At 73.5% G+C, this 57,671-nt stretch carries 42 protein-coding genes, 1 tRNA gene and 1 pseudogene (2 of these 44 only partly in view); 13 read left to right on the top strand and 31 right to left on the bottom strand.

Annotation, left to right across the window (positions count from 1 at the left end):
• Positions 1 to 345 carry the 5' portion of a DNA polymerase I gene (gene polA, locus OYE22_RS26800; protein WP_277322787.1) on the bottom strand. It extends 2,385 nt beyond the left edge of the window, so the window shows 345 of its 2,730 coding nt (coding positions 1-345); its start codon is at positions 343 to 345; its stop codon lies off the left edge, out of view.
• A gap of 282 nt (positions 346 to 627) precedes the next feature.
• Here polA and OYE22_RS26795 point away from each other — a divergent pair, with 282 nt between their 5' ends.
• Together OYE22_RS26795 and OYE22_RS26790 are read left to right on the top strand one after the other, a co-directional pair.
• Entirely contained in the window at positions 628 to 2,910 is a 2,283-nt protein-coding gene (locus tag OYE22_RS26795) for an FdhF/YdeP family oxidoreductase (RefSeq protein WP_277322786.1), read from the top strand.
• 73 nt (positions 2,911 to 2,983) lie between these two features.
• Positions 2,984 to 3,472: a hotdog fold thioesterase gene (locus OYE22_RS26790; RefSeq protein WP_277322785.1), complete on the top strand. Its 489-nt coding sequence runs from the start codon at positions 2,984 to 2,986 to the stop codon at positions 3,470 to 3,472.
• A 60-nt stretch (positions 3,473 to 3,532) separates the two neighbouring features.
• On the opposite strand, the gene OYE22_RS26785 is transcribed toward OYE22_RS26790, so the two are convergent.
• Complete coding sequence (locus tag OYE22_RS26785) at positions 3,533 to 4,189, bottom strand: response regulator (protein ID WP_176161072.1); 657 nt, start codon at positions 4,187 to 4,189, stop codon at positions 3,533 to 3,535.
• A 99-nt stretch (positions 4,190 to 4,288) separates the two neighbouring features.
• On the opposite strand from OYE22_RS26785, the gene OYE22_RS26780 reads away from it, so the two are divergent.
• Positions 4,289 to 4,361: transfer RNA gene (locus OYE22_RS26780), tRNA-Leu, on the top strand.
• Positions 4,362 to 4,775: 414 nt separating this feature from the next.
• Here the strand turns inward: OYE22_RS26780 and pyk are convergent.
• Together pyk and OYE22_RS26770 are read right to left on the bottom strand one after the other, a co-directional pair.
• Positions 4,776 to 6,206 (bottom strand): pyruvate kinase, encoded by a 1,431-nt coding sequence (gene pyk / locus OYE22_RS26775; protein ID WP_277322784.1) that lies wholly within the window; start codon positions 6,204 to 6,206, stop codon positions 4,776 to 4,778.
• A gap of 145 nt (positions 6,207 to 6,351) precedes the next feature.
• Positions 6,352 to 7,047 (bottom strand): SIMPL domain-containing protein, encoded by a 696-nt coding sequence (locus OYE22_RS26770; protein ID WP_277322783.1) that lies wholly within the window; start codon positions 7,045 to 7,047, stop codon positions 6,352 to 6,354.
• 152 nt (positions 7,048 to 7,199) lie between these two features.
• Here OYE22_RS26770 and OYE22_RS26765 point away from each other — a divergent pair, with 152 nt between their 5' ends.
• Positions 7,200 to 9,041 (top strand): 5'-nucleotidase C-terminal domain-containing protein, encoded by a 1,842-nt coding sequence (locus tag OYE22_RS26765; protein WP_277322782.1) that lies wholly within the window; start codon positions 7,200 to 7,202, stop codon positions 9,039 to 9,041.
• Between the two features lie 553 nt (positions 9,042 to 9,594).
• On the opposite strand, the gene OYE22_RS26760 is transcribed toward OYE22_RS26765, so the two are convergent.
• The 4 genes from OYE22_RS26760 to pepN form a co-directional block, all read right to left on the bottom strand.
• The gene (locus OYE22_RS26760) at positions 9,595 to 11,052 is read right to left on the bottom strand and encodes a SidA/IucD/PvdA family monooxygenase (RefSeq protein ID WP_277322781.1); all 1,458 of its coding nucleotides are present in this window, start codon (positions 11,050 to 11,052) and stop codon (positions 9,595 to 9,597) included.
• Positions 11,049 to 12,707 (bottom strand): pyridoxal-dependent decarboxylase, encoded by a 1,659-nt coding sequence (locus OYE22_RS26755; protein WP_277322780.1) that lies wholly within the window; start codon positions 12,705 to 12,707, stop codon positions 11,049 to 11,051. The genes OYE22_RS26760 and OYE22_RS26755 overlap by 4 nt, the downstream gene beginning before the upstream one ends.
• 353 nt (positions 12,708 to 13,060) lie before the next feature.
• The gene (locus OYE22_RS26750; protein ID WP_277322779.1) at positions 13,061 to 13,912 is read right to left on the bottom strand and encodes an NAD(P)H-binding protein; all 852 of its coding nucleotides are present in this window, start codon (positions 13,910 to 13,912) and stop codon (positions 13,061 to 13,063) included.
• Positions 13,913 to 14,386: 474 nt separating this feature from the next.
• Complete coding sequence (gene pepN / locus OYE22_RS26745; protein WP_277322778.1) at positions 14,387 to 16,915, bottom strand: aminopeptidase N; 2,529 nt, start codon at positions 16,913 to 16,915, stop codon at positions 14,387 to 14,389.
• A gap of 268 nt (positions 16,916 to 17,183) precedes the next feature.
• Here pepN and OYE22_RS26740 point away from each other — a divergent pair, with 268 nt between their 5' ends.
• Positions 17,184 to 18,437 (top strand): amidohydrolase, encoded by a 1,254-nt coding sequence (locus OYE22_RS26740; RefSeq protein ID WP_277322777.1) that lies wholly within the window; start codon positions 17,184 to 17,186, stop codon positions 18,435 to 18,437.
• A 21-nt stretch (positions 18,438 to 18,458) separates the two neighbouring features.
• Here OYE22_RS26740 and OYE22_RS26735 read toward each other — a convergent pair whose 3' ends face one another.
• Entirely contained in the window at positions 18,459 to 18,809 is a 351-nt protein-coding gene (locus tag OYE22_RS26735) for a chorismate mutase (protein ID WP_277324336.1), read from the bottom strand.
• 413 nt (positions 18,810 to 19,222) lie between these two features.
• Positions 19,223 to 20,104 carry an AraC family transcriptional regulator gene (locus OYE22_RS26730; RefSeq protein ID WP_277324335.1) on the bottom strand — a complete coding sequence of 294 codons (882 nt, stop codon included), beginning with the start codon at positions 20,102 to 20,104 and terminating at the stop codon, positions 19,223 to 19,225.
• A 375-nt stretch (positions 20,105 to 20,479) separates the two neighbouring features.
• Here OYE22_RS26730 and OYE22_RS26725 point away from each other — a divergent pair, with 375 nt between their 5' ends.
• Entirely contained in the window at positions 20,480 to 22,246 is a 1,767-nt protein-coding gene (locus OYE22_RS26725) for a beta-galactosidase family protein (RefSeq protein WP_277322776.1), read from the top strand.
• A gap of 66 nt (positions 22,247 to 22,312) precedes the next feature.
• Entirely contained in the window at positions 22,313 to 22,711 is a 399-nt protein-coding gene (locus tag OYE22_RS26720; protein ID WP_277322775.1) for a VOC family protein, read from the top strand.
• A gap of 30 nt (positions 22,712 to 22,741) precedes the next feature.
• Here OYE22_RS26720 and OYE22_RS26715 read toward each other — a convergent pair whose 3' ends face one another.
• A complete protein-coding gene (locus tag OYE22_RS26715; protein WP_277322774.1) occupies positions 22,742 to 23,914 on the bottom strand; it encodes an epoxide hydrolase family protein in 1,173 nt (390 codons plus the stop codon).
• Positions 23,915 to 24,015: 101 nt separating this feature from the next.
• Between OYE22_RS26715 and OYE22_RS26710 the strand changes: the two genes are divergently transcribed.
• Positions 24,016 to 24,591, top strand: coding sequence for a CGNR zinc finger domain-containing protein (locus tag OYE22_RS26710; RefSeq protein ID WP_277322773.1), 576 nt, complete (start codon positions 24,016 to 24,018; stop codon positions 24,589 to 24,591).
• Between the two features lie 163 nt (positions 24,592 to 24,754).
• Here OYE22_RS26710 and OYE22_RS26705 read toward each other — a convergent pair.
• Both OYE22_RS26705 and OYE22_RS26700 read right to left on the bottom strand, forming a co-directional pair.
• Positions 24,755 to 27,807: pseudogene (locus tag OYE22_RS26705) on the bottom strand (endo-alpha-N-acetylgalactosaminidase family protein).
• A 289-nt stretch (positions 27,808 to 28,096) separates the two neighbouring features.
• Positions 28,097 to 28,819 carry an alpha/beta hydrolase gene (locus tag OYE22_RS26700; RefSeq protein WP_277322772.1) on the bottom strand — a complete coding sequence of 241 codons (723 nt, stop codon included), beginning with the start codon at positions 28,817 to 28,819 and terminating at the stop codon, positions 28,097 to 28,099.
• Between the two features lie 386 nt (positions 28,820 to 29,205).
• Here OYE22_RS26700 and OYE22_RS26695 point away from each other — a divergent pair, with 386 nt between their 5' ends.
• Both OYE22_RS26695 and OYE22_RS26690 read left to right on the top strand, forming a co-directional pair.
• A complete protein-coding gene (locus OYE22_RS26695) occupies positions 29,206 to 30,075 on the top strand; it encodes an SDR family oxidoreductase (RefSeq protein WP_277322771.1) in 870 nt (289 codons plus the stop codon).
• 41 nt (positions 30,076 to 30,116) lie between these two features.
• Positions 30,117 to 31,907 (top strand): thiamine pyrophosphate-requiring protein, encoded by a 1,791-nt coding sequence (locus OYE22_RS26690; protein ID WP_277322770.1) that lies wholly within the window; start codon positions 30,117 to 30,119, stop codon positions 31,905 to 31,907.
• Positions 31,908 to 32,027: 120 nt separating this feature from the next.
• Here OYE22_RS26690 and OYE22_RS26685 read toward each other — a convergent pair whose 3' ends face one another.
• The gene (locus OYE22_RS26685) at positions 32,028 to 33,227 is read right to left on the bottom strand and encodes a hypothetical protein (protein WP_277322769.1); all 1,200 of its coding nucleotides are present in this window, start codon (positions 33,225 to 33,227) and stop codon (positions 32,028 to 32,030) included.
• Between the two features lie 244 nt (positions 33,228 to 33,471).
• On the opposite strand from OYE22_RS26685, the gene OYE22_RS26680 reads away from it, so the two are divergent.
• Entirely contained in the window at positions 33,472 to 34,500 is a 1,029-nt protein-coding gene (locus tag OYE22_RS26680; protein ID WP_277322768.1) for an aminoglycoside phosphotransferase family protein, read from the top strand.
• A gap of 255 nt (positions 34,501 to 34,755) precedes the next feature.
• Here OYE22_RS26680 and OYE22_RS26675 read toward each other — a convergent pair whose 3' ends face one another.
• Positions 34,756 to 35,553 carry a serine protease gene (locus OYE22_RS26675; protein WP_254393542.1) on the bottom strand — a complete coding sequence of 266 codons (798 nt, stop codon included), beginning with the start codon at positions 35,551 to 35,553 and terminating at the stop codon, positions 34,756 to 34,758.
• 812 nt (positions 35,554 to 36,365) lie between these two features.
• Positions 36,366 to 37,175, bottom strand: coding sequence for a serine protease (locus OYE22_RS26670; RefSeq protein ID WP_277322767.1), 810 nt, complete (start codon positions 37,173 to 37,175; stop codon positions 36,366 to 36,368).
• Positions 37,176 to 37,487: 312 nt separating this feature from the next.
• Here OYE22_RS26670 and OYE22_RS26665 point away from each other — a divergent pair, with 312 nt between their 5' ends.
• A complete protein-coding gene (locus OYE22_RS26665) occupies positions 37,488 to 38,396 on the top strand; it encodes a hypothetical protein (protein ID WP_277322766.1) in 909 nt (302 codons plus the stop codon).
• Between the two features lie 134 nt (positions 38,397 to 38,530).
• Here the strand turns inward: OYE22_RS26665 and OYE22_RS26660 are convergent, their stop codons facing one another.
• The 6 genes from OYE22_RS26660 to OYE22_RS26635 form a co-directional block, all read right to left on the bottom strand.
• Positions 38,531 to 39,256, bottom strand: coding sequence for an alpha/beta fold hydrolase (locus OYE22_RS26660; RefSeq protein WP_277322765.1), 726 nt, complete (start codon positions 39,254 to 39,256; stop codon positions 38,531 to 38,533).
• Positions 39,257 to 39,522: 266 nt separating this feature from the next.
• A complete protein-coding gene (locus tag OYE22_RS26655) occupies positions 39,523 to 41,097 on the bottom strand; it encodes a glycosyltransferase family 39 protein (protein ID WP_277322764.1) in 1,575 nt (524 codons plus the stop codon).
• 46 nt (positions 41,098 to 41,143) lie between these two features.
• A complete protein-coding gene (locus OYE22_RS26650) occupies positions 41,144 to 42,130 on the bottom strand; it encodes a hypothetical protein (protein ID WP_277322763.1) in 987 nt (328 codons plus the stop codon).
• Positions 42,127 to 43,092 (bottom strand): ABC transporter ATP-binding protein, encoded by a 966-nt coding sequence (locus OYE22_RS26645; protein ID WP_277322762.1) that lies wholly within the window; start codon positions 43,090 to 43,092, stop codon positions 42,127 to 42,129. Before OYE22_RS26645 ends, OYE22_RS26650 begins: the two co-directional genes overlap by 4 nt.
• 34 nt (positions 43,093 to 43,126) lie before the next feature.
• On the bottom strand, positions 43,127 to 43,534 hold the full coding sequence (locus OYE22_RS26640) for a GntR family transcriptional regulator (protein WP_277322761.1): 408 nt from the start codon (positions 43,532 to 43,534) through the stop codon (positions 43,127 to 43,129).
• Between the two features lie 156 nt (positions 43,535 to 43,690).
• Positions 43,691 to 44,431, bottom strand: a complete 741-nt coding sequence (locus OYE22_RS26635) for an SDR family oxidoreductase (protein WP_277322760.1) — start codon at positions 44,429 to 44,431, stop codon at positions 43,691 to 43,693.
• A gap of 82 nt (positions 44,432 to 44,513) precedes the next feature.
• Between OYE22_RS26635 and OYE22_RS26630 the strand changes: the two genes are divergently transcribed.
• Positions 44,514 to 45,107, top strand: coding sequence for a MarR family transcriptional regulator (locus OYE22_RS26630; protein WP_277322759.1), 594 nt, complete (start codon positions 44,514 to 44,516; stop codon positions 45,105 to 45,107).
• A gap of 45 nt (positions 45,108 to 45,152) precedes the next feature.
• On the opposite strand, the gene OYE22_RS26625 is transcribed toward OYE22_RS26630, so the two are convergent.
• The 9 genes from OYE22_RS26625 to trpA all read right to left on the bottom strand — a co-directional run.
• A complete protein-coding gene (locus OYE22_RS26625; protein WP_277324334.1) occupies positions 45,153 to 46,244 on the bottom strand; it encodes a hypothetical protein in 1,092 nt (363 codons plus the stop codon).
• A gap of 301 nt (positions 46,245 to 46,545) precedes the next feature.
• Positions 46,546 to 48,006, bottom strand: a complete 1,461-nt coding sequence (locus OYE22_RS26620) for a glutamate synthase subunit beta (protein WP_277322758.1) — start codon at positions 48,004 to 48,006, stop codon at positions 46,546 to 46,548.
• Positions 47,999 to 52,597 carry a glutamate synthase large subunit gene (gltB, locus tag OYE22_RS26615; protein WP_277322757.1) on the bottom strand — a complete coding sequence of 1,533 codons (4,599 nt, stop codon included), beginning with the start codon at positions 52,595 to 52,597 and terminating at the stop codon, positions 47,999 to 48,001. The genes OYE22_RS26620 and gltB overlap by 8 nt, the downstream gene beginning before the upstream one ends.
• Positions 52,598 to 52,935: 338 nt before the next feature.
• Positions 52,936 to 53,667, bottom strand: a complete 732-nt coding sequence (locus OYE22_RS26610) for a VIT1/CCC1 transporter family protein (protein WP_277322756.1) — start codon at positions 53,665 to 53,667, stop codon at positions 52,936 to 52,938.
• Positions 53,668 to 53,923: 256 nt separating this feature from the next.
• On the bottom strand, positions 53,924 to 54,916 hold the full coding sequence (gene lgt / locus OYE22_RS26605) for a prolipoprotein diacylglyceryl transferase (RefSeq protein ID WP_277322755.1): 993 nt from the start codon (positions 54,914 to 54,916) through the stop codon (positions 53,924 to 53,926).
• Positions 54,917 to 55,014: 98 nt separating this feature from the next.
• A complete protein-coding gene (locus tag OYE22_RS26600; RefSeq protein WP_277322754.1) occupies positions 55,015 to 55,803 on the bottom strand; it encodes a thioredoxin domain-containing protein in 789 nt (262 codons plus the stop codon).
• A gap of 149 nt (positions 55,804 to 55,952) precedes the next feature.
• Positions 55,953 to 56,531, bottom strand: a complete 579-nt coding sequence (locus tag OYE22_RS26595) for a Clp protease N-terminal domain-containing protein (protein WP_277322753.1) — start codon at positions 56,529 to 56,531, stop codon at positions 55,953 to 55,955.
• 2 nt (positions 56,532 to 56,533) lie between these two features.
• A complete protein-coding gene (locus tag OYE22_RS26590) occupies positions 56,534 to 56,743 on the bottom strand; it encodes an HTH domain-containing protein (RefSeq protein WP_277322752.1) in 210 nt (69 codons plus the stop codon).
• Between the two features lie 174 nt (positions 56,744 to 56,917).
• On the bottom strand, positions 56,918 to 57,671 hold the 3' portion of the coding sequence (gene trpA / locus OYE22_RS26585) for a tryptophan synthase subunit alpha (RefSeq protein ID WP_277322751.1). It continues 62 nt past the right edge of the window; 754 of the gene's 816 nt are visible here — the last part of the coding sequence; its start codon lies beyond the right edge, outside the window; the stop codon is at positions 56,918 to 56,920.

Raw genomic sequence — 57,671 nt, 5'->3', positions numbered from 1 at the left:
CAGCATCTCGCCGATCAGCTCCACCTGCCCCTTGAACTCGTCGGGGGTCTTGGAGCGCGTGGCCTTGTACTCCGGGAACTCCTCGGAGCGCCAGGTCTTGCGGGAGACGTCGAAGGCGACCGCCAGGTGCGTGGGCTGCTCGTCACGCAGGGTGTTCGCCAGCATCGAGGCGAAGCCGTAGATGGCGTTGGTCGTCTGGCCCGTGCTCGTACTGAAGTTCTCCGCGGGCAGGGCGAAGAACGCCCGGTAGGCCAGGGAGTGCCCGTCCAGCAGGAGCAGGCGGGGGTGCTCGGCCGGCTCGCCGGAGGACTGTGTCGCTGTCGTCTTCGATGCTTTCTCTGCCACGTCCCCGATCCTGCCACGCCCCACTGACAATCCCGAGCCACCGGGCTGCGGCCGGCCCGTGCCCCGGGCCGCGGGTCAAGGTCACGGGCGGCGCGCGGATCCGCTGTCAGTGCCTCGTGACAGGATTCGTTCCGTACCGGTCCAGCACCGGACGCCCGGCCCCGGCTCGCCGACGGCCGGGTGGCGACCAGCCACCGTACGCGGCGGACCGCGCGCCACGGGTCCGCCCGCGGCGACCGACGGCGCACGTCGGTCGCGACCGACCGCGCAAAGGGGAGCGTCATGGCAGCCAAGCCGCCCGCAGGTGACCCGGTACAGGACGCGCCCGAGGTGAGCCCGCCGCGGCGGTCCGCCGCCGGGCTGCCCGGCGTCGCGCACTCGCTGCTGGCCGCCCAGCGACAGATGGGCGTGCGCCGCACGGCGCTCACCCTCCTCAAGGTCAACCAGAAGGACGGCTTCGACTGCCCCGGCTGCGCCTGGCCCGAGCCGGACAAGCGGCACACGGCGGAGTTCTGCGAGAACGGCGCCAAGGCCGTCGCGGAGGAGGCCACCCTGCGCCGGGTCACGCCCGAGTTCTTCGCCGCCCACCCGGTGGCCGACCTCGCCACGCGCAGTGGGTACTGGCTCGGTCAGCAGGGCCGCCTCACCCGGCCGATGCTGCTGGACGAGGGAGCCGAGCGGTACGAGCCCATCACCTGGGAGCGGGCGTTCTCCCTCGTCGCCGAGGAGTTGCGGGCCCTCGACTCCCCCGACGAGGCGGTCTTCTACACCTCGGGCCGTACCAGCAACGAGGCCGCCTTCCTCTACCAGCTCTTCGCCCGCGAGTTCGGCACCAACAACCTGCCGGACTGCTCCAACATGTGCCACGAGTCGTCCGGTTCCGCGCTGACCGAGACGCTCGGCGTCGGCAAGGGCAGCGTGCTGCTCGACGACCTGTACCAGGCCGACCTGATCATCGTCGCCGGGCAGAACCCCGGCACCAACCACCCGCGGATGCTCAGCGCGCTGGAGAAGGCCAAGGCGGGCGGGGCGCGCGTTATCACCGTCAACCCGCTGCCCGAGGCGGGCCTGGAGCGGTTCAAGAACCCGCAGACCGCGCGCGGCCTGGCGCTCGGCGGCACTCCGCTGACCGACCTGTTCCTCCAGGTCAGGCTGGGCGGCGACCAGGCCCTGTTCCGGGCCCTGAACCGGATGATCCTGGAGGCCGACGGCGCCGTGGACGAGGAGTTCGTCCGCGCGCACACGCACGGCTTCGAGGAGTTCGCCGCCACCGCCCGCGCGGCCGACTGGGACGAGACGCTGCGTGCCACCGGGCTGGCCCGCGCCGACATAGAGCGGGCCTTCGAGATGGTCCTCGCCTCCCGGCGCACCATCGTGTGTTGGGCGATGGGGCTCACCCAGCACAAGCACTCGGTGCCCACCATCAGGGAGGTCGTCAACTTCCTGCTGCTGCGCGGCAACGTGGGCCGGCCGGGCGCCGGGGTGTGCCCGGTGCGCGGCCACAGCAACGTGCAGGGCGACCGGACGATGGGCATCTTCGAACGGCCCGCGCCCGCGTTCCTGGACGCGCTGGAGGCGGAGTTCGACTTCGCGCCGCCGCGCGAGCACGGCCTGGACGTCGTACGGGCCATCAGGGCGCTGCGGGACGGACAGGCCAAGGTCTTCTTCGCGATGGGCGGCAACTTCGTCTCCGCGACGCCGGACACCGAGGTCACCGAGGCCGCGATGCGGCGGGCCCGGCTGACCGTGCACGTCTCCACCAAGCTCAACCGCTCGCACGTGGTGACCGGGGCGCGGGCGCTGATCCTGCCCACCCTCGGGCGCACCGAGCGCGACACCCAGGCCAGCGGCGACCAGTTCGTCACGGTCGAGGACTCGATGGGCATGGTGCACGCCTCCCGGGGCCGCCTTGAGCCCGCGAGCGCGCAGTTGCTCTCCGAGCCGGCCATCGTCTGCCGGCTGGCCCGGCGCGTGTTGGGCGAGCGCAGCCGCACGCCCTGGGAGGAGTTCGAACGGGACTACGGGCTGGTGCGGGACCGCATCGCGCGCGTGATCCCCGGCTTCGAGGACTTCAACGCGCGGGTGAGCGCGCCCGGCGGGTTCGCGTTGCCGCACGGCCCCAGGGACGAGCGCCGCTTCCCCACGGCCACCGGGAAGGCCAACTTCACCGCGGCCCCGGTGGAGTTCCCCGAGGTGCCCGAGGGACGGCTGCTGCTCCAGACGCTGCGCTCGCACGACCAGTACAACACCACCATCTACGGCCTGGACGACCGTTACCGGGGCATCAGGAACGGCCGCCGGGTGGTCCTCGTCCACCCCGAGGACGCGCGCGAGCGGGGGCTGGCCGACGGCGCGTACGCGGACCTGGTCAGCGAGTGGCGGGACGGCAGCGAGCGGCGCGCGCCCGGCTTCCGCGTGGTGCACTACCCGACGGCCCGGGGCTGCGCCGCCGCGTACTACCCGGAGACCAACGTCCTGGTGCCGCTGGACGCGACGGCGGACACCAGCAACACGCCGGCGAGCAAGTCCGTGGTCATCCGCCTGGAACAGACGGCCCCCGTATAAGCGTTCGCTCAGGGAGCTGATAGGTAAGACGGAGCACAGGCCGAACAAGCGCCGCGGATCGGAGCCGGACAGCATGGGTGAGCAGACCACCACCACGTTCCCGCAGGAGATCATCGACCAGTACGAGGGGCTGGGGCTTGATCTGCCCGCCCTCTTCTCGGCCGGCCACCTGGGCGAGCGCATGGGGTTGCGGATTATCGAGGCGGCGCCCGAGCGCGTCGTGGGCACTCTCCCGGTGGAGGGCAACACCCAGCCGTACGGGCTGCTGCACGGCGGCGCGTCCGCGGTGCTCGCCGAGACCCTGGGGTCGGTCGGCTCCATGCTGCACGGCGGCCCGCACAAGATCGCCGTGGGCGTCGACCTCAACTGCACCCACCACCGCGCCGCCCGCTCCGGGCTGGTCACCGGGGTGGCCACGCCGGTGCACCGGGGCCGCTCGACCGCCACGTACGAGATCGTCATCAGCGACGAGGAGGGCCGGCGCGTGTGCACCGCGCGGCTGACCTGTCTGCTGCGCGAGGTCGAGGTGCCCGCCGCCGCGAGCGCGTCCGCGGCGGGCTGAGCGCCGGGGCCGGCGGCGGGCGGGGGTGCCAGAAAGGCGCCGGGCCCGCCGCCGGCCGGCTCAGGGCTCCTTGGAGCTCTTGGCGGCCTTCTTCTCCTCCGCGTCCTCGATAACCGCCTCGGCCACCTGCTGCATGGACATGCGGCGGTCCATCGACGTCTTCTGGATCCAGCGGAACGCGGCGGGCTCGGTCAGCCCGTACTGGGTCTGGAGGACGCTCTTGGCGCGGTCCACCAGCTTGCGCGTCTCCAGGCGCTGCGAGAGGTCGGCGACCTCCTTCTCCAGCGCCTTCAGCTCGGTGAAGCGGGAGACGGCCATCTCGATGGCGGGGACCACGTCGCTCTTGCTGAACGGCTTCACGAGATAGGCCATCGCCCCCGCGTCGCGGGCCCGCTCGACCAACTCGCGCTGGGAGAAGGCCGTCAGCATGAGCACCGGGGCGATGCTGTCCGCGGCGATCTGCTCGGCGGCGGAGATGCCGTCCAGGATCGGCATTTTCACGTCGAGGATGACGAGGTCGGGACGGTGTTCCCGGGCCAGCTCGACGGCGCGCTGGCCGTCTCCGGCCTCGCCGACGACCGAGTACCCCTCTTCTTCGAGCATTTCCTTCAGGTCGAGGCGGATCAGGGCCTCGTCCTCGGCGATGACGACACGTGTGGTCAACGGCGGGACGTGCGACTGCTGCTCATCGACGGGCTCAGGCTCGACGTCGCTCACGGGACTCCTCGAATCAGGCAGGTGGTGCCCCACGAGCCTACCTAGCTCCTGTATGTTTGACGCACAGCGTCTTTCCGCTAACCTCTGTTTCTGAGGCCAGCCCTGGTAGTCCAATGGCAGAGACGATACTCTCAAACAGTATTCAGTGTGGGTTCGAATCCCACCCAGGGCACTTATCTTCGCTTCAAAGGTTCGTTCAGCGCAGGCGCGATTCATTCGCCGTGGTGAACGTCGCGGCCTCTTCCCGGTCGAATGCGAGCACGCCGACCGGCATTCGCCCCTGGTGAACGGCAGAGCGTACGCACGGTAAATGCGAGGATATCCGGCGCTCGCCACCTCGTCTTACCACTTCCCTTTCGCCTCGCCCCTCCCCCGGCGCCCGCGTGACCGGGTCACCCGGTCGCGCCGCGAAGGACACATCTCACACCTGGCGCGTGAATACGGATTCCGCCACGAAAGGGGACGCGGCACGCACGGCCGCGAAATGGCCCACAACGCGCAGGCGCCCAGCGAGCCGAATTCCCCGGCCCGCTGAGCGGATCACTTGCCCCGTTGTCGATGTTTCCGGCGATTACCGCCGAACCGTCTACTGGCCCGGATCGTCGCCGATGCGGTGGACGCGGACCAGGTTGGTGGAGCCGGGGACGCCGGGCGGCGAGCCGGCCGTGATGACGACGACGTCGCCCCGCTGACAGCGGCCGATACGCAGCAGTTCCTCGTCCACCTGGGCCACCATGGCGTCCGTCGACTCGACGTGCGGGCCGAGGAAGGTCTCCACGCCCCAGGTCAGGTTGAGCTGGGCGTAGGTGTCCGGGTCGGGCGTGAAGGCGAGGACCGGGATCGGCGAGCGGTAGCGGGACAGGCGGCGCACCGTGTCGCCGGACTGGGTGAAGGCCACCAGGAACTTCGCGCCGAGGAAGTCGCCCATCTCGGCCGCCGCCCGGGCGACGGCGCCGGCCTGGGTGCGCGGCTTGTTCCGCTCGGTCAGCGGCGGCAGCCCCTTGGCCAGCACGTCCTCCTCGGCCGCGACGACGATGCGGCCCATGGTCTTGACCGTCTCGATCGGGTACTTGCCGACGCTGGTCTCGCCGGAGAGCATCACCGCGTCCGTGCCGTCCATGACGGCGTTGGCCACGTCGGACGCCTCGGCGCGGGTCGGCCGGGAGGCGTCGATCATCGAGTCGAGCATCTGGGTCGCCACGATCACCGGCTTGGCGTTGCGCTTGGCCAGCTTGATGGCGCGCTTCTGCACCATCGGCACGGCCTCCAGCGGCATCTCGACGCCCAGGTCGCCCCGGGCCACCATGATCCCGTCGAAGGCGTCCACGATGGCTTCCAGGTTCTCCACCGCCTGCGGCTTCTCGACCTTGGCGATCAGCGGCAGCCGGCGGCCCTCCTCGGCCATGATCCGGTGGACGTCGCGGGCGTCGTCGGCGTTGCGGACGAAGGACAGCGCGATGACGTCCGCGCCGGTGCGCAGCGCCCAGCGCAGGTCCTCGACGTCCTTACCGGACAGGGCGGGGACCGAGACCGCGACGCCGGGCAGGTTGAGCCCCTTGTGGTCGGAGACCATGCCGCCCTCGATGACCGTGGTGTGCACGCGCGGTCCGTCGACCGAGGTCACCTCCAGGGTGACGCGACCGTCGTCGACGAGGATGCGCTCACCGCGCGTGACGTCGGCGGCCAGGCCCTCGTAGGTCGTCCCGCAGCGGTGGCGGTCGCCCTCGATCTCCTCGACGGTGATGGTGAACTCGTCGCCGCGTTCAAGGAGTACCGGTCCTTCGCGGAATCGACCGAGGCGAATCTTCGGACCTTGAAGGTCGGCGAGGACACCGACGCTGCGGCCGGTCTCCTTGGAGGCTTGGCGCACCCTCTGGTACCGCTCCTCGTGCTCCACGTACGAACCGTGGCTGAGGTTGAAGCGGGCGACGTCCATGCCGGCCTCGACAAGCCTCTTGATCTGCTCATACGAGTCGGTGGCTGGGCCCAGGGTGCAGACGATTTTTGCTCGGCGCATGGGTCGAGCCTATGACCTACCAGCGGGTAGAGAACCGTGAACTCCCTACAGCCCAACGACCTTTGCATGAAAGGCTCTTGACAACTAATGAAACGTGCGCGGGTCCGCTCCTATGAGCGATTTTCGGCGGCCGTCCCCGCCCTTCTCACAGTGCGGGACGCGTCATCGTGAACCGGGCGTTGACGTGCGCGTACACGGTCTGCCGCCGTGGTTCGAGGTCGAGGGCGGGTGGCTGCTCCGCCGCGCCGCCGTAGCCGGGGGCCGCCGCGCGCATGCTGGCGGCGGGCGGGGGCAACGGGGCGTTCTCGGCACCGATGTCGGCGAGTTCGACGATGGCGGCCAGTTCCGCGCCGAGCGCCTGCGCGTACTCGCGGGCCCGCTTGACCGCCTCGCGCACGGCCTCCTGGCGCGCCTCGCGGTGCGCCGGCGAGTCGGGGCGCAGCGCCCACCAGGGGCCGTCGACGCTGGTCAGCTCCAGGTCGGCGAGGCGGGTGCTCAGCTCCCCCAGCGCGCCGAAGTCGGCGAGCGTGGCGGTCAGGTAGACCCGGCCGTGGTAGGCGCGGACCCGTTCGTGGCGGCCCTTGTCGGCCAGTTGCGGGGTGATGCTGAACGCGCCGGTCTCCAGCTTCTCGACGGCGTCGCCGTAGGACCGGACGAGGTCGAGGACCTGGTTGTTGCGGCGGGTGAGGTGGTCGAGCGCGCCGCGCCGGTCGGTGCCGCGGGCGCTGACGGTGATGCCGACGCGGGCGATCTCCGGGTCGACCTCAAGCCTGGCCTCGCCGCGCACCGCGACGCGCGGGGTCTCGGGCGTTCCGTAGGACAGCGGTGTGGTGGTTGTCATGGGGCTCACTCTCGCAGTCGGCCCGCGCATCAGGTAGTCATGTGATCGAAACCCGCCCGGGGCACACCGGCTGGCGCGGGTGGAGAACCCTCGCGCGTGACGCGGTGTGCGGACGCGCCTCGCATCGCTGCCAGAAGACGGAGAACAACGACATGCCGCTGGACCGTAGGAAGTTCCTGGGCCGCTCCGCCGCGACGGGCGCCGCCGTGGCGCTGGCCGGCACGGCGACCGTGGCCGCCTCGCCCGCCGCCGGGCGCCGGCCGGGCAGGCGGTACGAGTTCAGTGTCCTCGGCACCACCGACCTGCACGGCAACGTCTTCAACTGGGACTACTTCACCGACGCGGAGTTCGACGACAAGGACCACAACGACATCGGGCTCGCCAAGATCTCCACGCTGGTGAGACAGGTCCGCGCGGAGCGCGGAGCGCGCGACACGCTGCTGATCGACGCCGGCGACACCATCCAGGGCACCCAGCTGTCGTACTACTACGCCAAGGTCGATCCGATCACCGGCCCCGGCGGCCCGGTGCACCCGATGGCCAAGGCGATGAACGCGATCGGGTACGACGCGGCGGCGCTGGGCAACCACGAGTTCAACTACGGCATACCGGTGCTGCGGAAGTTCGCCGAGCAGTGCGACTTCCCGCTGCTGGGGGCGAACGCGCTGGACGCGCGGACGGCCCGGCCGGCGTTCGCGCCGTACTGGATGACGCGGCTGCGGACGCCGTTCGGGCCTCCGGTGCGGGTGGCGGTCCTGGGGCTGACCAACCCCGGCATCGCGCTGTGGGACAAGGCACACGTCCAGGGCAAGCTGACCTTCCCGGGGCTGGTCGAGCAGGCGGCGAAGTACGTGCCACGGCTGCGGTCGATGGGCGCTGACGTGGTGGTCGTCTCGGCGCACTCGGGCACCAGCGGCACCTCCTCCTACGGTGACCTGCTGCCGCACGTGGAGAACGCGGCGGCGCAGGTGGCGCAGCGGGTACCGGGCATCGACGCGATCCTGGTGGGACACGCGCACGCCGAGATCCCGGAGTACCGGGTGGTGAACGAGGAGACGGGCCGCGAGGTGGTCCTCTCGGAGCCGCTGAAGTGGGGGCAGCGGCTGACGGTGTTCGACTTCGGGCTGGTCTGGGAGCGCGGCCGGTGGCACGTGGAGTCGGTGACCTCGAAGGTGCTGAACTCCAACACCGTCGCCGAGGACCCGGAGATCGTGCGGTTGCTCACCGGGGAGCACGAGAAGGTCGTGTCGTACGTCAACCAGGTGATCGGCACCTCGGCGCGGCGGATGGCGGCCGACGAGGCGCCGTACAAGGACACGCCGATCATCGACCTCATCAACCACGTGCAGGCGCAGACGGTGCGGGCGGCGCTCGCGGGCACCGAGCACGCGAAGGTGCCGGTGCTCTCGCAGGCCTCGTGCTTCTCGCGCACGGCCGTGGTGCCGGTCGGCGAGGTCACCATCCGCGAGGTGGCCGGCCTGTACCCGTTCGAGAACACCCTGGAGGCGCGGCTGCTGACCGGCGCGCAACTGCGCGAGTACCTGGAGCACTCGGCGCGGTACTACGTGCGGACCCCGGCCGGTGGCGGCGTCGACCCGGCGAAGCTGACCAACGCGAACGGCACGCCGGACTACAACTACGACGCGGTCAGCGGTGTGACGTACGAGATCGACATCGCCAGGGAGCCGGGGCAGCGGATCGCGAAGCTGTGCTTCGAGGGGCGGCCGGTGGCCGACGACGCGCGGTTCGTGTTGGCCGTGAACAACTACCGGGCCAGCGGCGGCGGTAACTTCCCGCACGTCGCGACGGCGAAGCAGGTGTGGTCGACGTCCGAGGAGATCCGGAACACGATCATCGCCTGGGTGCGGGCGAAGGGGACGATCGATCCCGAGGAGTTCGCGACCCAGGACTGGAAGCTGACCCGCGACGGGGCGCCCGTCTTCTACTCGCCGCTGGAGCACCGGCCGTACGCGCAGTGCCCCTGCTGCGGCTGAGTCGCCCGTCGGGCGCTCGGCCGGGCTTGGCCTGACGCCTTAGCGCCGTGGCGTCGGGCCGGGCCGGCGGGGTGGCCGGCGGCCGGGCCGGGTGGGGCACATGCCGGGGTGACGTGCCGTCAGTCAGGAAGTGTTAAAGGGCGTCAACAACCGTTAAAGGGTGTCAATAAACGTGCCGCCCTCCGGCCCGGGTCAGCACAATGAAAGGATGAATGAGGAGTTTGCTGCCGCGTTCGAAGCCGTTCGCCGAGATCTAGCTGCCTCATGTGCCGTGCGACCTCGTTTCGCCGAGGATGCGTGGGCTCAGGAGCTCGCGGGCGTGGGCGGGGTCGCGGGGGTCATGCTGTACGAGCCGGACGGCACCGGGATGGGCATCTCCACGATGCTCGGCCAGCCACGGGCGCAGCAGGTCGCGGAGCTGGCCGACCAGGTGCAGGAGTGGGCGGTGGAGGCGCTGTGCGCGGCGACGATGCCCGCGGTGTGGCCCGAGTGTCCCGCGCACCCCAACGCGCACCCGCTGGCGCCGGTCGTCCTGCACGGTCAGGCGGTGTGGTCATGTCCGCGCGACGGTGTGACGGTCGCGCTGATCGGGGAGCTTGCCGCCACGCTGGCCGCCGCCGCAGACCGCCGGGTCGAGGCCGAAGGTGGTGAACGCCGTCCGGCGCGGAAGCGCGAACGCCAGCCGACCCGTGACTGAGTTGAGGATGACGGCACCGCGCCAGGCGGCGAGCCCGAGGTCCGGCGCGCCGACGCCGTGGGTGTGCCGCTCGGCGTTCTGCACGTAGATCGAGCCCTTGATGGCGGGGTCGAGGACCAGCCGCTGCTGCTCGTCCACCAGTGGCCGGCCGGCGGTGTCCCGGCACAGTTGGGGTTGCAGGTCGGCGAGGAGCGTGTCGATCGAGCGCTCGCGGTAGCCGGTGGCCAGCACGACCGCGTTGGTCGTGAGCCTGCTGCGGGTGTGCTGGTGCTCGTGTTCGACGTGCAGCTCGATGGTGGAGGTGCCGACGCGGCCAGCGGTGCGTACCCGCACGCCGGGGGTCAGGACGGCGTCGGGCCAACCGCCGTCGAGCGTGCGGTCGTACAGCTCGTCGTGGATGGCGGAGATGGTGGCCTGGTCGATGCCCTTGTAGAGCTGCCACTGGCCGGGCAGCAGCGCGTCGCGGGTGGACTCGCTGAGCGCGTGGAAGTAGCGCGTGTAGTCGGGCGTGAACTGCTCCAGGCCGAGCTTGCTGTACTCCATGGGCGCGAACGCCGGCGTACGGGTGAGCCAGTGCAGGCCCTCGCGCCCGGGCGGGCGGCGGCGCAGCAGGTCGAGGAAGACCTCGGCGCCCGACTGGCCGGAGCCGACGACCGTGACGTGGTCGGCGGCCAGCAACTCGGCCCGGTGGTCGAGGTAGTGCGCCGCGTGCAGCACGGGCACGCCGTGCGCGTCGGCGAGCGGGCGCAACGGCTCGGGCACGTGCGGCGCGGTGCCGACGCCGAGCGCCAGGTGGCGCGCGTAGGCGCGGCCGAGCGCGACCACCTCGTCGTCGGCGTCCAACTGGGCGTAGTCCACCTCGAACAGCTCGCGGTCCGGGTTCCAGCGCACCGTGTCGATGTGGTGGCGGAAGTACAGGCCGGGCAGGTGCTCGCTGACCCAGCGGCAGTAGGCGTCGTACTCGGCGCGTCTGATGTGGAAGCGTTCGGCGAAGTAGAAGGGGAAGAGCCGGTCCTGGTCGTGCAGGTAGTTCAGGAAGGTCCAGGGGCTGGCGGGGTCGGCGAGGGTGACGAGGTCGGCGAGGAAGGGCACCTGGAGCGTGGTGCCCTCGATGAGCAGGCCCGGGTGCCAGCGGAAGGCGGGCCGCTCCTCGTAGAAGGCGGTGCGCAGACCGGGGACGCCGTAGGCCAGGGCGGCCAGGGAGAGGTTGAACGGGCCGATGCCGACGCCGGCGAGGTCGTAGGGCTGTTCCGGGGTGGTGGCGGGCGCCTGCGGCTGGGCTTCGTGTCGCGGCGTCGGGGCGGTGGTGCTCATCCGGTGCGGTGGCCTTCCACGAGTTTCACCAGCGCTTCGAGGTCGCTGGGCTGGATGTGCGGGTTCAGGAGGGTGGCCTTGAGCCACAGGCCGTCGGGGCGGGCCGCGCGGCCCAGTACGGCCCGGCCCTCGGCGAGGAGCCGGCGGCGCGCCCGGGCCACGGCGGGCGGGTCCGCGCCGGTGGGGCGGAAGAGGACGGTGCTGATGGTGGGCCGGGCGTGCAGTTCGAGGCCGGGGGTGGCCTCGATCAGGTCGGCCAGGTGCTGGGCCGCGGCGCAGGTGCGGTCGATCAGCTCGGCCAGTCCCCTGCGCCCCAGGGCCCGCAGCGTGACGGCGACCTTGAGGATGTCGGGGCGGCGGGTGGTGCGCGTGGAGCGGCCGAGCAGGTCGGGGAGGCCGGCGGCGGTGTCGTCGGCGGCGCTCAGGTAGTCGGCGCGGTGGCCGAGCGGCGCGAGGTCGGCGGCGTCGGGCACGGCCAGCAGCCCCGCCGCGACCGGCTGCCAGCCCAGCTTGTGCAGGTCCAGGGTGACGGTGTGGGCACGCTCGATGCCGCGCACCCTGGCCGCGTGGACGTCGCTGAACAGCAGCGGGCCGCCGTACGCGGCGTCGACGTGCAGCCGGGCGCCGTACGCGGCGGCCACGTCGGCCAGCTCGGGCAGCGGGTCGATGGCGCCGCTGTCGGTGGTGCCCGCGGTGGCCACGATCAACTGCGGCGCTCCGTCCGGCAGTTGGCCGAGCGCGGCGGCCACGGCGGCCGGATCGAGCACGCCGCGCGGGGTGGCGACCACGACCGGGTCCGGCAGCCCGAGCAGCCAGGCCGCGCGCACCACGCTGTGGTGCGCGTTCTCGCCGCAGACCACGCGCAGCGCCGGCGGCCCGTGCGCCGGCCGGTGCGGGTGCGGCGGGGTGGGGTGTGGCGCGTCCGGGTGGCGGCGGGGGTGTGGCAGGGCGTACGGACCCGGCCACGGGCCGGCCGGTGGACGCTCCGGGGCGGGCCCGGCCGGCGCGCGGTTGGCGTGCGCGTGGTCGCCGGGCGCCCCGGGGGCGTACGCCGGGGCGTGGGCCGTCGAGCGGTCGGCCGGCCTGGTGGTGGGGGGCGCCGGGGTGCGGGCGGGGCGGCCGGCCACCGCCTCACGGGCCAGCAGGAGGGCGAGTTGGTTGGCCTCGGTGCCGCCCGTGGTGACCAGGGCGTCGGCGGCCGGGGCGGCCGGGTAGACCAGGGCGGCGAGGGACCGGCTGGTGCGGGCTTCGAGCTCGGAGGCGGCCGGGGCTTGGTCCCAGGAGTCGAGCGAGGGGTTAAGTGCGCTCGCGGCGAGGTCTGCGGCGACGGCGACGGCCAGCGGCGGGCAGTGCAGATGGGCGACGCAGTGCGGGTCGGCGGGGTCCGCGGCGCCGACGGTGACGGCGTGCACCAGGGTGCGCAGGGCCTCGTCCGCGCCGGTGCCCTCGGTGGGGATGGCGCACCCCACGGCGTCGCGCACGGCCCGCGCCACGGCCTCGGGCCCGCCCCCGGGCAGCGGTCCGGCGCGGTCGCGGGCGCCGGTGGCGAGCGTGTCCAGGACGGCGTCGAGCAGCGGGCGCAGCGCGCGCGGACCCGCGGCGCCGCCCGCGAGGGGCGGCAGGGGCGGTTCGGCGTCGGCAACGGGCACAGGCACGGATGTGCCCTCCAATAGGCAGTCGCAGGTTTGGGGTTGGCCTAAGTTACTGGCGCCGCCATCGGCCGCGACGGCCCTTGCCCGGACACCACTCGTTAGGGGTAGCCACGTGCTCGTACGAGGGATGCGCGGGCCGCGGGTCACGGGCGGTTCCGACGAAGATCACGCCCCCTCGGGCGGCCACACGGCGTACGGCCTCGCGGAGCGGGTGGCTGGCCGAGGGGCGGGCCCAGCGTGGTCGGCCCGGTGTGCGGCGGCTCCGCGTCCCCGGCCCGGGGTCGGGCGGGGGACGCGGGGCCGGGGTGAGAGGGCCGGGGCGCGGTCGGCGGGGGTGGGCCCGGGACGGGGCCGGGTCAGGCCGCCGGGCGGGTGAAGGCCGCCGCGTGGTCGGCCGCCCACCGGGCGAAGGTCAGCGCCGGGCGGCCGGTGACCTCGGCGACGGCCGTGGACACCTCGGGCTCCTCGGCCGCCGCGGCGGCCAGCGCGTCCAGGACCGTGTCGAGCAGCCCCGGCGGCACGTGCGGGAACAGCTCCGGCCTGACCTGCTCGCGCGGGATCTCCTCGTAGCGCAGGTCGCGGCCGAGCGCCGCGCCGATGATGCCGACCTGCTCCGCGTTGCTGAACGCCTCGGGTCCGGTGAGCCGGTAGATGGCCGTGTGGTGCCCGTCGTCCACGAGGGCGCGGACGGCGACCGCGGCGATGTCCGCCTCGTGGATCGGCGCGCTGCGCGCCCCGGCGAACGGGGCGCGCACGACGTCGCCGGCGCGGATCTGGGGAGCCCACTGGAAGGAGTTGACGGCGAATCCGTTGGGCCGCAGCAGCGTCCACTGGGCGCCGCTGGCCATGACCGCGCGCTCCGGCACGACGTGGTGCGCGACGAGCGGGTTGGTCTCGTCCGGGTCGTCGTCGACGGCGCCGCTGGAGAGCATCACCACCCGTCGGACGCCGGCCGGGATCGCGGCGGCGAGCACGGCCGGGGTGTGCTCGCCGACCGCGCTGAGATTGATGAAGAGGCCGGTGGCGCCGGCGAAGAGCGCGGCCAGGGCGGCGGGGTCGGCGAAGTCGGCCCGTACCGCCTCGGCGCCCGCGGGCAGCGCGGCGCGGTCGGGGTCACGGGTCAGGCCGCGTACGGGCTGGCCCTCGGCGACGAGTTGGGAGACGAGCGAGCGCCCCACGTTGCCGGTGGCTCCGGTCACGACGATCACGGCTGTGCCGCCTTTCTGTCGCCCCACACCCCGCCCGACCCGCGCGGGCGCCCGGGTCACGGCCCGGCGGAGCGGGCCGACCGGCGCCGCGCCGCCCGACGGCGTGTCGGCCGGTGGTGAACCGGCCGCTCGGAGCGGGGCGTTGGGGGCCCGGCGGGGAGCGCCGGGGTCTGGTCTGCTGGTTGGCACGCGCCACGCTAGTTAACCGGATGCCCCCTCCGGATCGTCAACCAGGCGGAGTCCGGCTGCGACCAGAGACCTAGGACCGGGCCGACGACGGGCCCCGGGCAGCGCGCCCGTCCGCTGTCCGCACGCCCGGCGTGCGCCACGGCGCGACCTGGCGGACGGCCCCGCTGTACGGCCCCCGCCCGGCACCCGCTTCCCGACTCCGCCCGGCGCCCCGACGCCCCGGCGCCCCGGCGCGCTCGCGCGCGTGTCCCGGGCGCCGGGCGCGGGCGGGTGGCTCGCCCCGGCTCAGCCCGTGGTCGCCGGGGTGGCCGTGGCCTGCGCGGCGCGGACCCGCAGGGCCCGTCGCAGGTCGTCGAGTTCGTCGGCGAAGCGACGGCGCAGCGCGGGGATCGGGTTGGCCTCGCGCAGGCAGTCCTCGCCGAGCCGCAGCGTCTGTTCGTCCACCGCGTGGAACGGGAAGCCGAAGCGGCCGACGGCCTGGGCGATGGCGGGGCCGCGCCGGGCGGCGAGGTCGGCGACCGCGGGGAAGTAGCGCGCCAGGTAGGCGCGGAGCAACTCGTGCTGCTCGGGCTGCCAGAAGCCCTCGGCGGTCGCGGTGGCCAGGTACGTCGACAGGTCGTCCTTCTCGAAGAGTTCGGCCCAGGCCGCGTCCTTGGCCGCCACGTCGGGCAGCGCGGCGCGGCAACGGGCCGCGCCCTCCTGGCCGGTGGCGCTGGAGTCGCGGGCGAGTTCCTCCTCGATGTCGGCGAGCGTGACGGCGCCGAGCACGGAGCGCCGCAGCAGCAGCCGCCAGCGCAGCTCCGGGTCGAGTTCGGGGCCGCCGGGCACGGCGCCCGCCGCGAGCCAGTCGCCGAGTTCGGCCGAGTCTGCCGTGCTGTCGGCGAGGGTCTGCACGGCCGCCAGGCGCAGCCCGGGCGCCGAGCCGTCAGCGGTGCGGGCGAGCAGCTCGCGGCAGGTGTCCACCAGGGTGGCCAGGGCCGCTGGGCGTTGCTCGGCGGGCAGGTAGCGGTCGGCGATCTGACCGCGGGCGAAGGCCAGGACGCCCTGGACGATGACGACGTCGCTCTCCCTGGGGAGGTGGGCGCGCAGCACGTCGAGGTAGTCGGTGGGCGCCAGCTTCCCGTCGCGCACCAGGTCGCGGGCGGCGTTCCAGACCACGGCGCGGGAAAGCGCGTCGGGCAGCCCGGACAGGGCGGCGGCGATCGTCTGCCAGGACCGCTCGTCGAAGCCGATCTTGACGTAGCCGTAGTCGCCGTCGTTGACCAGGACGAGGTCGGGGCGGCGGCCGTCGGCCGTGTGCGTCTCGTCCTCCGGGACGTTCCAGCGCAGCGGCGTACGGGGGACGAGGCGGCCGGTGTCGGCGTCGAGGTCGTAGCAGCCGATGGTGAGCTGGTGCGGGCGGCTGCCCTCGTGCAGCAGGCGCAGTTCCCAGCCGTCGGGGCCCTCGCTGACCTGGGGCGTGAGGGTGTCCACGCCGGTGGTGCGCAGCCAGGCGTCGGCCCACTCGGGCACCGGGCGGCCGGAGGCGCGGGCGAGGGCGTCGATGAAGTCGGCGAGGGTCGCGTTGCCGAACCGGTGCAGCGTGAAGTGGTCGTTGATGCCCGCGAAGAAGTCCTGCTCGCCGAGCCAGGCGACGAGCTGGCGCAGGGCCGAGGCGCCCTTGGCGTACGAGATGCCGTCGAAGTTCAGCCGGGCGGCGGCCGTGTCGGGCACACCGTCGGGCTCGGGGGCCACGGGGTGCGTCGAGGGGCGCTGGTCGGCGTCGTAGCCCCAGCTCTTGCGGCGGACGCCGAAGTCGGCCCAGGTGTCGGTGTAACCGGTGGCCTCGGTGAGGATCTGGAAGCCCATGTACTCCGCGAACGACTCGTTCAGCCAGATGTCGTCCCACCAGCGCATGGTGACCAGGTCGCCGAACCACATGTGGGCCATCTCGTGCGCGATGACCATGGCGCGGCTCTGCCGCTCGCCCTCGGTGACGGCCGAGCGGAAGACGAACTGGTCGCGGAAGGTGACCAGGCCCGGGTTCTCCATGGCGCCGGAGTTGAACTCGGGCACGAACGCCTGGTCGTAGGAGTCGAACGGGTACGGCTCGTCGAAGATCTCGTGATAGCGGTCGAAGCAGCGCCGGGTGATGTCGAAGAGCTCGTCGGCGTCGGCGTCGAGATAGGCGCCGAGCGAGCGGCGTACGTGCAGTCCGAACGGCAGCCCCGCGTGCCGGGTGCGCACCGAGTGCCAGGGGCCGGCGGCGACGGCCATCAGGTAGGTGCTGATGGGCTGGGTGGGGGCGATCTGCCAGCGGCCGTCCGCGGTGTCGCCGACGCGGGTGGCGACACCGTTGCCGAGCACGGTCCACTCGGGCGGCGCGGTGACCGTGACCTCGAAGACCGCCTTCAGGTCGGGCTGGTCGAAGCAGGCGAACACCTTGGGCGCGTCGGACATGCAGCACATGGTGTAGAGGTACGTTTCGCCATCGGCCGGGTCGGTGAAGCGGTGCATGCCCTCACCGGTGCGCGAGTAGTGCATGTCGGCCTCGACCAGCACCTCGTGCTCGCCCTCGCCGAGCCCGGTCAGCGGGTAGCGGCCGTCGGCGTACAGCGTGGGGTCGAGGTCGTTGCCGTCGAGCGCGATCCGGTGCAGCGCCGCGGCCTCCAGTTCGATGAAGGTGTCGGTCCCCGCCTCCAGCACGCACAGGCGTACGGAGGTGGTCGAGCCGAACACCTCGGCGCCTCGGGTCAGGTCGAGGTCGATGGTGTAGCGGCGGAGGCCGATGTGGGCGGCACGGTTCTGCGCTTCGTCGCGCGTGAGTACGGACATGGGGACATGCTGCCGTACGGTTCGCGTTCCGTGCAGGTTGCGGTGGGTGCCGGGCAGGCGCCGGGCCCGACGGGGGCCCCGGCTGGGGCCCCGGGTCGCGTACGGCCCGGGCGGGGCCGGGGCGCCTCGGGGCGCGATGGCAGGCTGGGGGCATGACGATCGCCGTACGCACCCAGCGCTCCCCGCTCCCGGCGCGGCCCGGTGCCGCTCCCCGCCCCGCGCCGCCGGCCGCCCCGGCCGTGACCCGCCGCCCCGTCGGGGGCGCGCGATGACGGGGGTGGCGGGCGCCGGGGCCGGCGGGGAGCGGCCGGTGGAGGTCGCCGCGCGGCGGCGCGCGCTGGAGCGGATCGAGGCGTACGCCGGCCGGCTCACGGAGCTGAGCCGGAGCCTGCACGCCGACCCGGAGTTGGCCTTCGCCGAGCACCGGGCGGCGGGGCGGCTGGCGGCGCTGCTCGAGGAGGCGGGGTTCGCCGTCCGCCGTGGCCCGTACGAGCTGCCGACCGCGCTGACCGCCTCGTACGGTACGGGGCCGCTGACGATCGGGGTGTGCGCCGAGTACGACGCGCTGCCGGAGCTGGGGCACGCCTGCGGGCACAACGTGATCTGCGCGGCGAGCGCGGGGGCCGCCATCGGCCTGGCGGCGGTCGCCGACGAACTCGGCTTCGCGGTGAAGCTGCTCGGCACCCCGGCCGAGGAGACGGGCGGCGGCAAGGTGCTGATGCTCGACCGCGGCGCCTTCGACGATGTGACGGTGGCGATGATGGCGCACCCGGGGCCGGTGGACGACATCGATCCGCGCTCGTCCACCACGTCGGTCGCGCGCTTCGACGTGACGTTCACCGGACGCGCCTCGCACGCGGCGCTCGCGCCCCAGGCGGGGATCAACGCGGGAGACGCCGCCGTGGTGGCGCAGGTGGCGGTGGGGCAGTTGCGGCAGCAACTGCCGGACGGCTACCGGGTTGCGGGCATCGTCCGCGAGGGCGGCGCGCAGTCGAACATCATCCCGGAGCGGACCGTGCTCTCCTTCGAGGTGCGCACGCCCACGGCGGAGGAGCTGGCCGCGCTGCGCGAGCGGGTCGCGGACTGCTTCCGCGGCGCCGCGCTCGCCACGGGGTGCTCCGTGGCGATCACGCCGACCCAGCCGGACTACCTCGACCTGCGCAACGACGCCTGGCTGATGGCGCGGTACGCGGACGGGCTGCGCGCGGCGGCCGGCCGCTCCCCCGCCGAGCCGGCCGGCCCGCCCCGGCGCATCGGCGCGTCGACGGACATGGGGAACGTGACCCGGGCGCTGCCCGCGATCCACCCGCACCTCGGGCTCGTCGGCTCCAGCGGCACGCCGCACACCAGGGAGTTCGCCGAGTGGACGGGCGGCGCCGCGGCCGACGACGCGGTGCTCGCGGCGGCCCGCGCCATGGCCTGGGCGGGCGTCGCGCTCGCCGCCGACGAGGAGCGCCGCGCGCACTACCTGGACCTGCGCGCCGCCGGCATGGGCGGCGTGGCCCCCGGCGCGGACGGCTGACCCGCCGCCCCGGGCCCACTCCTACGGGGTGCCGCCGCCGTTGGCCACGACGTCGTCGGCGATCTGCTCGTGGTGCCGGATCACCTCGGCGATGATGAAGTTCAGCAGCTTCTCGGCGAACCCGGGGTCGAGCTTGGCGCTCTCGGCGAGTTCGCGCAGCCGGGCGATCTGCCGGGCCTCGCGCGCCGGGTCGGCCGGCGGCAGCTTGTGGTCGGCCTTCAGGCGGCCGACCCGCTGGGTGCACTTGAAGCGCTCGGCGAGCATGTGGACGACGGCCGCGTCGATGTTGTCGATGCTGTCCCGCAGCCGCGACAATTCGGCGCGTACGGCCGCGTCGCCCGGGGCCGCGGTGTCCGGTACCGCGGTGTCCAGGTCTGCGGTGTCCGGTACTGCGGTGTCTGGCTTTCCGGTCGGCGACGCGGAGGTGGCCCGCTCGGTGGAGCGTGCGGGCAGGTCGGGCTGGTCGTTCATCGCGTGGGTCTCCCGATGCGGTCACGGGCGGCAAACGGCGCCACGCTAACAGGGCGCGCCCGGCGCCGGGCGGCCGGCCGCGACCACGCCCGCGCACCGGCCGCACCGCCCGGCGGCGCGCCGGGGTGCGAACGAGGGCGCGTACGCAGCACGGACGGGGCACGAACGGGGGTACGCGGCGCGTACGGGCAGAGCGCGGCCGGCGTACGGGCTCTGCGCCGGCGGGGGCCGGGCGGGGGCCGGGACCGGACGCCTGACCGGGGGCCGAGCGCGGCCCGGGCGTACGGCGCGCGGGCCACGGGTCCCGTCGTGGGTCAGGGGGCGAGGGACGGTGTGGAGCGGATGGTCGGCGGGTGGCGCGGGTGGGGGACCGCGTCGCTCCAGCCGCCGGGGGCGGCGCGGCCCTGCTGTTCGCGGAAGCGGCCGGGCGCGATGCCGACCCGGCGGGTGAACAGCCGGTTGAAGTAGGCGGGGTCGTCGTAGCCGACCCCGCGGGCCACGGCGGCCACCGGGAGTTCGGTGCCGACCAGCAGTTCCTTGGCCCGGCCGAGCCGGATGCCGAGCAGGTAGTCCTTGGGGCTCGCGCCGGCCGCGCGGCGTACCACCGCGCGTAGTTCGGCCGCGGTCATGCCGTGCCGGGCGGCGTGTTCGGCGACCGACAGCGGGAGGAACGCGTCGCGCGCCAGCGCGCGCAGCACCGGGTCGGTGTCCCCCGCGGTGTCCGCGCGCGCCCGGCGCAGCGCGACCAGCAACTCGTGCACGGCGGCGGAGGTCTCGACTTCGAGCAGCGGATTGCCCGGCTGGGCGGCGCGGGTGATGCGGCCGATGGCGGCTCGGGCGGTGGTGGTGTCGGTGAGCGGGACCAGGGGCCGGTCGGGGTCGATGTAGCCGAGTTCGGTGTACGCGGCGACGGCCGTCCCCGTGAAGTCGACGAAGCTCTCGTCCCAGCCGGTGTCCCGGCTCGCCCCGTAGTGGTGCGGCACGCCCGGGGTGAGCCAGAGCAACGCGGGCGCGATGACCGGGCGGCGGACCCCGTCGGCGCCCTCGAACCAGCCGCTGCCCGCGCTGACCACCACCGCCACGTGGTGGTCGAGGACGCGCGGTCCGACCGTGGGCAGCGCGCCGTGCTGGAGGCCGACGCCGAGGCAGACCAGGCCGAGCTGGTGGTGGACCGGGGTGGGCATGAAGTACCGCATCCAGGTCCGGTAGGCGCGCTCCTCCACCGCCTGCCTCTCGTTCTGTCGCTGGATGACCGGTGCTCGGGGTGCCAAGATCTTCTGCGCCACGTGGTCGACGATATCCGGCCAGGCTGGCCGATGCCCCCGTCGCCCGGCCGGGCCAGGCTCCGAGGCGGGCCCCGAACGGACCGCACGCTCGAAGATCACCCAACCATCGCCTCATCGCCAACTCCCGTTCACCCAGCGGCCGGACACCGCCCTCGATGGCCACCGCCGCCCGCGCGCCGCCCCACTCCGTCCACCCGGCGGCGACCTTTGTCCATGGACCGGCCGCCGGTCGGCGGGTGAGGGTGTGGGCGTCGGCGGGCCGGGGAGCGAGAGGCGGTGCGGGGCGTGGCGGAGTTCGCGGTCACGGACGAGGGGTTCACCTGGGACGGGCGGCCGGTGCGGCTGCTTTCGGGGGCCGTGCACTACTTCCGGGTCCCCGAGGAACACTGGGCGCACCGGCTGGCGATGGCCCGCGCGATGGGCCTGAACTGCGTGGAGACGTACGTGCCGTGGAATCTGCACGAGCCGCGGCCCGGGGAGTTCCGCGACGTGGCGGCGCTGGGCCGGTTCCTGGACGCGGCGCACGCGGCCGGCCTGTGGGCGATCGTGCGCCCGGGCCCCTACATCTGCGCCGAGTGGGAGAACGGCGGGCTGCCGCACTGGTTGACCGGGCCGCTGGGCTCCCGGGTGCGCACCCGCGATCCGCGGTTCCTGGCCGCGGTGGACGCGTGGTGCGAGCGGGTGCTCGCGCAGGTGGTGCCCCGACAGGCGGACCGCGGCGGCCCGGTGGTCATGGTGCAGGTGGAGAACGAGTACGGCTCGTACGGCAGCGACCGGCGCTATCTGCGACACCTGGCCGGCGTGCTGCGGCGGTGCGGGGTGAGCGTGCCGCTGTTCACCTCGGACGGCCCGGAGGACCACATGCTCACCGGCGGCTCGCTGCCCGGGGTGCTGGCGACGGTCAACTTCGACTCGGGCGCGCGCGAGGCGTTCGCCGCGCTGCGCCGGCACCGGCCGCGCTCCCCGCTGATGTGCATGGAGTTCTGGTGCGGCTGGTTCACGCACTGGGGTGCCGAGCCGGCGACCCGGGACGCGGCGGAGGCGGCCGGGGCGCTGCGGGAGATCCTGGAGTGCGGCGCGTCGGTCAACCTGTACATGGCGCACGGCGGCACCAACTTCGGCGGCTGGGCCGGCGCCAACCGCTCCGGCGACCTGCACGACGGGGCGCTGCGGCCCACCACCACCTCGTACGACTACGACGCGCCGATCGACGAGCGCGGCGCGCCGACGGAGAAGTTCTGGCGCTTCCGCGAGGTGCTCGCCGACCACGCGTCGGGCCCGCTGCCCGCGCCGCCGCCGGTCCCCCCGTCGCTGGGCCGTCCGGTCGCCGTGCGGCTCGACCGGTGGGCGCCGCTGGAGGGCGTGCTCGACGCGCTGGGCGGGCCGGAGACGCACACCGCGACGCCGCCCACCTTCGAGGAGTTGGACGTGGACCGTGGCCTCGTCCGCTACCGGTTCGAGGTGCCGGGTCCACGCGCGCCCTACCCGCTGCGCGTGCTCGGGCTGCGGGACCGCGCGCTGGTCACCGTGGACGGGGCGCGGGTCGCCGTCCTCGACGAGCGGGACGCGCTGCTCGGCGAGGTGGCCGGGCCCGCGACGGTGGACCTGTGGGTGGAGTCGCTGGGCCGGGTCAACTACGGCCCACGGCTGGCCGAGCCGAAGGGCATCACCGGCGGCGTGCTGCACGAGCGGCAGTACCTGCACGGCGTACGGGCCAGGCCGCTGCGGCTCGACGCGGTCGAGCGGCCCGGGGCGCTGGCCCGGATCGCGTACGGGCCGGCGCCGAGGGGCGCGGAGCCCGGCCTGTTCGCCGGCTCCTTCGAGGTGGCCGCGCCGGGCGACGCGAGGCTCGAACTGCCGGGCCTGGTACGCGGCTTCGCCTGGGTCAACGGCCGCTGCCTGGGCCGCTACTGGTCGCGCGGCCCGCAGCGCGGCCTGTACGTGCCGGGCCCCTGGCTGCGGGCGGGCCACAACGAGTTGCTGCTCCTCGAACTGGAGGGGACGCCCGCCGACGCCGACGCCCAGCCCGTCGGGCCCGCCCTGCTGAGCTGAGCGGCGCGGGGGCCGGACCGGGCGCGGGAGGTGGACGCCAAGGCCCCGCTTCGGCACCCTGCCTCCATGATCGCGAAACTCCAGTGCACCGTCATCGACTGCCCCGACCCCACGGCCATGGCGGGGTTCTACGGCGCCATCCTCGGCTGGCAGCGCAACACCGACGACCCCGACTGGGTCACCCTCACCTCCCCCAACGGCCAGCAGTTCGCCTTCCAACGCGTCGCGGACTACCACCCACCGCGCTGGCCCGACCCGGCCCACCCGCCGCGCTTCCACCTGGACCTGGAGGTGGAGACCCGGGAGGACGTGGAGCGGGCCCAGCGCGAGGTGGAGGCGCTGGGCGCCACCCTCGTCCACGACACGGGCGGCGCCCGCGCCGGCTTCCGCGTCTTCACCGACCCGGTGGGCCACCCCTTCTGCCTGTGCTACGGGCAGGGCCTGGGCCCCGAAGCGGCGTCCTGAGCGGGGCGGGGCCCCAACGTTCGGCCGCGTTCACCGACGGGCGGACAGCACCGCCGCGAGGCCCTCTCGCAGGTCCTGGACGAAGTACTCGGGGACCTCAAGGGACGGGAAGTGCCCCCCGCTTTCGGGTGTCCGCCAGCGGACGAGGTGCCGGTAGCGCTCCTGGGCCCAGGGGCGCGGGCACTTCTCCACGTCGCGCGGGTACATGGTGATCGCCGACGGGACGTCGACCCGGAGTTCGGGGTCCAGCGAGGCGTGGCTCTCGTAGTAGATGCGGGCCGCCGACGCGCCGGTCCGCGTCAGCCAGTACAGGGTGACGTCGTCGAGGACGCGGTCCCGGGAGATCGTCTCGAAGGGGCTGTCCCCGGTGTCCGACCACTCGGCGAACTTGTCGAGAATCCAGGCGAGCAGCCCGACCGGCGAGTCGACGAGCGAGTAGCCGATGGTCTGCGGTCGGGTCGCCTGCTGCTTCGCGTACGCCGCGCGGTGGCGCCAGAACTGGCGAGTCTCCTCGGCCCACGCGCGCTCGACCGGCGTCAGCCCGTCCGTCGTCACCCCGGGCGGGGCCTGCGCGAAAGTGGAATGGATGCCGAGGACGTGCGCCGGGAACCTGCCGCCGAGGACCGTGGTGACGTTGCCGCCCCAGTCGCCGCCGTGGGCCAGGAACGTCCGGTAGCCGAGCCTGCCCATCAGCTCCACCCAGGCGGCGGCGATCTTCTCGGTCCCCCATCCGGTGGTGGTCGGCTTGTCGCTGTATCCGAAGCCCGGCAGCGACGGGGCCACCACGTGGAACGCCGGCGCGTCCGCACCGGCCGGCTCCGCCAACTCGTCCACGACGTGGGCGAACTCGGCCACGCTGCCCGGCCAGCCGTGCGTCAGGATCAGCGGGGTGGAGTCCGCGCGCGGGGAGCGGCGGTGCAGGAAGTGGATCCCCAGGCCGTCGATGACCGTGCGGAACTGGCCGATCCGGTTCAGGCGCTCCTCGAACGACCGCCAGTCGTACCCGGTGCGCCAGTAGTTCACGACGTCGACGAGGTCGGCGAGCGGTACGCCCTGTCCCCATCGGCCGGGGCCGGGCGCGGCGCCGTGGACCGTCTCGGCCTCCGGCAGCCGCGCAGCGGCGAGCCGTGCGCGCAGCTCTTCGAGGTCGGCGTCGGTCGCGTGGGCCGTGAAGGCCCGTACGTCGCTGGTGGGCGGGGGCATGGGACCTCCTGGCCGTCGAGGAGCCGGCCACGACGCCGTGAATCGGCTTAGACGGTTCTAGCAGCTCGTCGAGCCAAGCCGCAACCGGCTAAGGTGGTTCCATGTGTGCCGCGTTCCCTGACTTCCGCCTCGGCAGCGTGCTCGCCACCAGCTTCACGGGGACCCTGTCGGAGCGTCACGGCGACGCCGTGGAGCGCATCCCCACGCCGCACCGGTTGGTCGACTGGCTGGCGGTGTACGGACTCGCGGTGGACTCCTGCACCCCCGCCCAGCTCGACCTCGCCCGGGAGCTGCGGGAGTCGATCCACGCCGCCGCGACGGCGGTCGCGACCGACGGCGCCCTCCCCCCGTCCGCCGTCCAGGTCATCAACGACCGCAGCGCGCAGGGCCGGGCCACGGCGGTCCTGACGCCCGATGGTCAACGCCGATGGCGGCTCGGCTCGGCGTCCGGCGTGGAGGACGCCCTCGGCGTGATCGCCGCCGACGCGATCAGCGTCACCGCGGGCGAACGCGACGGAAGGCTGGCCCTGTGCGCCTCGCCCACCTGCCGGGCCGCCTTCTTCGACACCAGCCGAAGCCGCACCCGCAGGTGGTGCGACATGAACACGTGCGGGAACCGCCAGAAGAAGGCGCGCTTCCAGGCCAACCGGCGCAAGGACGCCGACTCGGCGAGGTGAGCAGCGGCTCGGCGTGGGCACGGCAGGCCCGCCGTGCCCACGCCGCGTCCGGCGCGTCGAACGCGCCCACCCGGCCGACCGGGGCCGGTTTACGCGCCCCGGCCGGCCAGGGCCGAAGCGAGCCCCGGCCGGCCGAAGGCGCCAAGCCGCTCCCGGCCCAGCCTCAGTCCAGCTCGCGCACCGTGAACGCGTCCAGGACGAACTCCGCCTTGCCGTCGTCCCCCACCTTCCGCAGCCCGACCCAGGCGTCTCCGTCGGAGGGTGCCGTGAAGGTGTGGCGCCAGCGCGTCGGCGCCGTCGCCACCGGCAGCGGCGCGCGGCTCAGCTCGCGTGGCGCCGGTTCGTCCACGCCGGTGACCCACGCGTACTGGCCGGCCCGCTCGTTCGCGTAGCGGAAGGAGACCTCGTAGCGGCGCCCGGGGCGGAAGCGCACGGTGTGCGGGACGGTGCGGTAGACCAGTCCGCCGTTCTCGCCACGTGACTTGAGGGACTGGCCGCCGTCGAGAACGTCGTCGATAACCTTCCCGTTCCAGCCGCGCTGGGTGTACGGGGCGTGCCGCTGCGCGATGTGCGTGCGCGGGTCGTTGGCGCCGCCCGCGTCGCCCTTGACGAACGGGCCCCAGCCGTGCGGAACGTGCTCGAAGTCCTCGTGGACGAGGACGTCACGGTCGTGACCGCGCGGGTGGCGGGTGGGCACGACGCGCACGTTGTCGAAGCGGACCCGGGCCGCGCCCGCCGCCGCGCGGAGCGTCAGCTCCACCGGTCCGCCGCCCTCGGGCACGGTGAAACGGGTGAGCAGGCGTTGGAAGCGGGTGTCCTTCTTGCGGTCGGCGGCCACGTGGTTGACGGCGGTCGAGCGGTCGGCCCAGTTGCTGGCGGTGATCCCGTCGGCGGTCCGTATCTCCAGGGTGGCCCGGCGTCGCTCGCCGGCCCGCGCGCCGACCTCGACCTGCACCGACGCGGCGTACTCGCCGGGGGCGAGGCGGCCGAGCCGCTGCCCGACGGCGGCCGGCCCGCTCGCGCCGATGACCAGTTCGTAGTCACCGCGCTCGCTGCGGACCACCCGCGCCGGGCCGCTGACCCGCCAACCGGCCAGCGTGCCGGCGTGGAAGCCGGGGTCGTACACGGGCGTGTGCGCTCCCCAGTTCGGTGCGCTCTGGCGCGGGGCGGTGTCGCGGTAGACGACGTAGGGCGTCGCGGCCTCGGCGACCACGGTGACCTCACCGCCGCGCACGGGCAACCGGCCCACGCGCACGCGGCCCTGGTCGGTGAGCCGGTAGAGGGTGACCCGTCGGGCGTTGGACCAGCCGCGCGGCAGGTGCCAGGTGGTGCTGCCACCCCGCGGGTTGTAGTGGTAGAGCTTGGCCGGGTCGGCGGCGTCGCGCGGCTCCCAGGGCAGCAGGTAGGCGCCGCCCGCGTAGACCACGCGGCCCGCGGTGGTGATGGTCCGCTGGCCGTCGGCGTCGGAGACGGTGGTCGCGCCGGGGCCGAAGAAGGTGATCTCGTGCGCGTGCCAGGACCTGATCGGGTACGCCTGGAGGTACTTGGCGGGCAGGCTGTCGGTCCAGATCTGCTGGTAGAAGGCGTTCCAGTCGACCTTGCCGACCCAGCCCTCGAAGTTGCCGGTGCGCGGATGCCCAGCAGGGGTTCCCTGTCGGCGAAGACGTCCTTCTGGTGGTTGCGCAGGAAGCGGATCAGCCGGGAGTTGATACCGCGCGAGGTGTCGGGGCCGTAGTCGGTCTCGGTGGCCCAGTGCGACCACAGGGACGAGCGCTCAAGGCCGTGGCCCCATTCGGTGGTCACGTGCCAGCCCTGCGCGCGTAGTTCGCGCTGGAGCCGGTCGGAGTTCCAGCCGGACTCCCGGAAGACGTCGATGTAGAGGGTGTTCAGGCCCGCGTCGGTCTCCTCGCGCAACTGCCGGAAGCGGCGCGCGATGTCGCCGGAGACCAGGTCGCGGCGGGCGTCGATGCGGTACGACTGGTCGAGCCAGTCCCACTGCTCGTCGTCCTTGTTCACCAGCGTCTCGGAGACCGCGTTGGCCACCGGGTAGGACTCGGTGGCGTTCACGTGCACGGCGAAGTCGCTGTTCCACCGCTTGCCCTCACGCAGCAGCGCGTTCAGGTCCCGCAGGCCGCCGGCGCGCTCGTTGTAGTTGCCGCCGTAGTCGGGGTGCGCCGAGTCGTGGCCCTCGGACGCGTACCCCTTGAGCAGCGTGTACTGCCGCAGCCCGTCCGTGGCCAGCGCGATCCGCTTGACGTTGTCGAGGGTCGCCAGGAACGGGTTGGTGGCCTGGCTGGCGAAGTTGAACGGGATGTGCGGCACCACCCGCAGGTGCTGTTCGTCGGCGCCCAGCGGGTTGACCATGATCTCGCGCATGGCGATCGCCGCGTCCTGCCAGTCGACCCGCCCGTCACCGCCCCGGTCGCGGGTGACGATGACGGTGGCGTACGGCAGCGGCTCGGTCATGTCCGCCGGCGCGCCCGCCGCCCGGTAGGTCCACTGGCCGCAGGCGAGTTGGGCCTTGGTGTAGCCGTCCCGGCGTACCGTCTGCCGCCACAGCCGGCCGTTGTCCCAGGTGGCGCCGGGTGTCTTGGCCGGCAGGTCGAAGACGGTGTTGGTCTCGATGGCCGCGCCGATGCGGTCGGTGGCCACGACGGCGTACGCGCAGCCGACCGGCTCGGGGTCGGCCGGGGTCGCGTCGCTCACCTCGACCAGGGTGTCGCCGCTCTTCGCCCGGTCCAGCTCGATCCGGGCGGCGAGCAGCGTCGCCCCCGGCTGGTCGCTGCGCACGCTGAGCAGCGCGAGGTCGGGGACGCGCAGCGTGCCCACGGGCAGCGCCGGCGCCTCGGTGATGCGGGTGACCCGCCAGTCCACGCGCCAGTCGGTGACCCGGATCTCCACGGTGATCTCGGTGCCGGCCGCGAAGGCCAGCGTGTAGACAGCGCGGTCCGCCCCCGCCGCGCAGGTCACCGTGGGGGTGTGCGCGACCCCGTCGATGAGGACGGAGGCGACCGCGTCCTCCTGGCCGTGCAGGACGGCCCCGCTGACGCGGTCCACGTACGCCACGACGCGCGGGAACCCGGCGTCCACCCGCACCTCCAGGGCCGCGGAGCGCAGCCGCAGCGGGCCACGCGGCCGGCGCCGTGGCGCGGCGTGCGCTGCGGCGCCCAGCGGCCCGAGCGCGGTGCCCACGCCGACCAGTGCCGTCCCGGCCACCAGCGTTCTCCTGGCCGGCCGCCCCGTCCCCTGCTCTCGTGCGCTCTCCGATGCCACGGTGTGCTCCTCACGTCGCCGGTTCCTGGTGTGGGGACACTGTGGGCCGCGCCCGTGGGGGTCGCCGATGGACAAAGCCGGGGCGGGTGTTGGACTAAGGCGGTGGGGCGTACGGGGGGCACGCCCGGGCGCTGGTGGGGGACGCCGTCGTCGGGGAGGCCGGGGCCCGCCCCGACGACGGCTTCGTGGCCGACGCCGGCTACCGCGCGTCACCGGGCCGCCGGCCCCGCCCTCACCTCAGATGCCGGTCCAGGAACCGGCACGCGTCCTCCAGCTCGAAGGGCGGGGTGCCGGTGTGGCCGCCAACGTTCGCGTGCAGCGTCTTCTCTGTGCTGCCGAAGGCGTCGAAGAGGTCCAGGGCCCGCTGCCGGGGGTTGCCCTCGTCGTCCCACTGGAGCAGGAGGAGCAGGGGGATGGTGACCCTGCGGGCCTCCTCGCGCTGGGCCCGGGGCACGTATCCGCCGGCGAAGAGGCCGGCGGCCGCGATGCGTGGCTCGGTCGCGGCGAGGTGGATGCCGAGGGCGGCCCAGCCGCCGGAGTATCCGACCGGGCCCCTGGTCTCGGGCAGTTCCAGCAGGGCGTCCAGGGTGTACCGCCACTCCGGGACGGCGTTCGCGACCAGCGGGCCGATGAGGGATTCGAGGAGTTCGTCGGCCGGCTCGCCGGCGCGCAGCGCCCGCCGCAGGTCGGCGCGGGCCCGCTCGTCGGCGGTGGACCGGGGGCGGTCGCCGCACCCGGCGGCGTCGATGGTGGCCACGGCGTACCCGTGCGCCGCGGTGTAGCGGGCCCGGGCCACCAGGCGGGGGTCCGCCTTGGGCAGGCCGTTGTTGTGGGACATCAGGACCAGGGGGGCCGGTGTGGTGTCCGGGGTCCACAGGGTGCCGGGGATCTCGCCAAGGGTGAACTCGCGCTCGCGGACGCCGTCGGCGAGACGCTGTTCGGAAGTGACGTGCATGGTCGTGTCCTTCGGGAGTGCGCGTGGGCGGCGCTCCCGGACGACCTATCGCCCGACCGTGACCCCGGAGGGGAGCACCCATGTCGATACTGCGTTCACGGGTACCACCTCCTCGATCCATCGCACGGCCGCCAGGAGGCTAGCAACGGCCGCCGTGGCCGGCCAACGGGTTTTCGACGGCGACCGCGAGCCCGGGCCCCGGGCCCGTGCCCCGGGATCGGGCCCCGTGATCGCCCCCCGTGGCCGGGGCTTTCGAAGGAGTTGCTTGGGCCAACCAGGGGGAGCGGCGAGGTAGCGGGTGTTCCGGGGCCTTCGGTGGGAACCCGTGGGCTGTTGTTGCCCGTACCCGGGGCGCCGCGAGGCGGCCCCGGCGGTCAGGAGGACCCGTGAGCGATCCCGTCCAGAAGCACCCCCGCCCCGAATTCCCCGAGCAGGACCAGGCCCACCCGGGCTGGACCGGTCCGATGGACCCACCCCCCGACCACGGCGAGGACTCGTACCAGGGCAGTGGCCTGCTGACGGACCGCGCGACGGTGATCACCGGGGGCGACTCGGGGATCGGCCGCGCGGTGGCCCTCGCCTTCGCCCGCGAGGGCGCCGACGTGCTCTTCACCCACCTGCCGGAGGAACGGTCGGAGGCCGAGCGGACGGTCGAACTGGTGACGGAGGCCGGCCGGCGGGCCGTCCCCGTGGAGTGCGACCTGCGCTACGAGGAGCAGTGCCAGGCGGTGGTCGACCGCGCGCTGTCGGAGTTCGGCCGGATCGACGTCCTGGTGAACAACGCCGCCTACCAGATGAGCCAACCGGACGGCATCGAGGCGATCACCACCGAGCAGTTCGACCGGGTGCTGCGCACCAACCTGTACGCGCTGTTCTGGCTGTCGAAGATGGCGCTCCCGCACGTGCCCGCGGGCGGTTCCATCATCAACACCACCTCCGTACAGGCGTACAAGCCCAGTCCGCACCTGCTCGACTACGCCACCACCAAGGGCGCCATCGTCACCTTCACGCAGGGGCTCGCGCAGATGGTCGCCGAGCGCGGCGTACGGGTCAACGCGGTGGCGCCGGGGCCGGTGTGGACGCCGCTGATTCCGGCGACGCTGCCGGAGACGGCCGAGTTCGGCAAGCAGTCGCCCCTCGGGCGGCCGGCCCAGCCCGCCGAGATGGCGCCCGCCTACGTCTTCCTCGCCTCCGAACGGGCCAGCTACATCACCGCGGAGATCGTGAACGCCACCGGCGGCACTCCCCTGCCGTAACCGCCACCGCCCTCAGTACGCACCACCCGGAGAGGAGTTCCGTGTCCATCAAGGTGTCCGACTACGTCCTGCGACGGCTGCGCGCGTGGGAGGTGGAGCACGTCTTCGCGTACGCCGGCGACGGCATCAACGGCCTGCTGGCCGCCTGGGAGCGGGCCGACAACCAGCCCCGGTTCGTCCAGGCCAGGCACGAGGAGATGGCCGCCTTCCAGGCCGTGGGGTACGCCAAGTTCTCCGGCAAGGTCGGGGTGTGCGCCGCGACCTCGGGGCCCGGGGCGATCCACCTGCTCAACGGGCTCTACGACGCCAAGCTGGACCACGTGCCGGTGGTGGCGATCGTCGGGCAGACCAACCGCAGCGCGATGGGCGGCTCGTACCAGCAGGAGGTCGACCTGCTGAGCCTGTATAAGGACGTGGCCGCCGAGTTCTGCGAGATGGTGACCGTTCCCGAACAGTTGCCGAACGTACTCGACCGGGCGATGCGCACGGCCTACGCCAAGCGCACCGTGACCGCCGTGATCATCCCCGCCGACGTGCAGGAGCTGGACTACACGCCGCCGCAGCACGCCTTCAAGATGGTCCCCTCCAGCCTCGGCCTCAGCTCGTACGCGCCCGTCCCGGGCGACGCCGAGCTGGACCGGGCGGCCGAGGTGCTCAACGCCGGCGAGAAGGTCGCCATCCTCGTTGGGCAGGGCGCCCGGGGCGCGCGGGCCGAGGTGGAGCAGGTCACGGAGGCGCTCGGCGCGGGCGTGGCCAAGGCGCTGCTCGGCAAGGACGCGCTGCCCGACGACCTGCCGTACGTGACCGGCGCGATCGGCCTGCTGGGCACCCGCCCGAGCTACGAGCTGATGCAGGGGTGCGACACGCTCCTGGTGATCGGTTCGAGCTTCCCGTATAGCCAGTTCCTGCCCGAGTACGACCAGGCCCGGGCGGTACAGATCGACATCGACCCGTTCATGGTCGGGCTGCGGTACCCGTTCGAGGTCAACCTGGTCGGCGACGCGCGGGAGACGCTCGCCCGGCTGCTGCCGCGCCTGACGCCGAAGAAGCACGGGTCGTGGCGGAAGAAGATCGAGAAGAACACCGCCCGCTGGTGGGAGGTGATGGAGCGGCGGGCGGCCGTGGAGGCCGACCCCGTCAATCCGGAGTACGTCGTGCACGCCCTGGACGCGGTGCTGCCGGACGACGTGATCCTGACCGCCGACTCGGGCTCGGCCGCCAACTGGTACGCGCGCCACCTGCGGCTGCGCGGGGCCATGCGCGGCTCGCTCTCCGGCACGCTGGCGACCATGGGGCCCGGGGTGCCGTACGCGATCGGCGCGAAGTTCGCCCACCCGGACCGCCCCGCGCTGGCCCTGGTCGGCGACGGGGCGATGCAGATGAACGGCATGGCCGAGCTGATCACCGCCGCCAAGTACTGGCAGGACTGGTCCGACCCGCGGCTGATCGTCGCCGTCCTCAACAACCAGGACCTCAACCAGGTCACCTGGGAGATGCGCGCCCTGTCGGGCGCCCCGCAGTTCCTGCCGTCCCAGGCCATCCCCGACGTGCCGTACGCCGACTTCGCCCGCTCCATCGGCCTGGGCGGGGCGCGGGTGGAGAAGCCGGCCGAGGTGGCCACGGCCTGGCAGCGGGCGCTCGCCGCGGACCGGCCGTTCGTCCTTGACTTCCGGGTGGACCCGGCCGTACCGCCGATCCCGCCGCACGCGACGCTCGACCAGATCGAGGCCGCCGCGGCCTCCCTGGTCAAGGGCGACAGCGACCGTGGCGCGGTGCTGCGGCAGGGGCTGAAGGCCAAGGTGCAGGAGATGCTGCCGGGCGGTCACGACTGACGCCGGCCCACGCGGCCCGGTCCCGCGGGCGTCTCCGGGCGCCCGCGGGAGCGGGGCCAGCGGGACCAACAGCCAGCGAAGTCAACGGCCAGCGGAGTGAAGGGCCAGCGGGACCGGTGATCACGGGCGGCCGGGCTGGTCGCCGCGGGCGTCGGTGTCCCGCGCGGCCTCGTCCCGGTCGGTGTCGGGAGCCAGCTCGTACAGCAGTTGTTTGCTCTCCACCAGCAGGGCGCCGCTGACCGTGGTCGCCCCGAAGCGGTGGTGCCGGAAGTCGTCCGCGAACTGGTCGTACAGGGCCCAGGCCCGGTCGCGGCTTCGCCGCGCCTCCGCCTGATCTGGCCGCTGCCCGCGCAGCGAGCGCTCGGCGGTGGCGCACAGGTTCGCCACCTCCTCGACCAGATCGGCGTACCGGTTCAGGAACGCGCTCTCCGGCACCACGAGGCGGGCCTCCTCGCCCGCCGTACCCTCCAGGGAGCGCGCGATGGCGATCAGGTGGCCGGCGACGCGCGTCCAGCGGGCGTCCTCCTCCGCCGGCGGCGGGGCGGGGCCGACGCGCCGCAGCCGCCAGCCGGGGTTGGCCCGCGCGCTCTCGGCGGTCCACTGGCGGGCCTCCGCGAGTTCCCGGGAGAGCTGTTCGAGCCGCCGGGCGCGGTCGTGCCACTGCGCGGCGTCCGCGGCGGACCACTCCTCGCGCAGCGCGCCGGCCATGGTGCCCAGGAGTTCGGCGCTCTCGCGCATCAGGCGCAGCAGCCGCTCGTGCACGCTGCGCAGGTGCACCGGCGGCAGCACCAGGGCGTTGACGCCGATGCCGATGACGGCGCCGATCAGGCACTCCAGCAGGCGGTGGCCCACCGCGTCCAGCGAGTAGGCGCCGTAGGTGATCACGAACAGGGCGGTGGTGGCGCCGTAGAGCCCCTGCGCCCCCAGCCGGCGGTAGGTGCCGAACAGCACCAGCACGGGCAGCGCGATCAGCATGGAGCCCAGCGTGTTGCCGCCGGTCATGGCCATCGCCGCCGACGCCCACAGCGTCCCCGCCATGATCACGCCGAGCTGTTGGACGCCCGACCGCAGGGAGCGGTAGACGGTGGCCTCGACGAGGGCCAACGCCGTCCACGGGGCCAGCAGCGCGAGCGGGGCCTTCAGCCACCAGCCCGTCAGCGCCCAGGCCGCGATGGCCGCGCCCGCCGCCTTGAGCGCCTGGGTCATGGTGTCCCGCTCGGGCCCCGACTGGCGCACGGCCCGGCGCGCGCTGCGCCAAGCCGCCTCCGCCTCCGTCCGCAGCCGGTCGCCCACGGTCATCAGCCTGTCGCCGGTCGACAACGGCACCTCCTCCGCGTAGTCACCGCACCCGAGTGTCCACGACCGCGCGCTCCCGTCCGCCGGGCCACGCCCGGCCGCGCTGGTCCGAGATCGTGGGTACCCCGAGCGCCCCGTTCCAGCCCTCCTCCTCGCGGCTCGCGCCCTCGCGGCCCTCCTCCTCGCGGCCCGGGCCCGGGGCCCGGCGCGTCGGGGCCGCTCCCGTAACCCCAGGGCGGGGCGCGCGCCGGCGTGGGACGATGCGCCGATGGAGTCGGCACTGTCGTTCGGAGACGGTTTACGGGCAACGCTGGGCCAGCCCCGTGACCCCCGCCTGCTGGACAGCAGCCCGCGGTCGCGGGTGTGGCGCGTGGAGCTGGCCGCCGGGCCCGCGGTGGTCAAGCAGGTTGTCGGCGGGGCGGACGCCGACGAGCGGTACGCGCGCGAGGTGGCCGCGCTGGAGTTGGCCGCCACGGCCGACGCACCCGTGGTGCCCGCGGTGTGGGGCACCGATCCCGGCGAGCGGGTGCTGGTCATGGCGTACGTCCCGCACCGGCGGCCGACCGCCGGCTGGATCGTCGCCTACGCCAGGGCGTTGGCCGCGCTGCACGCCAGCGGCGGGCCCGAGGTCGTCGACGCGCTGCCGCGCTGGCGCGGCCCGGACGACGCCGACGTCGACTCCTTCCTCGCGCTGGCCGACACGCTCGGGGCCCGCGCCGCCCCCGGCGTGGCCGCCGAGTTGCGCGCGCTGACCCGCCGGCTGGCCACGGCCCCCGGGCGGGCGCTGCTGCACGGCGACCCGTGCCCCGGCAACGACCTGCACACGGCGGACGGGGTCACCTTCATCGACCTCGAAGGGGCGTCCTGGGGCAGCGGCCTGGTGGAGCTGGCGTACCTGCGCGTCGGCTTCCCCACCTGTTGGTGCGTCACGTCCGCCTCCCCCGCCCTGCTGGAGCGCGCGGAGCGGGCCTACGCGGCGACCTGGCGCGCCCGTACCGGCACCGACCTGCGCCTCGACCTCGCCGACGCCTGCGCCGGCTGGCTCATCAGGGGCGACGCGCTGGTCGAGCGGGCCCACCGGGGCACCGTCGACCAGTTGGCCAGGCTCCCGCACGAGGACTGGACGTGGGGCACCGTCTCGGCCCGGGAGCGGCTGGCGCACCGGTTGGCGGTGGTGGCCGAACTGACGCGCGGGCGCGCGGAGTCGAGCGGGTTGGCCGCGCTCTGCGTCGAGCTGCGCGACCGGATGCTCGCACACTGGCCCACGCTGCGCCCGGCCCCGACCCACCGCCCGTAACGCGGCCGACGGCGCGCGCACCGCGTGAGGCCCTGCCGGCCCCGGCACGCGCGCCGGATCGCCACGCGCGGCGGCCGACACGCGCGCACGGGCCGCGCCCGTCGGCGCGGCCCGTGCGGTGGTGCGGGTTACTCGTTCAACTGGCCTGACGCGGCGGCCGGTTCGTGCGGGGCCGCGTCGCGCGCCCTTGGGTGTTGCCCGTCGCGCGGGCCGGTGGGCGCTGTGGGCGCGGCGCCGCTCGGCGCCGGGAGGGCGCTAGCCGAGCTGGCTGGCGGCGCTCTTGATGGCCGTGGCGAAGTGGCTCACCTGCGTGTAGACACCGGGCTTGCCGGCGCGCGCGCAGCCCTCGCCCCAGCTCACGATGCCGACCTGGACCCAGGCGCCGGCGCTGTCCTTGCGGAACATCGGGCCACCGGAGTCACCCTGGCAGGTGTCCACGCCGCCCTGCTGGAGGCCGGCGCAGATCTCCTCGGCGGCGATCAGGCCGCTGTACGAGCCACCGGCGGCCTTGCAGGTGGCGTCGCTGATGAAGGGCACCTTGGCCTTGAGCAGGTAGCGCTGCTGCGCGCCGCCCTCGCGGTTGGCGCCCCAACCCGCGATGTCGAAGGTGCCGTTGTCGTACGCCGTGGTGGTGGCGATGTTCAGCGTCGGCAGGTTGATGGGCTTGGCCAGCTTGATGAGGGCCCAGTCCTTGCCGTTGCCGTTGTAGCCGGGGGCCTGCAGCACGTGGGTGGACCTGACCTTGATGGCGCTGGTGCTCTGCAGGTCGACGGAGCCCGCGGTGGCGGTGATGCTGGTGTTGGGGCCGCTGCCGTCCACACAGTGCGCGGCGGTCAGGACGATGTCCTTGGCGTACAGGGAGCCGCCACAGCCCATCGACAGCCGGACCATGAACGGGAACTCGCCCTGGGCCGCGCGGGTGCCGCCCACGACCCGGGTGCTCGGGCCGCTCGGGTCGCTCTGGGCTATCGCGGTGCTGGGGCTCATGCTGATGGCGGCGAGGGCGACGGCGCCCGCGGCGATGCATCTCTTGACGTGCTTGAAGATCTTCAACGGATGTCCTCTCGTGGGTGGTTAGCGCACAATTGGCAGAATCATGACAACCAGAATCCGGACACCGCTGCCATAGAACATCCGTTGAGGCAGAGCAGCGGACCGCACAACATCCAGACTCAATGGAGCGAGACCGTGAAAGTGCCGCTCGAATTATGTGGAGCTTTGAGACACGGTGGCAAGGGCTGTGTTCCGGACATCGCAGACGATCTTCCGGACAGTTCCGAGAAGCCGTGCGTGATTCCCGTGGATTGCGGGGCATGCCCATCGATCGAAGCCCGCCGGGAATTCCGATAAACGGACGCGCTCGCGCACCGCACGCGATTCACCGCGACAGCGCGGGGTCCACCCAGCCGACGGAAAGCGGCGTTCCGCGCGAACGGCGCAGCTCAGGGCCTTGATGACAGAGAACAGAAGCGACCGCGCCGCAGCCCTCGCGCCCCATTCAGGTCAGAGCACACATCCCCCACGGGCGCGACAACGCGACGCGTAAAGGCGCTTTCCCGCAATGTCGCGGCGCACCGCGACAGGGTCGCGACGGAAATGCGGCGCGCCGAAACTCGGCCTCGGACGGGGCGCCCGGAAAACGCCGCTCAACCCGTTTCCGGGCATGCGGAATTCCGCGTCCGCTCGGTGCGCGTACGCGGAATGAAACGGGCAACGGTCGGGCACTTCGCACCGCACGGCGGGCACCCGACAGTGCCGGGGCGGGCACGCCGTACGGGGCGACACCGACGCCGCCCCGTACGAGCGCTCACACCCGCGACGCCGCCACCGGGCCCGCGCGTCGGCGGGTCCGGTGGCGGCCGGGATCAGCTACCGAGCTGGTCGGCAGCGCTCTTGATGTCCTGGGCGAAGTGGCTCACCTGCGTGTAGACGCCGGGCTTGCCGGCGCGCGCGCAGCCCTCGCCCCAGCTCACGATGCCGACCTGGACGAACTCGCCCGCGTCGTCCTTGCGGAACATCGGGCCACCGGAGTCGCCCTGGCAACTGTCGACGCCGCCCGCCTCGATGCCGGCGCAGATCTCCTCGGCGTCGACCAGGCCGCTGTACGAGCCGCCCGCGGCCTTGCAGGTGGCGTCGTCGATGAAGGGCACCTTGGCCTTGAGCAGCTTCTGCTGCTGGCTGCCGCCCTCGCGGTCGGCACCCCAACCGGCTATGTCGAACTCGCCGTTGTCGTACGCGTCCGTGTCGGCGATCTTCAGCGTCGGCTGGTCGATCGGCTTGTCCAGCTTGATCAGGGCCCAGTCCTTGCCCGTGCCGTCGTACCCGGGGGCCTGCAGGACCTCGGTGGACGTGGCCTTCTGCGCGGCCGGGTCGTCCAGGTCCACGACGCCACCGGTGACACCGATGTCGGTGTTCGGGCCGCTGCCGTCCACGCAGTGGGCGGCGGTCAGCACGATGTCCTGGGCGTACAGCGCGCCGCCACAACCCATCGACAGCCGGACCATGAAGGGGAATTCACCCTGCTCGGCCGGGGTGCCGCCGACGATCCGGGTGCGCGGGCCCTCGGAGGCGTCCGAGGTGGCCTGCGCGAAGGCGGTGCCGGGGGTGAGGCTGAAGGCGGCGAGGGCGACGGCGCCGAACGCGGCGCCTCTCTTCACGTTCTTGAGGAGGGACAACGGAGTTCCTTTCGTGGGGGGTTGACCGCGTTTGGCGGACCCGTCCACACAGGAAATCCGGCGCCCCTCGCCCGTGTTCCACCAAAGAAACTTGGTGCAGACCAGGCGGTGAGCCGTAAAGCGTCCGGACCCCGTGGGGTGAGCCCGCAAAGCGCCCTGTGATTATGTGTAGAGAGTGATCCGCGTGACAAGGGCTTCCTACCGGCCAGTTGAGGGCGCGATCCGCGCGGCCCGGCCCGATGCGCTGACGCCACCGGCCGTCATCCGTAAGGTTGAGCCAGGTCAGCGGGGTTGACGGCGCGGGGGTGGGGCGTGGCGACGACGGGCAGCGAGATCCAGCACGGATATCCGCACCTGGAGACGGTGCGCGCGGCCATCACCGCGCTCTACCGGCGGCTGTCCCACGACACCGTGCGCGGCTTCGCGCTGAGCGTGCCACCCGACGACGTGGCCTTCCCGGACGACGACGACCTCTACCTCGGCGTGCAGCGCATCGCCCGCGTGATGGTGCGCCACCTGCGCCTGCCCGACGCGCGCATGATCATCAGCTTCCGGGAGATGGAGCACGCGGGGAACGTCGAACTGACCGCTGGGCCCGAGTACTTCATCGAGCTGAACGCGCGGTTCAAGACCCACCGGCGCGACATCGGGGCCGCCCTCGCGCACGAGGTGATGCACGTCTACCTACACCGGCTCGACCTCTCGTTCCCCGGCACCCGGGACAACGAGATCCTCACCGACACCGCCGCCGCCTACCTCGGCGCCGGCTGGCTGCTGCTCGACGCCTACCGGGAGAGTTCGGTCTCCCGGCAGAAGCTCGGCTACCTCACGCCGGAGGAGTTCGGCTACGTGCTCGCCAAGCGGGGGCAGGCGTTCGGCGAGGACATCGCCCCGTGGTTCACCAGCCCGCAGGGGTACGACGCGTACGCCGACGGCCTGGCGCGGGCGCGCCGCGACGAGCGGCAACCCCCCTTGGTCGGCAGCGGTTGGGCGAGCCGGCGCCGGTACGCCAAGGACCGGCGGCACGCGCGGGAGGGCTTGCTGGCGCGGGGCGCGCGCCCGAGCGTCGAGCCGGACGCCGGCTACGCCTTCGAGGGACAGGCCCCGCTCCAGGTGCGCTTCCCCTGCCCGGTGTGCAACCAGCGCATCCGGGTGCCGGTCCGGGGCAGGTTGCGGGCCCGGTGCGGGCTGTGCGGGACGGTCCTGGAGTGCGACACGTAGCGCCCGGCGCCGCCCGCGCGGCTGGGGCTCGCATTCGGGCCCGCACCACCGGGGGCGACCCGCCCGGGCCCGCACCGCCGGGGACGGCCCGCCCGGGGCGCTGCCCGCGACCGGCCGCCCGCGGCGGGGCCGGCTCACACGAGCCCGACCGGCTCCTCCCCGCGCACCCAGCCGAGGACGGAGCGCATGAAGCCGTCCAGGTCGTCGCGGTGGATCGAGTGGCCCGTGTTCTTGACGGTGTGCACGGTGAATCCGGCCGCGCGGAGCTGCTCCTTGTGCGCCTCGGAGACGACGTAGCTCGGGTCGGCGGCCTGCACCAGGGAGGGCACGACGGGCCGCTCGGGTATGTAGTCGATGGCGTACTCGCCGCCCACCGCGTCCGCCGTCGCCGGGTCCCAGGCCGCGATGCCGGCGAGTTCGGCGTCCACGTCGCCCTCGTCCCAGTGCGGGTTGAAGTTGGCGATCATGCTGCGGGTGGCCTTGCGCAGGGCCCGTAGCGTGTCCGGGTCGGTGGGGCGCTCACCGGTCTCAAGGGCCCAGGCCGGGTCGCTGTAGACGGCCCGCTTGGGGCGCAGGTGCTCCACCGCGAAGGAGAGCGAGAGGCCGCCGAGCGAGTGCCCGATGGCCAGGTCGGCGCCGACCGGCAGGTTCTCCTCCAGGTCGGCGGCGAACAGCGGAATGCTGTACTCGGCGGCGCGCTCGCTCGCCCCGTGCCCGCGCAGGTCGACCGCGACGACCCGGTACCCGTTCTCGGCCAGCGCCGGGCCGACCCGCCGCCAGGTGCGGTGGTCCGACATGATCCCGTGGATGAGCAGCGCGATCCGATCCCCCGCGCCCCACTCCCGCGTGTGCAGCCGCATGATGGTGCCTCTCCCGTCCGTACGCACGGTGATGTCGCATCCCACACCCCCGTCGGTCTCGTCCGCTCCGGATGCGTCGACCCCCGGGCCGCGCCGCCCCTCCGCTCGGCCGATGGCCTGGCGCGACGGGGACCGGCACGGCCGGCGGTCGTCCGCGGAACCGTAGCCGCTTCAACCTACCGTCACGCGACAGGCCCCCCGCCTCGACTGTCTACGATCCGGGACGCGGTGCGGCCCGCGCCGTCGCCGCGTTGGTCGATGGGGTTTCAGCAGGTGCCCGGCCGGGCGTAGCGCACCACGCGCATGCCCCGCACCGGGCGCCGCTCGCAGACCGTGAAGTGGTCCCGCAGCACCGCGCGTTCGACCGCCTCCTGCGGGCTGGGGCGGGCGGAGGGGCGCGGGTCGGTGATGACGGTGACGCGGTGCGCGCGCAGCATGCGCGCCCGGATGGTCGCCGGCGGCAACTCCGTGCCCCACAGCGTGCCCGAGGAGAACGCGTCCTGGGCCTGTGCCAGGTCACGCAACCCGTGGAACTCGTCCGGGGCGGACATCAACGGCTCGCGGCGGTGGAACGGCAGGAAGAGCAGCCCGTCCCCTGGTTCGGACAGTTCACCGACGGCGCGGGCGGCGGCCACCGTGTCGTCGAGCCGACTGTCCGGCGTACGCAGCGTCAGCGCGTACGGCACCTGCGCGACGAGCAGCGCCGCGACCACGCCGCACAGCAGGCCGACGGTGGCCGGGCCACGGGCTCGGGCGGCGCGGAGCGCCCGGTCGAGCGCGGCGCCGAGCAGCAGGGCGAACCCGAGCCAGCCGTAGAGCACGTACCGGTCGACGTAGATCGGGTGCAGGGCCGAGGCGGCCATCAGCAGCGCCGTAGGCACGAGGAACAGCGGCAGCGCCAGCGCCGGCAGCCCGATCCGCCCGCGCCGTTCCCCGGCCGTCCGGACCACCCGGGCCAGCGCGACGGCGGTGAACGCGAGCCCGAGGAAGGTGGCGACCTGCCCGACGCCCGGCGCGGAGATCCACGCGACCTGCTGCGCCTGCTGCTGGCTGACCACGACCAGCGGCGCGAGCGGCACGGCGGCGCTCGCGGCGGCCCGCGCCCAGGACCAGAACGCGTCGCCGCGCACCCGCGCGCAGCGGAGCGTGAGGCCGTGCGCGAGGAGCGCGAGCACCGCGAACTCGTGCAGCAGACAGGCCAGCGCCATCGACGCCGCGTACCCCCACCACGCCCGCCGGGTGCGCCCGGCGACGGCCCGCAACAGCAGGTACGTGCCCCACACCACGCAGGCGCAGACCAGCGCGTAGGAGCGGCCCTCCTGCGCGTACCGCTGCACCGGCGGCAGCAGCGCGAAGACCAGCCCGGCCGCCAACCCGGCGCGGGGGCCGGCCAGTCGGCGGCCGATGAGGGCCACACCGGCGGCGGCGCCGGCCATCGCGAGGACCGACGGCAGCCGCAGCGCCCACAGGCCGCCGTCCCAGCAGTCGAACACGGCGTACATGAGCAGGTAGTAGAGGCCGTGCACGACGTCGACGGTGCCGAGCATCCGCACGATCTCGCCGAGGTCGCGGTGCGCCACCTGGTACGTGGTGGACTCGTCGCGCCACATGCTGTGCTCGCGTTCGAGGCCCCATAACCCGGTGGCGAGCGTGAGCACGGCCGGCAGGAGGACGAGCGCGTACGGGCGCGCCCGGCGCGGTAGTCGTACCCGCGCCCGCCAGGCGAAGGGGCGGGCGGTGCGGGTGGTGCGGGTGGTGGTGCGCGGCTTGGCGGGCTCGGCCGCTGGGTTCGTCGAAGTGGTGGCGTCAGCGGCGCGGGCGCGCGGCGGGGGCAGGGCCATGGGTCGGCGGAACTCCGTTGTCGAAGGGGCCACGGGACGTCGACGGTCAGGCCGTCCGGCGACCGACCCACCACAGGCAGCCGGCGACGAGGGCGGCGGCGACGGTCAGGCAGATGCCGGCCACGATCCACTGGATGGACCAGTAGGCGCTCGGGGGGTGGTATTCCGTGAGCACGGCGACCACGTCATGCCGGTTCAGGCAGCGCGTGAACTCCGAGTCCACGCCCACGCAGGTGCTGAGGTCCAACTTCTCGCCCGAGGACGTCTCATACCACCAGTTGTCGGCACGCGAGTAGCGGGACACGTCGGAGTCAGAGCCAAGGGCCGCCCGGTTCGAGCTGAGGGGCAGCAGGCGGTGAAGGAAGTCCAGCTCCCGCGCGCGGTACATCAGTCCGCCACACACGGCGAGGGAGATGGCCATGGCGGGCACCGTCCGACGCACGAGCAGTCCGATGGTCGCGCCGAGCACGGCGGCCAGGACCGCGACCGCCACCGCGGCCGGCCCCGCGGTCAGCATGGGGACGGGCGTGTCCCACACCAGGGTGCCGAAGTCGCGCCAGGTCGAGTGCCACCACCAGCCGTAGAGCGCGGTCAGGACGGTGGTGGCGAGCAGCGTGAGCGTAACGGCGTGGGCGAGCTTCGCGGCGAGCCAGCGGCGCGGGCTGATCGACTGGGTGATGGCCACCCGGTACGCCCCGTTCTCGAAGTCCCGTGCGAACAGCGGGGCACCGATGAACGCGGCGACCAGCAGCGGGAGGCAACGGAGCGCCTGGCCCGCGTTGACCAACGTCTCGCGGTAGGCGTTCTCGAACTTGACGGTGACGTGGTGCGGCACGGCCTCCCACTCGGACGTCGGCACGCCCTGGCAGGTGGGCAGCATGACGTCACAACCCGCGATGCCGTGGTCGTGCTGGAAGGCCCACTGGTCGTGGAACCAGTAGCCGAAGCAGGCGGCGGCCGCCGCGGTCAGTGCCAGCACCGTCCAGACCATGGCCCGGTGCTGCCGCCAGACCACCCAGGTCAGGCCCTTCACGCGGCGACCTCCGGGGCATCGGCGGGGCCGCCGTCGAGCAGCAGCGGCGCGGCGGTGGGGTTACGGAGGTAGCCGAGCAGGATCTCCTCGACGGAGGGCTCACGAGTGATCCACTCGCCCTCCAGTTCGGTGCCGCCGGGCCGTACCAGCGCGGTGAGTTGCCGGCCCGTGGCGCGGGCCTCGACCACGGTGTGGGCGGCGAGTTCGGGCGGCAGCCCGGGACCGCTCGCCCGGTCTCCGGCCCGTTCGCCGTCCCGGCGGGCCCCGGTGACCAGGGCGTGCGCGGACTGGACGGCCTCCGTGTCGCCCGCGAGCCGGAGCCGGCCCGCGCCGAACAACCAGAGGTGGTCGCTGACGCCGTCCAACTCGGCGAGTACGTGCGTGGCGATCACCACGGTGGTGCCGTGTTCGGCGGCCTCGGCCATCAGGGCTCCCATCATGCGGGTGCGCCGCAGCGGGTCCTGGTCGGCCATCGGCTCGTCCAGCAGCAACAGGTCGGCGCGCTTGCCGAGCGCCAGCGCCAGCGCGACACAGGTGCGTTGGCCACCGGAGAGGGTCGAGACCCGCGCCGTCAGGGGTATGTCGACGTCCCGTAAGGTCCGCTCCGCCACGGCCTGGTCCCAGCCGGGGTTCAGCTCGCGGCCCAGCCGCAGCGTCTCCGCGACGGTCAGCCGTGGAAACAGCGGCTTGTCCTGTGCCACATAGGCCATCCGGCGCCGGGTGGCGGGCGCCGATGGCGCCTCGCCGAACAGCCGCAGACTGCCCGTCGTCGGCGTCAGCAGCCCGGCGGCCAGGGCCAGCAGCGTGCTCTTGCCCGAGCCGTTCGGGCCGATCACGGCGCAGACCCGTCCGGCGGGGAGCCGCAGCGTGACCTCGCGCAACGCCCAGTTCTGCCGGTACCTCTTGCCCAGTCCGCGCGCCACGACGGCCGCCCCCGGGTCCCCCGCGTACTCGCTGGTCACCCGTTTCCCCCACTTGTCATCTCGGTTCCCCTGGTCAGTTCGGCGTCGGCGGTGCGTCGCCGAGGCACTCGTCGAGGACCGAGGCGAACAGCGCCGCCACGTCCTCCCGGTCGAGCCCGGCCTCGCGCGCCCGGTCCATCCACGCCACCAACTCCGCGCGCAACGGCGACCCGGCGGCGGCCTCCGGCCGCGCGAGGGAGCGCCGTACGAAGGTGCCGAGGCCCGGCCGGGGTTCGACCAGGCCCTCGCGCTCCAGCTCGCGGTACGCCTTGAGGACGGTGTTCGGATTGATCGCGGTGGCCGCGACGACCTCCTTGGCCGTGGGCAGCCGGTCCCCCGGCTGCAACAGACCAAGGCGCAGCGCCTGCTTCGTCTGCTGGACGATCTGCAGATACGTGGCGACGCCGGCGCGCCGGTCGATGCGGTACTCGATCACCCGCATCACCCTTTCACTAATGAGTTAGTGGAATGATGGTGGAGTGCGAACGGCACCCTGTCAAGAAACGCCGACGGCGCGCGACGCCGGCCCCGGGTGGGGCGAGCGTCGCGCGCCGTCGACGGCCGGCGTCCTACCGGCCGGGCGACCCCGCGCGGGGCCTCAACGCGTCATCCGCGCCCCGCCGTTGACGTTCAGGACCTGGCCCGTGACGTGCCGCGCGGCCGGCGAGCACAGATAGGCCACCGCGCCCGCCACGTCGTCCGGCACCCCGGCGCGCCCCACGGCGGTGGCGGCCACGAGCTGGGCCCGACGCTCGGCGGTCAGCACGTCGCCGAAGAACTCGGTCTCGGCGACATAGCCGGGCGAGACGACGTTGGCCGTGATGTCCCGGGCGCCCAGCTCCGCCGCGAGGTCGAGGTTCCAGGCGGCCAGGCCGGCCTTGGCCGCGCCGTACGAGCCGGCGCCCTGGTCGGCCGCGATGGACCCGATGTGCACCACGGCCCCGCCGCCGGCCAGCCGGTCGGAGACGGCGTGGGTGGTCAGCGCGGCGCTGACCAGGTTGGCGTCGAGGTTGGCCCGGAAGCGGGTGGCGAAGGCGTGCAGCGATGCGGCCGGGTCGGCGCCGTCGGACTCCCCACCGGCGCCGAAGTCGGTGTTCCCGCCCGCGTTGTTGACCAACACGTCGAGGCGGTCCGGCAACGCGTCGAGCAGCGCCGCCACCCGCGTCGGGTCGGTGTGGTCGCACACCAGCGGGGTGCCACCGACCTCGTCGGCGGTGGCGGCCAGCGGGTCGCGCCGACGGCCGGTGAGGAAGACGGCGTCGCCCGCGGCGGCGAAGTGCCGGGCGACGGCCCGGCCGATGCCCGTGCCGGCGCCGGTGACCAGGATGGTGCGGGGCATAGAGTGACCTCCACAAGCTTTCGTTAAGCTCTAAACGCAGACTACGTTTAGATCTAAACGCAATCGGAGCCGGAGGACAACCATGACCGCGGCCGACCAGCCACCGGACCGTTCCGCCCGCCCCGCGGAACCTGCGCCGGAGGCGGCCCCCGCCGACCCGGTCGCCGCCATCGCCGCCGCCTGGGAGCGCGAGCGGCCCGGCACACCCGTCTCCTCGATCGGGATCGTCACTCCGATCTGGCGGCTGGCGAAGCTGCTCGGCGACGACCGCCGACGGGTCCTGGCCCGGGCCGGGATCGACGCCGCGACGCTGGACCTGCTGAGCGTGCTGCGCCGCCAGGGCCCGCCGTACACCCTGAGCACCCGCGAACTCGGCGAACGCTCCCTGGTCACCGCCGGCGCCGTCTCCCAGCGGGTGGCCCGGGCCGAACGCGACGGCCTGGTCACCCGCGCCCCCGGCACCGGCCGCCCCCGCACGGTCCAGGTCACCCTGACGGAGGCCGGCCACGCGCTGGTCGAGTCCACGGTGAACCAGGCCCTGACCCGGGAGGCCGACCTGCTGACGGGCCTGACGGCCGAGCAGCAACGGGAGTTGACGGAGCTGCTTCGCCTGCTGCTCAGCGACGTGCAGCGGCGGCTCGGGGACGACCGGATCACGCACGTGGGGCAGGAGTGACGCGGACGCTGCGCCCGCGGCGTACGGCTGGGGCTGGGGGCCGGGTCAGCGCACCGTCGGCCCCTTGAGCGCCGCGACCTCACGGGCCCGGCCCGCCAACTGGCGCACCGCGCGCACCCGGGAGTGGGCGCGCAGTTGGCCGCGCAGGGTGGCGAAGTGCTCGTCACCGCGCGCCGTGGACAGCGTCAGGTAGTCGTCGAGGAACGCCGACCAGGTGGCACAGCCCGCGTCGAGGTGCCCCAGCGCGAACTGCCGCTTGGCGAGCACGGCATTCGCGTGCAGCCTGCCCTGCCGCTGCCGCTCCGGCTGGGCGCGCAGGGAAGCCTGGAGCGCGGCGACGGAACCCGGCAGGTCGCCGCCCTCGGCGAGGACGTGGGCGACGTGGAACTCGTACGCCGCCCGGTCGTAGCCGCCCACCGCGTCGCGCCGCGAGCCCGCCCGCGACAGCGCCGACTCCGCCTCCCGCAGCCGGGCCCGCGCCCGCCGGCGGTCGCCGACCATGGCGGCGGCGTGTGCCTGCTGGCCGCGCAGGAACGCGACAAGGCGCGGCCCGGCCTGTGGCGCGGCCTCGGCCGCCGCGTCTGCCAGGTCCCGGGCCCGCCGCCCGTGGCCGAGGTGGGACGCCTGGAGGCTCATACCGCGCAGCGTGCGGCAGTAGGTGAGGTGGTCGCCGGCCTCCCGGGCCAGGTCCAGAGCCGTGACGTAGTACCGCTGGCCGAGGCCCTGCCGGCGTTCGTACATCGCCATCCAGCCGGTCAGGTAGGTCAGGTCGGAGGCGGCGGAGAGCATGCCCGCGCGGACCGGTTCGCTGGCCTGGGCCCGCAGGTACGGCGCCACCGTGTTGACCAGGAAGGCCGCCGCCATCGGGCGGGCGTGGCCGCCGCCCAGCTCGTCCAGGATGTCCGCGATCCGGTCCGTCATCGTGCGCACCGTGGCCACCTCGCCCGGCCCGATCCGCCCGGCGGAGCGGGCCCCTCCCCCGCTCCCCTCGGCTCGGGCGGGACCGGCGAACGCCGGTACGGCGAGCGTCGCGGAGTACAGGCTGGCGGCGAGGAGGCGGCGCCGGGCGGGGTTCGTGTCTTCGGCGCGGAGGTCGGTGGGTGGGGCCGGCACGTCTCGACCGACCTGGGGGTCCACCCCGTGGAACCGGGGAGGGCGCGTGTGCGGAACCCGTTCGGTCACTCGTCCTCAACTCCTCGCTCCGGCAAGCGATGTGCGGCCACAGCGGAATGACGCGACCACCGTACCGCCACCCGTAGCCGCCCGGTCACCCCGCGCGAGGGCGCTGCGGAGCCGGGGCGTAGGCGCGGCGCTGGGGAGACGAAAAAGCGGCGCCTGCCATCCGGTCGGGGACGGGCAGGCGCCGCGTGTTCCGCACGGCGCTGTACGGGACACCTCCGGCACAGGCCGGTAGTGCGGGGGCCGGGCGGGCCGTGGGTCAGACGGTCAGGGCCCGGTCCGTGGGGCGGATCGGTGCGGGCAGGGCGCTGGCGCCGGTCAGGTAGGCGTCCACCGCGCGGGCCGCCGAGCGGCCCTCGGCGATGGCCCAGACGATGAGCGACTGGCCTCGGCCCGCGTCACCGGCGACGTAGACCCCGTCCACGTTGGTGGCGAAGTTCGCGTCCCGGGCGACGTTACCCCGTCCGTCCAGGTCCAGGCCAAACTGCTCGACCAGACCGTTGCTCTGGTCGATGCCGGTGAAGCCCATCGCGAGGGTGACCAGCTCGGCCGGGATCCTGCGCTCGGTGCCCGGCTTCTGCTCGAACTTGCCGTCCTTGAACTCGACCTCGACCAGGTGCAGGAACTTCACGTTCCCGTCCGCGTCGCCCTCGAAGTGGGTGGTGGAGACGGAGTAGACCCGCTCGCCGCCCTCCTCGTGGGCCGAGGTGACCTTGTAGAGCATCGGGAAGGTGGGCCAGGGCTGGTGGCCCGGGCGCTCCTCGCTCGGCCGGGGCATGATCTCGAGCTGGGTGACGGAGGCCGCGCCCTGGCGGTGGGCGGTGCCCACGCAGTCGGCGCCGGTGTCGCCGCCGCCGATGACCACCACGTGCTTGCCCTCGGCGGTGATGGGCGGCGCGACGAAGTCGCCCTCCTGCACCTTGTTGGCCAGCGGCAGGTACTCCATCGCGGCGTGGATGCCGTTCAGCTCGCGTCCTGGCACCGGCAGGTCGCGGGAGACGGTGGCGCCCGCCGCGATGACCACCGCGTCGTAACGCCGGCGCAGGTCGGCGGCGTCGATGTCGCGGCCGATCTCCACCTCGGTGCGGAACTTGGTGCCCTCCGCGCGCATCTGCTCGATGCGGCGGTTGATGTGCCGCTTCTCCATCTTGAACTCGGGGATGCCGTAGCGCAGCAGCCCGCCGATGCGGTCGGCCCGCTCGAAGACGGCGACGGTGTGGCCGGCGCGGGTGAGCTGCTGGGCGGCGGCCAGGCCGGCCGGGCCCGAGCCGATGACGGCGACGGTCTTGCCGGACAGCCGCTCGGGCGGCTGCGGGGTCACGTCGCCGGACTCCCACGCCTTGTCGATGATGGTGACCTCGACGTTCTTGATGGTCACGGGCGCCTGGTTGATGCCGAGCACACACGCGGCCTCGCACGGCGCCGGGCACAGCCGCCCGGTGAATTCCGGGAAGTTGTTCGTCGCGTGCAGCCGCTCGCTGGCCTCGCTCCAGTCCTCGCGGTAGGCGTAGTCGTTCCACTCGGGGATGAGGTTCCCGAGCGGGCAGCCGTTGTGGCAGAACGGGATGCCGCAGTCCATGCAGCGGCCCGCCTGCTTGCTGATGATCGGCAGCAGCGAGCCGGGGACGTAGACCTCGTTCCAGTCCCTGACGCGCTCGCCGACGGGGCGGGTCGCGGCGACCTCGCGGTCCGTGGTCAGAAAGCCCTTGGGGTCAGCCATGCGTCGCCGCCTCCATCATCTTCTCGGTGGTCTCGGACTCGGAGAGTCCGGCTCGCTCGGCGGCGTCCTTGGCGGCGAGCACGGCCTTGTAGGTGGGCGGGAAGACCTTGCTGAAGCGGCGTGCCGCGGCTTCCCAGTCGGCGAGGAGGGCCGCGGCCACGGTGGAGCCGGTCTCCTCCTGGTGGCGGCGCACCACGTCGTGCAGCCACCGCGTGTCGGCCTCGTCCAACGGCTCGACGGCCGCGGCCAGTTCGCGGTTGACCTGGGCCGGGTCGAGGTCGATGACGTACGCGACGCCACCGGACATGCCGGCGGCGAAGTTGCGCCCGGTCTCGCCGAGCACCACGGCCCGGCCGCCGGTCATGTACTCGCAGCCGTGGTCGCCCACGCCCTCGGAGACGACGGTCGCGCCCGAGTTGCGCACGCAGAACCGCTCGCCGACCCGGCCGCGCAGGAACATCTCGCCGCCGGTGGCCCCGTAGGCGAGGGTGTTGCCCGCGATGGTGGAGTACTCGGCCAGGTGGTCGGCCCCGCGGTCGGGGCGGACGACGATCCGGCCGCCGGACAGGCCCTTGCCGACGTAGTCGTTGGCGTCGCCCTCCAGGCGCAGCGTGATGCCGTGCGGTACGAAGGCGCCGAAGGACTGGCCGGCCGAGCCGGTGAAGGTGATGTCGATGGTGTCGTCGGGCAGGCCGGCGCCGCCGAACTTCTTCGTCACCTCGTGGCCGAGCATGGTGCCCACGGTCCGGTTGATGTTGCGGATGGCGACCTGGGCGCGCACCGGCTGCGCGGCGGCGGCGTCCGGCGCGGCCAGCGCGTCGGCCGCCAGCTTGATCAGCTCGTTGTCCAGCGCCTTCTCCAGGCCGTGGTCCTGCTCGGCGATCTGGTGCCGGACGGCGCCGGCCGGCAGGTCCGGTACGTGCAGCAGCGGCGCCAGGTCCAGGCCGCTGGCCTTCCAGTGCTCCACGGCCCGCGAGGTGTCCAGGAGTTCGGCGTGCCCGACGGCCTCCTCCAGGGTGCGGAAGCCCAGTTCGGCCAGGAGCTCGCGGACCTCTTCGGCGATGAACCGGAAGAAGTTGACGATGTACTCGGCCTTGCCGGTGAACCGCTCGCGCAGCACCGGGTTCTGGGTGGCGATGCCCACCGGGCAGGTGTCCAGGTGGCACACGCGCATCATCACGCAGCCCGAGACCACCAGCGGCGCGGTCGCGAACCCGAACTCCTCGGCGCCCAGCAGCGCCGCGACGACCACGTCGCGGCCGGTCTTGAGCTGGCCGTCGGTCTGCACGACGATGCGGTCGCGCAACCCGTTGAGCAGCAGCGTCTGCTGCGTCTCGGCCAGGCCCAGCTCCCAGGGGCCGCCCGCGTGCTTGAGCGAGGTGAGCGGGGAGGCGCCGGTGCCGCCGTCGTGGCCGGAGATCAGCACGACGTCCGCGTGCGCCTTGGAGACGCCCGCCGCGACCGTGCCGACACCGACCTCGCTGACCAGCTTGACGTGGATGCGGGCGCGCGGGTTGGCGTTCTTCAGGTCGTGGATGAGCTGGGCGAGGTCCTCGATGGAGTAGATGTCGTGGTGCGGCGGCGGCGAGATGAGGCCGACGCCGGGCGTGGAGTGCCGGGTCTTGGCCACCCACGGGTAGACCTTGTGGCCCGGCAGTTGGCCGCCCTCGCCGGGCTTGGCGCCCTGGGCCATCTTGATCTGGATGTCGTCGGAGTTGACCAGGTACTCGCTGGTGACGCCGAACCGGCCGGAGGCCACCTGCTTGATGGCCGAGCGCCGCGCCGGGTCGTACAGCCGCTCCGGGTCCTCGCCGCCCTCGCCGGTGTTGGACTTGCCCCCGAGCTGGTTCATCGCGATGGCCAGCGTCTCGTGCGCCTCGCGCGAGATGGAGCCGTACGACATGGCGCCGGTCGAGAACCGCTTGACGATCTCGGAGACGGGCTCGACCTCCTCCAGCGGGACCGGCGGCCGCTCGGACCTCAGGCCGAACAGGCCGCGCAGCGTCATCAGCCGCTCGGACTGCTCGTTCACCCGCTCCGTGTACTGCTTGAAGATGTCGTACCGGCGGGCGCGGGTGGAGTGCTGGAGCCGGAAGACGGTGTCCGGGTCGAACAGGTGCGGCTCGCCCTCGCGCCGCCACTGGTACTCGCCGCCGATCTCCAGGGCGCGGTGCGCGGACGGCACGCCGCTGGCCGGGTACGCCTTGGCGTGCCGGGCCGCGACCTCGGTGGCCACCACGTCCAGGCCCGCGCCGCCGATCTTGGTGGCGGTGCCGTGGAAGTACGCGTCCACGAACCCCTGGTCCAGGCCGACGGCCTCGAAGACCTGCGCGCCGCGGTAGGAGGCGACGGTGGAGATGCCCATCTTGGACATCACCTTGAGCACGCCCTTGCCGAGCGCCTTGATGAGGTTGCGGATCGCCGCCTCGGCCTCGATGTCGGACAGGAAGGTCCCCGCGCGCACCAGGTCCTCGACGGACTCCATGGCCAGGTACGGGTTGACGGCCGCGGCGCCGTAGCCGATGAGCAGCGCGACGTGGTGCACCTCGCGCACGTCGCCGGCCTCCACGAGCAGCCCCACCTGGGTGCGCTGCTTGGTGCGGATGAGGTGGTGGTGGACGGCCGAGGTGAGCAGCAGCGAGGGGATGGGGGCGTGCTCGGCGTCGGAGTGCCGGTCCGAGAGGACGATGAGGCGGGCGCCGTCGGCGATGGCCGAGTCGGCCTCGGCGCAGATCTCGGCGATCCGCGCGGCCAGCGCCGCTCCCCCGCCGCCGACCCGGTACAGGCCGGAGAGCGTGGCGGCGCCGAGCCCGTCCCGGTCGCCGTCGGCGTTGATGTGGATGAGCTTGGCCAGCTCGTCGTTGTCGATCACCGGGAAGGGCAGGGTGACGCTGCGGCAGGAGGCCGCGGTCGGTTCGAGGAGGTTGCCCTGTGGGCCGAGCGAGGAGGTCAGCGAGGTGACCAGCTCCTCGCGGATGGCGTCCAGCGGCGGGTTGGTGACCTGCGCGAAGAGCTGGGTGAAGTAGTCGAAGAGGAGTCGGGGCCGGTCGGAGAGGGCGGCGATGGGCGAGTCGGTGCCCATCGAGCCGATCGGCTCGGCGCCGTTCGCGGCCATCGGCGCGAGGATGACCCGCAGCTCCTCCTCGGTGTAGCCGAAGGTCTGCTGGCGGCGGGTGACCGAGGCGTGGGTGTGCACGATGTGCTCGCGCTCGGGCAGGTCCTCCAGCTCGATCTCGCCGGCCTCCAGCCACTCCTGGTAGGGCTGCTCGGCGGCGAGCGCGCTCTTGATCTCGTCGTCCTCGACGATGCGGTGCTCGGCGGTGTCGACCAGGAACATCCTGCCGGGCTGGAGCCGGCCCTTGCGTACGACGCGGGCCGGGTCGATCTCCAGGACGCCGACCTCGGAGGAGAGCACGACCAGGCCCTCGTCGGTGACCCAGTAGCGGCCCGGGCGCAGCCCGTTGCGGTCGAGTACGGCGCCGACCTGGGTGCCGTCGGTGAAGGTGACGCAGGCCGGTCCGTCCCAGGGCTCCATCATCGTGGAGTGGTACTGGTAGAACGCGCGCCGCCGGGCGTCCATCGAGGCGCTGTTCTCCCACGCCTCGGGGATCATCATCAGCACGCTGTGCGGCAGCGACCGCCCGCCCAGGTGCAGCAGTTCGAGAACCTCGTCGAAGGAGGCGGAGTCGGAGGCGCCGGGGGTGCAGACGGGGAAGAGCCGGTCGATCGGACGGCCCTCGCCGGCCAGCAGTTCGCTGGCCAACTGCGACTCGCGCGCCCGCATCCAGTTCCGGTTGCCCTGCACGGTGTTGATCTCGCCGTTGTGCGCGACGAACCGGTACGGGTGTGCGAGCGGCCAGGACGGGAACGTGTTGGTGGAGAAGCGCGAGTGCACCAGCGCGATGGCGGTGGCGAACCTGCGGTCGGACAGGTCGGGGAAGAACGGCTCCAACTGACCGGTCGTTAGCATGCCCTTGTAGACCAGGGTGCGCGCGGACAGGGAGGGGAAGTAGACCCCGGCCTCCCGCTCGGCGCGCTTGCGCAGCACGAACGCTTTGCGGTCCAGTTCGATGCCGCTCAGGGAGCCCGCGGCGTCGGCGACGAAGAGCTGCGAGAACGCGGGCATGGTGGCCCGGGCGGTGCTGCCGAGCAGTTCGGGGGCGACGGGCACGACCCGCCAGCCGAGGACGGCCAGGCCCTCCTCGGCGGCGATGGCCTCGGTCCGGGCGACGGCGGCCGCGGCCTGCGGGCCGTCACCGGGCAGGAAGGCGATGCCGACGGCGTACGCACCGGCCTCGGGCAGCGGGAAGGCGACGCTCTCGCGCAGGAAGGCGTCCGGCACCTGGAGCAGGATGCCCGCGCCGTCGCCCGAGTCCGGGTCGGAGCCGGTGGCGCCGCGGTGCTCCAGGTTGCGCAGGACGGTGAGGGCTTGTTCGACCAGCTCGTGGCTGGGCTCGCCGGTGAGGGTTGCGACGAAGCCGACGCCACAGGCGTCGTGCTCGTTACGGGGGTCGTACAGGCCCTGGCGGGCGGGGCGCCCCTGCAGCGGTGACCAGGCGGCAGTGGCGTCGCTGCCGGTCACGGAAGGCACGGGCCGGGGGTGCGCGGAACGCATCGGCTCTCCCGTCGTCGTCGGTGGCAAGTGCTGATACCGAGGGACGACGTTGGCCCTCTGTGAATTTGGTGCAGGCTACATGATGGCCCGTTGCCCAAGAAGCGGATACTTCATTCCAACATGCGGACACCGCAGGAGCGCGGTGGCGGGTGGGCGAGGGGCCGAACGGGGCGCGCCCGCTGGGTTCGCGGAGCGAGCGACGTTGCCCGCGACGCTCGGGCCTTATGCCCGTTCGTGAGCGAGCCGAAACCGCGCGGTAATCCGCATATTATGCGCAACCCCGTATGATTCACCGCTAGCGGCCGCCCCCGGGATCACCCGACGGCGGTCCCGAACAGTGCACCGAGGGCGTACGTCACGCCGGCCGCGGCCCCGCCGAGCGCCAGTTGCCGCAGCCCGCTGAACCACCACGACCTGGCCGTCACCCGCGCCACGACGGCGCCGCACCCGAACAGCCCGACCAGCGCCAGCAGGACGGCGGGCCACAGGGACGAGGCGCCGAGCAGGTACGGGAGCAGAGGCAGCAGGGCGCCCAGCGCGAAGGCGCCGAACGAGGAAAGCGCCGCCGTCAGCGGCGAGGGGAGGTCGTCCGGGTCCACGCCCAGCTCCTCGCGGGCGTGCACCTCAAGCGCCCGCTCCGGGTCCGCCGAGAGCTGCCTGGCCACCTCGCGGGCGAGCGCCGGCTCGACCCCGCGCGACTCGTACAGGGCCGCCAGCTCCAGCATCTCGTCGCCCGGGTGCTTGCGCAGCTCGCGGCGCTCGACCTCCAGCTCGGCCAGCACGAGTTCGCGCTGCGAGGCCACCGACGTGTACTCCCCCGCGGCCATCGAGAACGCGCCGGCCGCGAGCCCGGCGAGGCCGGTGATCACGATCGTCTGCTGGCTGACGGCGCCGCCCGCGACACCGGTCATCAGGGCCAGGTTGGAGACGAGGCCGTCCATGGCGCCGAAGACCGCTGGCCGCAGCCAGCCTCCGTTGACGTCGCGGTGGGTGTGGTTGTCACGGTGGGCGACGTGGGGCGGTTCCGCGGCGGCGATGACGGACATGGGGTAGAGCTCTCCCTTCACACGGCGACGGAGGACTCATCCGCCGCCAACGCCTCGAAGGTACGCTCGAATTCCCCGTCGCCGCCAGCAAGGAAGGCCGAACTTACCTCGCTGACCTGCACGGATACGCGCCCCGTCACACGGGGTGAGCGGCGCGGGGAGCCCGTCGCGGGAGAGGCTCGGCGCACGCGCGAGGCCGCCGGACCCCTCGGTCCGACGGCCTCGTGTCGCTCGCGGCGGGCGCTCCCGCCCGGGCTCAGCCCTTCTTCGACGGCGCGGCGTCCCCGGCCCCGCCGGTCGCCCCGTCCTCGTCGGCCGACGACGGGCGCGCGCCCCTCGGCTCCTTCACCGTGGAGACCCGGGACGCCCCGGCCGGTGCCGCCTGAGCGGCGGCGGGTTCGCCGTCCGACGGGTCGCCCCCGTCGCCCACCGCGGCCGGCTCGACCACCGTCTCGCGGCCCGGGCTGTGCCGCGCCGAGATCACCATGTAGGCCACCGCCGCCAGGAAGACGACGATCGAGGTCCAGTTGTTCAGCCGCAGGCCGAGCACCTCGTGCGCGTCGTCCACGCGCAGGTACTCGATCCAGAACCGGCCCACCGTGTACGCCGCGACGTACAGCGCGAAGGCCCGGCCGTGGCCGAGGGTGAAGCGGCGGTCCGCCCAGATCACCAGCAGCGCCACGCCCACGCACCACAGCGACTCGTACAGGAACGTCGGGTGGTAGGTGCCGGCGAGGGTGCCGGTGTCGCTGTCCGCGTCGATCTTCAGCGCCCACGGGAGGTCGGTCGCCTTGCCGAAGAGTTCCTGGTTGAACCAGTTGCCCCAGCGGCCGATCGCCTGGGCGAGGGCGATGCCCGGGGCGAGCGCGTCCGCGTACGCCGGCATCGGGATGCCCCGGCGGCGACAGCCGATCCACGCGCCGAGCGCGCCGAGCGCGATGGCACCCCAGATGCCGAGGCCGCCCTGCCAGATCTTGAAGGCGTCGACCCAGTCCTCGCCCTCACCGAAGTAGAGCTGGTAGTCGGTGATGACGTGGTACAGCCGCCCGCCGACCAGGCCGAAGGGCACGGCCCAGACGGCGATGTCGGCCACCGTGCCGACCTGGCCGCCACGGGCGACCCAGCGCCGCCCGCCGTACCAGACCGCGACGAAGACGCCGATGATGATGCAGAACGCGTAGCCGCGCAGCGGGATCGGCCCGAGGTCGATCACGCCGGATGAGGGGCTGGGGATGTAAGCGAGGTCCATGACAGGGCTGACGCTACCCTGCCGGGCGGGAAGCGCGGCAACCCACCCGGCACAACGGCTGCATAACGGGCCACGAGCGGGGCCCGGTCCGACGTCGGTCAGCGGCCCTTCTTCCTGGCCGCCTCCGCCACCTCCTTCTTCAGCTTCTCCGGGGTCAGCGGGTCGTCCTGGTCCCCGTAGACGTTCTCGCCGTTGAGCAGGACCGTCGGCGTGGCCCCGTGGCCCGACTTCTCGAACGCCTTGTCCACCTTCTGCACCCAGCTGTCGTGGGTGCCCTTGTTCACGCAGGCCCGGAAGGCCGGGGTGTCCAGGCCCGACACCTTGCCCGCCAGCTCGATCAGGTAGCCCCGGTCGGCGAACGCGTCGTCCTGCTCGCGTGGCTGGTTCTGGTAGAGCAGGTCGTGGTACGCGGGGAACTTCCCGGCGTCCTGGGCGCAGGCGGCGGCGTTGGCCGCGCGCAGCGAGCCGCTGCCGCCCAGGTTCCCGTCGATCAGCCGGACCAGGTGGTACTCGGTCCTGAGCTGGCCCGCCTCACGCAGTTCGGTGATCGTCTTGCGGAAGCCGTTCTCGAAGCCGGCGCAGCCGGGGCAGCGGAAGTCCTCGAACACGGTGAGGGTCGCGGGCGCGTTGGCCGCGCCGGCCGGAATGGCCACCCGCTTCTCGCCCGTGGCGCCCTTGGGGTCGACCACCGGGCCCCGCGCGTCCGCTTCGTCGTCGCCGCTCTGGCTGGCGATCAGGGCGCCGATGCCGCCCACCGCGCCGAGCACCACGACGATGATCCCGGCCGCGATGTAGGCGCGCTTCCGCTTCTGTCGCGCCTCGTCCTTCGCGCGCTGTTCCTGCAGCCGCTCGCGAGCGCTGCGCTTGTCCTTACGGTTGTGACTCACGCCCGTGCACAACGAGACGAATGAGCGGGGCTACCCTCCGGCGCCCGGTATTCGCCCGATCGAGCGACGGGCGGGCGTTCCGCACGGGGCGGGCCGTGGTGGGCCCGGGCCCACCGCGGGGGGGACGCCCACCCGGTGGCGCGGCCGGGTCAGCTCGCCGCGCGCCCCGACCACGGCACGGCGAGCGCGCGCTCGACATCGGCCCACGACGCCCCGTGCTCGGCCATGACGTCCGCCACCACGCCGGGCCCCGCCGCGAGCCCGAGCAACAGGTGCTCGTCGCCGATCGTGCGATTGCCGCGCCCCTGGGCCGCCCACAGCGCGCGGACCAGCACGGACTTCGCCTCGCGCGAGAACGGCCGGTGCCCGCGCGGCCACCACCAGCGCGGCCCGCGCTCGGCGGCCAGCGCGTCGGGCCCGTGCGCCTCCTCGACCCGGGCGACGACCTCGCCGACGTCGATGCCGAGCCGGGCCAGGGCCGCGATGTCGGCGCGCGAGAGCCCACCCACCCGCCTGGCCTCGCGCAGCGCGGCCGTCAGTTCCGTACGCCGCTGGTCGACGCCGAGCGCGAGCAGGGCGCGGGCGCCCGGCGACTCACCCGGCTCGACGAGGTCGAGGAGGGCGAGCAGTAAGTGCTCCTCGGTGATGGTGGGCGCGTCGGCGCGCTCCGCGTGGCCGACCGCGCCCTCCACGGCGGCGCGGGCGCTCTGGCTGAACTTCTCGAACATCGTCAATGCCTCCCGTGTTTCTTGTGCACGGCCTGCCGGCTGACCCCGAGTTCGCTGGCGATCTCCTGCCACGACCAGCCCCGGGCCCGGGCGCTGCGCACCTGGACGGCCTCCAACTGCTCCACCAGCCGTCGCAGCGCGGCCACCGCGCGCAGTCCGACCCGCGGGTCACGATCGCCCGCCTGCTGGGCGAGATCGGTTGCCTCAGTCATGACGTCAACCTACGTTGACACTTGACCCGTGTCAACCATGGTTGACGCGAGTGGCGCGCGTGCCACACCCCTGGGTGGCGTCCGAACCCCGCCCCGCCGGCGCCGGAACGACCGCACCCCGGGCAGCGGGGCTGCCCGGGGTGCGGGGGTGGGATCGGCCGTGCGCCGGTGGCGTCAGGCGCGCTGGCGTACGCCCTTGGCCAGGTCGGCCGCGAGCGCGCGCACACCGGCCAGGCCCGTCTCCACGTCGGGCGCCTGGAGCAGCTCCTTGACGAACGCCGACCCGACGATCACGCCGTCCGCGAACTGGGCCACCTCGGCGGCCTGTTCCGCGTTGGAGACGCCGAGGCCCACGCACACCGGCAGCTCGGTGCTGGCCCGGGTGCGCTCGACCAACTCCTGGGCCTCGCGGCCGACCGACTCGCGGGTTCCGGTGACGCCCATGAGCGAGGCCGCGTACACGAAGCCGCTGCCGGCCGCCGTGATCTTGGCCAGGCGCTCGTCGCGGCTGCTCGGCGCGACGACGAAGACGGTGGCCAGGCCGTGCCGCTCGGCCGCCTCCCGCCAGGGCCCGGACTCCTGTACCGGCAGGTCGGGCAGGATGCAGCCGGCGCCGCCCGCCTCGGCGAGTTCGGCGGCGAACCGCTCGACGCCGTAACGGTCCACCGGGTTCCAGTACGTCATGCACAGCACCGGCGCGCCGGTGGCCGCGTGCACCTCGCGGACCGTGCGGATCACGTCGACGATTTTGACGCCGGCGCGCAGCGCGATGTCGTCGGCGGTCTGGATGACCGGGCCGTCCAGGACCGGGTCGCTGTGCGGGAGGCCCACCTCCACCAGGTCGCAGCCGCCCTCGACCATCGCGGAGATGGCGCGTACGCCGTCGTCCACGGTGGGGAAGCCGGCCGGCAGGTAGCCGACCAGCGCG

Origin of the sequence: Streptomyces sp. 71268, from assembly GCF_029392895.1 — a bacterium.
Taxonomy (GTDB): Bacteria; Actinomycetota; Actinomycetes; order Streptomycetales; family Streptomycetaceae; genus Streptomyces.
The sequence above is the reverse complement of the archived record's forward strand: the minus strand, read 5'-3'. Positions and strand labels throughout refer to the sequence as shown.

Coding starts and splice junctions, on each gene's coding strand:
- OYE22_RS26795 (WP_277322786.1), top strand. CDS start 628: ATGGCAGCCAAGCCGCCCGCAGGTGACCCGGTACAGGACGCGCCCGAG.
- OYE22_RS26790 (WP_277322785.1), top strand. CDS start 2,984: ATGGGTGAGCAGACCACCACCACGTTCCCGCAGGAGATCATCGACCAG.
- pyk (WP_277322784.1), bottom strand. CDS start 6,206: ATGCGCCGAGCAAAAATCGTCTGCACCCTGGGCCCAGCCACCGACTCG.
- OYE22_RS26770 (WP_277322783.1), bottom strand. CDS start 7,047: ATGACAACCACCACACCGCTGTCCTACGGAACGCCCGAGACCCCGCGC.
- OYE22_RS26765 (WP_277322782.1), top strand. CDS start 7,200: ATGCCGCTGGACCGTAGGAAGTTCCTGGGCCGCTCCGCCGCGACGGGC.
- OYE22_RS26760 (WP_277322781.1), bottom strand. CDS start 11,052: ATGAGCACCACCGCCCCGACGCCGCGACACGAAGCCCAGCCGCAGGCG.
- pepN (WP_277322778.1), bottom strand. CDS start 16,915: ATGTCCGTACTCACGCGCGACGAAGCGCAGAACCGTGCCGCCCACATC.
- OYE22_RS26740 (WP_277322777.1), top strand. CDS start 17,184: ATGACGGGGGTGGCGGGCGCCGGGGCCGGCGGGGAGCGGCCGGTGGAG.
- OYE22_RS26730 (WP_277324335.1), bottom strand. CDS start 20,104: ATGCGGTACTTCATGCCCACCCCGGTCCACCACCAGCTCGGCCTGGTC.
- OYE22_RS26720 (WP_277322775.1), top strand. CDS start 22,313: ATGATCGCGAAACTCCAGTGCACCGTCATCGACTGCCCCGACCCCACG.
- OYE22_RS26715 (WP_277322774.1), bottom strand. CDS start 23,914: ATGCCCCCGCCCACCAGCGACGTACGGGCCTTCACGGCCCACGCGACC.
- OYE22_RS26710 (WP_277322773.1), top strand. CDS start 24,016: ATGTGTGCCGCGTTCCCTGACTTCCGCCTCGGCAGCGTGCTCGCCACC.
- OYE22_RS26700 (WP_277322772.1), bottom strand. CDS start 28,819: ATGCACGTCACTTCCGAACAGCGTCTCGCCGACGGCGTCCGCGAGCGC.
- OYE22_RS26680 (WP_277322768.1), top strand. CDS start 33,472: ATGGAGTCGGCACTGTCGTTCGGAGACGGTTTACGGGCAACGCTGGGC.
- OYE22_RS26660 (WP_277322765.1), bottom strand. CDS start 39,256: ATGCGGCTGCACACGCGGGAGTGGGGCGCGGGGGATCGGATCGCGCTG.
- OYE22_RS26655 (WP_277322764.1), bottom strand. CDS start 41,097: ATGGCCCTGCCCCCGCCGCGCGCCCGCGCCGCTGACGCCACCACTTCG.
- OYE22_RS26640 (WP_277322761.1), bottom strand. CDS start 43,534: ATGCGGGTGATCGAGTACCGCATCGACCGGCGCGCCGGCGTCGCCACG.
- OYE22_RS26635 (WP_277322760.1), bottom strand. CDS start 44,431: ATGCCCCGCACCATCCTGGTCACCGGCGCCGGCACGGGCATCGGCCGG.
- OYE22_RS26630 (WP_277322759.1), top strand. CDS start 44,514: ATGACCGCGGCCGACCAGCCACCGGACCGTTCCGCCCGCCCCGCGGAA.
- OYE22_RS26620 (WP_277322758.1), bottom strand. CDS start 48,006: ATGGCTGACCCCAAGGGCTTTCTGACCACGGACCGCGAGGTCGCCGCG.
- OYE22_RS26610 (WP_277322756.1), bottom strand. CDS start 53,667: ATGTCCGTCATCGCCGCCGCGGAACCGCCCCACGTCGCCCACCGTGAC.
- lgt (WP_277322755.1), bottom strand. CDS start 54,916: ATGGACCTCGCTTACATCCCCAGCCCCTCATCCGGCGTGATCGACCTC.
- OYE22_RS26595 (WP_277322753.1), bottom strand. CDS start 56,531: ATGTTCGAGAAGTTCAGCCAGAGCGCCCGCGCCGCCGTGGAGGGCGCG.
- OYE22_RS26590 (WP_277322752.1), bottom strand. CDS start 56,743: ATGACTGAGGCAACCGATCTCGCCCAGCAGGCGGGCGATCGTGACCCG.